This is a genomic window from Kribbella sp. DT2, assembly GCF_049844575.1.
GTDB lineage: Bacteria > Actinomycetota > Actinomycetes > Propionibacteriales > Kribbellaceae > Kribbella.
Genome location: NZ_JBNCLH010000010.1, coordinates 136724 through 192219 on the forward strand (window position 1 = coordinate 136724; position 55496 = coordinate 192219).

57 protein-coding genes (1 of these 57 cut by a window edge) are annotated in these 55496 nt (G+C 70.1%); 17 read left to right on the plus strand and 40 right to left on the minus strand.

Going from position 1 to position 55496, the window contains the following annotated elements; genetic code table 11:
• Both ACLQ2O_RS34745 and ACLQ2O_RS34750 read right to left on the minus strand, forming a co-directional pair.
• A protein-coding gene (locus tag ACLQ2O_RS34745) for a sigma factor-like helix-turn-helix DNA-binding protein (protein ID WP_425840512.1) crosses the window boundary here: on the minus strand, positions 1-339 show its 5' portion. The gene continues 114 nt to the left of window position 1, outside the view; 339 of the gene's 453 nt are visible here — the first part of the coding sequence; the start codon lies at positions 337-339; its stop codon lies off the left edge, out of view.
• Between the two features lie 26 nt (positions 340-365).
• Positions 366-1307, minus strand: a complete 942-nt coding sequence (locus tag ACLQ2O_RS34750) for an NAD(P)/FAD-dependent oxidoreductase (protein ID WP_425840514.1) — start codon at positions 1305-1307, stop codon at positions 366-368.
• Between the two features lie 79 nt (positions 1308-1386).
• On the opposite strand from ACLQ2O_RS34750, the gene ACLQ2O_RS34755 reads away from it, so the two are divergent.
• Positions 1387-1965, plus strand: coding sequence for an XRE family transcriptional regulator (locus tag ACLQ2O_RS34755; RefSeq protein WP_425840517.1), 579 nt, complete (start codon positions 1387-1389; stop codon positions 1963-1965).
• A 39-nt stretch (positions 1966-2004) separates the two neighbouring features.
• Positions 2005-2976 (plus strand): asparaginase, encoded by a 972-nt coding sequence (locus ACLQ2O_RS34760; RefSeq protein ID WP_425840520.1) that lies wholly within the window; start codon positions 2005-2007, stop codon positions 2974-2976.
• On the opposite strand, the gene ACLQ2O_RS34765 is transcribed toward ACLQ2O_RS34760, so the two are convergent.
• The 7 genes from ACLQ2O_RS34765 to ACLQ2O_RS34795 form a co-directional block, all read right to left on the minus strand.
• Positions 2948-4150: an RNA polymerase sigma factor gene (locus ACLQ2O_RS34765; protein ID WP_425840523.1), complete on the minus strand. Its 1203-nt coding sequence runs from the start codon at positions 4148-4150 to the stop codon at positions 2948-2950. The genes ACLQ2O_RS34760 and ACLQ2O_RS34765 overlap by 29 nt on opposite strands.
• Positions 4151-4167: 17 nt before the next feature.
• Positions 4168-5472, minus strand: coding sequence for an NAD(P)/FAD-dependent oxidoreductase (locus ACLQ2O_RS34770; RefSeq protein ID WP_425840526.1), 1305 nt, complete (start codon positions 5470-5472; stop codon positions 4168-4170).
• Between the two features lie 65 nt (positions 5473-5537).
• On the minus strand, positions 5538-6710 hold the full coding sequence (ftsY, locus tag ACLQ2O_RS34775; RefSeq protein ID WP_425840529.1) for a signal recognition particle-docking protein FtsY: 1173 nt from the start codon (positions 6708-6710) through the stop codon (positions 5538-5540).
• A 22-nt stretch (positions 6711-6732) separates the two neighbouring features.
• A complete protein-coding gene (cydC, locus tag ACLQ2O_RS34780) occupies positions 6733-8343 on the minus strand; it encodes a thiol reductant ABC exporter subunit CydC (RefSeq protein ID WP_425840532.1) in 1611 nt (536 codons plus the stop codon).
• Positions 8340-9962: a thiol reductant ABC exporter subunit CydD gene (gene cydD / locus ACLQ2O_RS34785; RefSeq protein WP_425840535.1), complete on the minus strand. Its 1623-nt coding sequence runs from the start codon at positions 9960-9962 to the stop codon at positions 8340-8342. The genes cydC and cydD overlap by 4 nt, the downstream gene beginning before the upstream one ends.
• Positions 9962-10948, minus strand: coding sequence for a cytochrome d ubiquinol oxidase subunit II (cydB, locus tag ACLQ2O_RS34790; RefSeq protein ID WP_425840538.1), 987 nt, complete (start codon positions 10946-10948; stop codon positions 9962-9964). Before cydB ends, cydD begins: the two co-directional genes overlap by 1 nt.
• An 11-nt stretch (positions 10949-10959) precedes the next feature.
• Positions 10960-12384, minus strand: a complete 1425-nt coding sequence (locus ACLQ2O_RS34795) for a cytochrome ubiquinol oxidase subunit I (RefSeq protein ID WP_425840541.1) — start codon at positions 12382-12384, stop codon at positions 10960-10962.
• Between the two features lie 112 nt (positions 12385-12496).
• Between ACLQ2O_RS34795 and ACLQ2O_RS34800 the strand changes: the two genes are divergently transcribed.
• Both ACLQ2O_RS34800 and ACLQ2O_RS34805 read left to right on the plus strand, forming a co-directional pair.
• A complete protein-coding gene (locus ACLQ2O_RS34800; protein WP_425840544.1) occupies positions 12497-12883 on the plus strand; it encodes a BlaI/MecI/CopY family transcriptional regulator in 387 nt (128 codons plus the stop codon).
• Positions 12880-13785: a M56 family metallopeptidase gene (locus ACLQ2O_RS34805; RefSeq protein ID WP_425840547.1), complete on the plus strand. Its 906-nt coding sequence runs from the start codon at positions 12880-12882 to the stop codon at positions 13783-13785. The genes ACLQ2O_RS34800 and ACLQ2O_RS34805 overlap by 4 nt, the downstream gene beginning before the upstream one ends.
• Before the next feature lie 175 nt (positions 13786-13960).
• Here ACLQ2O_RS34805 and ACLQ2O_RS34810 read toward each other — a convergent pair whose 3' ends face one another.
• The 18 genes from ACLQ2O_RS34810 to ACLQ2O_RS34895 all read right to left on the minus strand — a co-directional run bounded on the left by ACLQ2O_RS34810 (position 13961) and on the right by ACLQ2O_RS34895 (position 31291).
• On the minus strand, positions 13961-15052 hold the full coding sequence (locus ACLQ2O_RS34810; RefSeq protein WP_425840550.1) for a threonine aldolase family protein: 1092 nt from the start codon (positions 15050-15052) through the stop codon (positions 13961-13963).
• A 33-nt stretch (positions 15053-15085) separates the two neighbouring features.
• On the minus strand, positions 15086-15784 hold the full coding sequence (locus ACLQ2O_RS34815; protein WP_425840553.1) for an anti-sigma factor family protein: 699 nt from the start codon (positions 15782-15784) through the stop codon (positions 15086-15088).
• Positions 15781-16428 (minus strand): sigma-70 family RNA polymerase sigma factor, encoded by a 648-nt coding sequence (locus ACLQ2O_RS34820; RefSeq protein WP_425840556.1) that lies wholly within the window; start codon positions 16426-16428, stop codon positions 15781-15783. The genes ACLQ2O_RS34815 and ACLQ2O_RS34820 overlap by 4 nt, the downstream gene beginning before the upstream one ends.
• Positions 16429-16434: 6 nt before the next feature.
• Positions 16435-16968 carry a hypothetical protein gene (locus tag ACLQ2O_RS34825; protein WP_425840559.1) on the minus strand — a complete coding sequence of 178 codons (534 nt, stop codon included), beginning with the start codon at positions 16966-16968 and terminating at the stop codon, positions 16435-16437.
• A gap of 153 nt (positions 16969-17121) precedes the next feature.
• The gene (locus tag ACLQ2O_RS34830) at positions 17122-18150 is read right to left on the minus strand and encodes an alcohol dehydrogenase catalytic domain-containing protein (RefSeq protein WP_425840561.1); all 1029 of its coding nucleotides are present in this window, start codon (positions 18148-18150) and stop codon (positions 17122-17124) included.
• Between the two features lie 46 nt (positions 18151-18196).
• Positions 18197-18772: a TetR/AcrR family transcriptional regulator gene (locus tag ACLQ2O_RS34835; protein ID WP_425840564.1), complete on the minus strand. Its 576-nt coding sequence runs from the start codon at positions 18770-18772 to the stop codon at positions 18197-18199.
• Between the two features lie 62 nt (positions 18773-18834).
• Positions 18835-19221 carry a type II toxin-antitoxin system VapC family toxin gene (locus ACLQ2O_RS34840; RefSeq protein WP_425840566.1) on the minus strand — a complete coding sequence of 129 codons (387 nt, stop codon included), beginning with the start codon at positions 19219-19221 and terminating at the stop codon, positions 18835-18837.
• A 14-nt stretch (positions 19222-19235) separates the two neighbouring features.
• Positions 19236-19511 (minus strand): type II toxin-antitoxin system Phd/YefM family antitoxin, encoded by a 276-nt coding sequence (locus ACLQ2O_RS34845; protein ID WP_425840569.1) that lies wholly within the window; start codon positions 19509-19511, stop codon positions 19236-19238.
• A 46-nt stretch (positions 19512-19557) separates the two neighbouring features.
• Positions 19558-23106, minus strand: coding sequence for a chromosome segregation protein SMC (gene smc / locus ACLQ2O_RS34850; protein WP_425840572.1), 3549 nt, complete (start codon positions 23104-23106; stop codon positions 19558-19560).
• A 292-nt stretch (positions 23107-23398) separates the two neighbouring features.
• Positions 23399-23599, minus strand: a complete 201-nt coding sequence (locus tag ACLQ2O_RS34855; protein WP_184796022.1) for a hypothetical protein — start codon at positions 23597-23599, stop codon at positions 23399-23401.
• Between the two features lie 140 nt (positions 23600-23739).
• Entirely contained in the window at positions 23740-24594 is an 855-nt protein-coding gene (gene mutM, locus ACLQ2O_RS34860) for a bifunctional DNA-formamidopyrimidine glycosylase/DNA-(apurinic or apyrimidinic site) lyase (RefSeq protein WP_425840575.1), read from the minus strand.
• 1 nt (position 24595) lies between these two features.
• Positions 24596-25327, minus strand: a complete 732-nt coding sequence (gene rnc, locus ACLQ2O_RS34865) for a ribonuclease III (RefSeq protein WP_184796024.1) — start codon at positions 25325-25327, stop codon at positions 24596-24598.
• A gap of 14 nt (positions 25328-25341) precedes the next feature.
• Positions 25342-25533: a 50S ribosomal protein L32 gene (gene rpmF / locus ACLQ2O_RS34870; RefSeq protein WP_425840577.1), complete on the minus strand. Its 192-nt coding sequence runs from the start codon at positions 25531-25533 to the stop codon at positions 25342-25344.
• Between the two features lie 107 nt (positions 25534-25640).
• Positions 25641-26162 (minus strand): YceD family protein, encoded by a 522-nt coding sequence (locus ACLQ2O_RS34875; RefSeq protein ID WP_425840580.1) that lies wholly within the window; start codon positions 26160-26162, stop codon positions 25641-25643.
• 138 nt (positions 26163-26300) lie between these two features.
• Entirely contained in the window at positions 26301-26771 is a 471-nt protein-coding gene (gene coaD, locus ACLQ2O_RS34880) for a pantetheine-phosphate adenylyltransferase (RefSeq protein ID WP_425840583.1), read from the minus strand.
• Positions 26764-27327, minus strand: a complete 564-nt coding sequence (gene rsmD / locus ACLQ2O_RS34885) for a 16S rRNA (guanine(966)-N(2))-methyltransferase RsmD (RefSeq protein WP_425840586.1) — start codon at positions 27325-27327, stop codon at positions 26764-26766. Before rsmD ends, coaD begins: the two co-directional genes overlap by 8 nt.
• The gene (gene recG, locus ACLQ2O_RS34890) at positions 27324-29570 is read right to left on the minus strand and encodes an ATP-dependent DNA helicase RecG (RefSeq protein WP_425840588.1); all 2247 of its coding nucleotides are present in this window, start codon (positions 29568-29570) and stop codon (positions 27324-27326) included. Before recG ends, rsmD begins: the two co-directional genes overlap by 4 nt.
• Entirely contained in the window at positions 29567-31291 is a 1725-nt protein-coding gene (locus tag ACLQ2O_RS34895; RefSeq protein WP_425840591.1) for a DAK2 domain-containing protein, read from the minus strand. Before ACLQ2O_RS34895 ends, recG begins: the two co-directional genes overlap by 4 nt.
• 77 nt (positions 31292-31368) lie before the next feature.
• Here ACLQ2O_RS34895 and ACLQ2O_RS34900 point away from each other — a divergent pair, with 77 nt between their 5' ends.
• Positions 31369-32352: an SAM-dependent methyltransferase gene (locus tag ACLQ2O_RS34900; protein WP_425840594.1), complete on the plus strand. Its 984-nt coding sequence runs from the start codon at positions 31369-31371 to the stop codon at positions 32350-32352.
• Between the two features lie 114 nt (positions 32353-32466).
• Here ACLQ2O_RS34900 and rpmB read toward each other — a convergent pair whose 3' ends face one another.
• The 4 genes from rpmB to ACLQ2O_RS34920 form a co-directional block, all read right to left on the minus strand.
• A complete protein-coding gene (rpmB, locus tag ACLQ2O_RS34905; RefSeq protein ID WP_425840597.1) occupies positions 32467-32688 on the minus strand; it encodes a 50S ribosomal protein L28 in 222 nt (73 codons plus the stop codon).
• A 112-nt stretch (positions 32689-32800) separates the two neighbouring features.
• Positions 32801-33844, minus strand: coding sequence for a LacI family DNA-binding transcriptional regulator (locus tag ACLQ2O_RS34910; protein ID WP_425840600.1), 1044 nt, complete (start codon positions 33842-33844; stop codon positions 32801-32803).
• Between the two features lie 36 nt (positions 33845-33880).
• On the minus strand, positions 33881-34198 hold the full coding sequence (locus tag ACLQ2O_RS34915) for a hypothetical protein (protein WP_425840603.1): 318 nt from the start codon (positions 34196-34198) through the stop codon (positions 33881-33883).
• A gap of 9 nt (positions 34199-34207) precedes the next feature.
• Entirely contained in the window at positions 34208-35152 is a 945-nt protein-coding gene (locus ACLQ2O_RS34920; RefSeq protein ID WP_425840606.1) for a DUF6772 family protein, read from the minus strand.
• Positions 35153-35342: 190 nt separating this feature from the next.
• Here ACLQ2O_RS34920 and ACLQ2O_RS34925 point away from each other — a divergent pair, with 190 nt between their 5' ends.
• The 8 genes from ACLQ2O_RS34925 to ACLQ2O_RS34960 are packed head-to-tail and all read left to right on the plus strand — an operon-like array spanning position 35343 to position 42869.
• On the plus strand, positions 35343-36131 hold the full coding sequence (locus tag ACLQ2O_RS34925) for a helix-turn-helix domain-containing protein (RefSeq protein WP_425840608.1): 789 nt from the start codon (positions 35343-35345) through the stop codon (positions 36129-36131).
• Positions 36131-37060 (plus strand): nickel ABC transporter permease, encoded by a 930-nt coding sequence (gene nikB, locus ACLQ2O_RS34930; protein ID WP_425840610.1) that lies wholly within the window; start codon positions 36131-36133, stop codon positions 37058-37060. The genes ACLQ2O_RS34925 and nikB overlap by 1 nt, the downstream gene beginning before the upstream one ends.
• Positions 37057-37938 (plus strand): ABC transporter permease, encoded by an 882-nt coding sequence (locus tag ACLQ2O_RS34935; RefSeq protein ID WP_425840613.1) that lies wholly within the window; start codon positions 37057-37059, stop codon positions 37936-37938. Before nikB ends, ACLQ2O_RS34935 begins: the two co-directional genes overlap by 4 nt.
• Complete coding sequence (locus tag ACLQ2O_RS34940) at positions 37938-38909, plus strand: ABC transporter ATP-binding protein (RefSeq protein ID WP_425840616.1); 972 nt, start codon at positions 37938-37940, stop codon at positions 38907-38909. Before ACLQ2O_RS34935 ends, ACLQ2O_RS34940 begins: the two co-directional genes overlap by 1 nt.
• Positions 38902-39903: an ABC transporter ATP-binding protein gene (locus tag ACLQ2O_RS34945; protein WP_425840618.1), complete on the plus strand. Its 1002-nt coding sequence runs from the start codon at positions 38902-38904 to the stop codon at positions 39901-39903. Before ACLQ2O_RS34940 ends, ACLQ2O_RS34945 begins: the two co-directional genes overlap by 8 nt.
• Positions 39900-40559 (plus strand): histidine phosphatase family protein, encoded by a 660-nt coding sequence (locus ACLQ2O_RS34950; protein ID WP_425840620.1) that lies wholly within the window; start codon positions 39900-39902, stop codon positions 40557-40559. Before ACLQ2O_RS34945 ends, ACLQ2O_RS34950 begins: the two co-directional genes overlap by 4 nt.
• Complete coding sequence (locus ACLQ2O_RS34955; protein WP_425840622.1) at positions 40556-41332, plus strand: hypothetical protein; 777 nt, start codon at positions 40556-40558, stop codon at positions 41330-41332. Before ACLQ2O_RS34950 ends, ACLQ2O_RS34955 begins: the two co-directional genes overlap by 4 nt.
• 25 nt (positions 41333-41357) lie before the next feature.
• Positions 41358-42869, plus strand: a complete 1512-nt coding sequence (locus tag ACLQ2O_RS34960; RefSeq protein ID WP_425840625.1) for an ABC transporter substrate-binding protein — start codon at positions 41358-41360, stop codon at positions 42867-42869.
• Between the two features lie 105 nt (positions 42870-42974).
• Here ACLQ2O_RS34960 and ACLQ2O_RS34965 read toward each other — a convergent pair whose 3' ends face one another.
• From ACLQ2O_RS34965 to ACLQ2O_RS34980, 4 genes are read right to left on the minus strand one after another with little or no spacing between them, the layout of a single operon-like run.
• On the minus strand, positions 42975-44960 hold the full coding sequence (locus ACLQ2O_RS34965; protein ID WP_425840628.1) for an aldo/keto reductase: 1986 nt from the start codon (positions 44958-44960) through the stop codon (positions 42975-42977).
• Between the two features lie 24 nt (positions 44961-44984).
• Positions 44985-45812, minus strand: a complete 828-nt coding sequence (locus tag ACLQ2O_RS34970; RefSeq protein WP_425840631.1) for a carbohydrate ABC transporter permease — start codon at positions 45810-45812, stop codon at positions 44985-44987.
• Positions 45802-46845 (minus strand): carbohydrate ABC transporter permease, encoded by a 1044-nt coding sequence (locus ACLQ2O_RS34975; RefSeq protein ID WP_425840634.1) that lies wholly within the window; start codon positions 46843-46845, stop codon positions 45802-45804. The genes ACLQ2O_RS34970 and ACLQ2O_RS34975 overlap by 11 nt, the downstream gene beginning before the upstream one ends.
• A gap of 1 nt (position 46846) precedes the next feature.
• Positions 46847-48133 (minus strand): extracellular solute-binding protein, encoded by a 1287-nt coding sequence (locus tag ACLQ2O_RS34980; RefSeq protein ID WP_425840637.1) that lies wholly within the window; start codon positions 48131-48133, stop codon positions 46847-46849.
• 192 nt (positions 48134-48325) lie between these two features.
• On the opposite strand from ACLQ2O_RS34980, the gene ACLQ2O_RS34985 reads away from it, so the two are divergent.
• Entirely contained in the window at positions 48326-48970 is a 645-nt protein-coding gene (locus tag ACLQ2O_RS34985) for an HAD family hydrolase (RefSeq protein WP_425840640.1), read from the plus strand.
• On the opposite strand, the gene ACLQ2O_RS34990 is transcribed toward ACLQ2O_RS34985, so the two are convergent.
• Both ACLQ2O_RS34990 and ACLQ2O_RS34995 read right to left on the minus strand, forming a co-directional pair.
• On the minus strand, positions 48899-50008 hold the full coding sequence (locus ACLQ2O_RS34990; protein ID WP_425840643.1) for an MFS transporter: 1110 nt from the start codon (positions 50006-50008) through the stop codon (positions 48899-48901). The genes ACLQ2O_RS34985 and ACLQ2O_RS34990 overlap by 72 nt on opposite strands.
• Positions 50008-50625: an HAD-IA family hydrolase gene (locus tag ACLQ2O_RS34995; RefSeq protein ID WP_425840646.1), complete on the minus strand. Its 618-nt coding sequence runs from the start codon at positions 50623-50625 to the stop codon at positions 50008-50010. Before ACLQ2O_RS34995 ends, ACLQ2O_RS34990 begins: the two co-directional genes overlap by 1 nt.
• 47 nt (positions 50626-50672) lie before the next feature.
• On the opposite strand from ACLQ2O_RS34995, the gene ACLQ2O_RS35000 reads away from it, so the two are divergent.
• A complete protein-coding gene (locus tag ACLQ2O_RS35000; RefSeq protein ID WP_425840648.1) occupies positions 50673-51872 on the plus strand; it encodes an ROK family protein in 1200 nt (399 codons plus the stop codon).
• Here the strand turns inward: ACLQ2O_RS35000 and ACLQ2O_RS35005 are convergent.
• From ACLQ2O_RS35005 to ACLQ2O_RS35015, 3 genes are all read right to left on the minus strand, one after another.
• A complete protein-coding gene (locus ACLQ2O_RS35005; protein ID WP_425840651.1) occupies positions 51869-52516 on the minus strand; it encodes a DinB family protein in 648 nt (215 codons plus the stop codon). The two genes, ACLQ2O_RS35000 and ACLQ2O_RS35005, sit on opposite strands and share 4 nt — an antisense overlap.
• Positions 52513-53325, minus strand: a complete 813-nt coding sequence (gene thiD / locus ACLQ2O_RS35010) for a bifunctional hydroxymethylpyrimidine kinase/phosphomethylpyrimidine kinase (protein WP_425840654.1) — start codon at positions 53323-53325, stop codon at positions 52513-52515. The genes ACLQ2O_RS35005 and thiD overlap by 4 nt, the downstream gene beginning before the upstream one ends.
• Positions 53326-53438: 113 nt before the next feature.
• A complete protein-coding gene (locus ACLQ2O_RS35015) occupies positions 53439-54401 on the minus strand; it encodes a thiamine-phosphate kinase (protein WP_425840657.1) in 963 nt (320 codons plus the stop codon).
• A 127-nt stretch (positions 54402-54528) separates the two neighbouring features.
• Between ACLQ2O_RS35015 and ACLQ2O_RS35020 the strand changes: the two genes are divergently transcribed.
• Positions 54529-54765: an Lrp/AsnC family transcriptional regulator gene (locus ACLQ2O_RS35020; RefSeq protein ID WP_184806149.1), complete on the plus strand. Its 237-nt coding sequence runs from the start codon at positions 54529-54531 to the stop codon at positions 54763-54765.
• A gap of 32 nt (positions 54766-54797) precedes the next feature.
• Positions 54798-55313 carry a DUF3515 domain-containing protein gene (locus ACLQ2O_RS35025; RefSeq protein WP_425840660.1) on the plus strand — a complete coding sequence of 172 codons (516 nt, stop codon included), beginning with the start codon at positions 54798-54800 and terminating at the stop codon, positions 55311-55313.
• Positions 55314-55496: the final 183 nt, after the last annotated feature.

Genomic DNA, 55496 nt, shown 5'->3' on the forward strand with positions numbered 1-55496 from the left:
GGCGATCTCGAACTCGGTCAGCTCCTCGAAGTGCAGCAGGACGAAGACGGCCCGCTGCACAGCCGTCAGCCCGGCCAGTGCCGCCAGGGTGGTGTCGCCGCTGGGTGGCGCGACCTTCACCCGGCGCCAGCGCGACAGGGCCGGCTGGTAGAGCAGGCGCTGGACGTACACGTCCGGGTCGTCCTGCCGTCCCCACACGAGCGCCAGACGGCTGAAGGCGTGCAGCAGTAGCACCTCAGCCCGCGCCTGGTCGCCGTAGACGAGGGTGGCGGTTCGGAGCCACCTGCCCTGCCGCGCATCGACGTACGAAGCGAAATCGGGGTCGATCGAGTCGCGCATCCACCCTCCCGCCCCTATTCAACTCCTCAACTACTGCGCGCGGCCACAGCCAATCGGGTGTCTTCTCCGACCAGATCGCCGTTGATCGCGGCTCCGGCCGAGAATCCGGCGGCCGCCGACGTGATCACCTGGCCCATCGGGTCGGTCACGTTGCCCGCGACCCACACGCCCGGGACGCTGGTCGTCCCACCCGGCCCGTCCTCGACAGCAGTCCCGACGGTGATCCCACGGACCTCCCGCTCGACCGCCTTGAGTCCCAGCTCGTCCAGGAAGTCAGCACGCGCCCGCAGGGTGGTCTGTACGGCCAGAGCCTGCCGCGGGATCACCCTGCCGCCCTCCAGCCGTACGCCGGTCAGCTGGTCGTCGGTGACCTCCACCTGCTCCACAACGCCTTGCACCACAGAGATCCCGCGCGCGGCCAGCTCCTCCCACTCCTGCTCAGTCGGCTCGGGACCGGTGTGCAGGAACAGTGTCACGTCGTCGCTGAGCTGCCGGAACATCATCGTCTGGTGCACAGCCATCGGTCCGGTCGCCAGTACGCCGATGGCCTGGTCCCGCACCTCCCAGCCGTGGCAGAACGGGCAGTGCAGCACGTCCCGCCCGAACCGCTCCGCCAGCCCCGGTACGTCGGGCAGCTGGTCGGTCAGGCCGGTAGTGACCAGCAGCCGCCGCGACTCGAACGTCCGGCCGTCGGCCGTCCCGACCACGAAGCCCTCAGGCAAAGCCCGGGCGGATGTCACCGTGCCGGTGAGCACCTCTCCGCCGTACCCGGTCACCTCCTGGCGGCCGAGCCCGGTCAGCTCCAGCGGCGGGATGCCGTCGCGGGTCAGGTAGTTGTGCACCCCGTCGGCCGGGGCGTTGCGCGGGTCGCCCTGGTCGATCACCAGCACCGACCGGCGGGACCGGACCAGCGGCAGTGCCCCGCTCAGCCCCGCCACTCCGCCGCCGATCACGATCACGTCGTACATGTCCCTCTCCTTCGGTAGGTCTGATCACAGCATCCGCAGGATTGTCGAAAATGACAAAGATCTTTGCCAAGATGGCAACATGAGCGATTTCGACGACGTCCTCGAGGCGGTCGGCCCCCGGCTGCGCAGGCTGCGCCAGGAGCGCGGAACCACGCTGACCGACCTCGCGACCTCCACCGGCATCTCGATCAGCACCCTGTCCCGGCTGGAGTCCGGCCAGCGGCGCCCGACCCTGGAGCTGCTGCTGCCGCTGGCCCGCGCGCACCAGGTCCAGCTGGACGAGCTGGTGGACGCACCGCCGACCGGCGACCCGCGCATCCATCCCAAGCCGTACAAGCGCAACCGCGGCGCGACAGTGATCCCGTTGAGCCGGCGGCCCGGCGGGCTGCAGGCGTTCAAGCAGATCGCGCCGGCCGGCTGGCCGGGCGGAGACGTCGACCAGCAGACCCACGAGGGCTACGACTGGGTCTACGTGCTGTCCGGCCAGCTCCGCCTGGTGCTGGACGACCAGGACTTCATCCTCAAGGAGGGTGAGGTCGCGGAGTTCGACACCCGCGTCCCGCACTGGTTCGCCAACCCGGGCCCGGGCGCCGTCGAGATGCTCTGCCTGTTCGGCCCGCAGGGAGAGCGACTGCACGTCCGCGCCAAGTCACAGTAGGCTTCGGCCGCTTGGTCGTACAGACGAGAGGATTTCCCCGTGAGCGTCGCGCTCTTCACCCTCGGCGGCACCATCTCCGTGACCGGCGGTTCGGACCGGTTGACCGGGGCCGAGCTGACCGCCGCGGTGCCGGGACTGGCCGGCCTGGGGTCGGTGCTGGAGGTGCAGGACGTCGAGGCCGTCCCCAGCGGAAACCTCACGCTGGCAACGATGCTGGACGTCGTCGACGCCGCGTCCAAGGCCGTCGGTGCCGGTGCGTCAGGTGTCGTCGTCACCCAGGGCACGGACACTCTGGAGGAGACCGCCTTCGTGGTCGACCAGGTGTGGCCGCACCCGCACCCGTTCGTGCTGACCGGTGCCATGCGCAACCCCACGCTGGCCGGTCCGGACGGCCCGGCCAACCTGCTGGCCGCGGCACGCGTCGCCTGCTCCCCTGCTGCCCGGGACCTCGGCGCACTCGTCGTGTTCAACGACCAGATCCACGCGGCCCGTTGGGTCCGCAAGACCCACAGCACGAGTACGGCGACCTTCGCCTCCCCCAACACCGGTCCGATCGGTCAGGTGGTCGAGGACCAGGTCCGCATCCTCACGAAGCCCGCCCGCCAGGACGGCGTACCGGGTCGCCCGGAAGCTGCTGACCTCGACGCCGCCCGCGTGGCGCTCTACACCGTCACGCTGGACGACGACGGTCTCCTGCTCGAGGGACTGGCCGACACCCACCAGGGACTCGTCGTCGCGGGCTACGGCGTCGGCCACGTCCCGTCCGCTCTCGCACCGGTGCTGGGAGCGCTGGCCGAGCGCATGCCCGTCGTACTGACGTCGCGGACCGGTGGCGGCTCGGTCCTGCGCAGCACGTACAAGGCAGCGGGCTCCGAGTCCGACCTGCTCGGCCGGGGACTCATCGACGGCGGCTTCCTCGACCCCTACAAGGCGCGGGTGCTGCTGAGGTTGCTGCTGGCAACAGGTGAGGGCCTGGACGAGATCACTGCGGCTTTCGCGCAGCACCACTGACAGCGGCGGCCTTCAGCGTCAGGTAGTCCCGTTCCGGCACGCTCGTCGTACGGCGGGCCGCTGCCCGGAAGTGCTCGGCAGCAACCTCGGTGTCACCCCGCATCTCCTGCAGGTGCCCCCGTACGGCGTCCAGCCGGTAGTGCCCGTCCAGCGGCTTGTCGAGCGGCTCCAGCATCGTCAGCCCGGCCTCGGGCCCATCGACCATCGCCGCTGCGATCGCCCGATTGAGCGTGACCATCGGGTTGCCGGACAGCTGCTCCAGCAGCCCGTACAGCGCGAGCACCTGCGGCCAGTCGGTGTCCTCGGGCTTGTCCACCTCGTCGTGCAGGGCAGCGATCGCCGCCTGCAGCTGGTACTCCCCCAGCGGCGGCCGGCCGAACGCGTCGATCGCCAGCGCGAGTCCCTCGGTGATGAGCTCCTTGTCCCACAGCGAGCGGTCCTGCTCGGCCAGTGGGATCAGCTCGCCGGACGCTCCGGCCCGCGCGGCCCGGCGGGCGTCGGTCAGCAGCATCAGAGCGAGCAGGCCGGTCACCTGGCCGTTGTCCGGCATCAGTGCGTGCGTCATGCGCGTCAGCCGGATCGCCTCCACCGCCAGGTCGCTGCGGTGCAGCTCGGGACCGCTGCTGGAGGTGTAGCCCTCGTTGAAGATCAGGTAGAGCACGTGCAGCACGTTGCGCAGCCGCTCGTCGTCCGGCTCCAGCTCGAAGGACGCACCCTTGATCTTCTGCTTGGCCCGGCTGATCCGCTGAGCCATCGTCGACTCGGGCACCAAGTAGGCCTGTGCGATCTCTGTCGTGGTCAGGCCGCCGACCGCGCGCAGGGTCAGCGCGATCGCCGACGCCGCCGTGAGGTCCGGGTGGCAGCACATGAACAGCAGCCGCAGGGTGTCGTCGGCCTCCTCCACGTCCTCAGCCGGTACGTCGCGCTGCGCGGCCAGCTCCTCGCGGCGCCGCCGGGCCTGCTCCTGCCGGATCTCGTCGATCACCTTCCGGTGCGCGGTCTGGATCAGCCAGGCCCGCGGGTTGTCCGGTACGCCGTCGCGCGGCCAGGTGCGGGCAGCGGCCAGCAACGCCTCCTGCACCGCGTCCTCAGCCGCGGCGAAGTCGCCGGTCCGTCGTACGACGGCACCGACCACCCGGGGCGTCAGGTCGCGCAGCAGGCTCTCCAGCTCCATGCCACGCAACCTATCGCCTACGGATGGCGGCGGACCCGCTCAGGACTCGCGGTCTCCAGCGGTACGTCGACAGCCGGGATCAGCCCGAGGTGGGTGGTCTGGCGGGACAGTGTCGCGTCGAACAGCCACTCGGTCGCCGTACGGATCCTGTTGCCCGGCATGGAGAGCAGGTGGTAGCCGCGGGTCACCGCCTTCGCCGGCAGACCGGCCAGCGGAATCTGCAGCGGGTCGGCGGCCGCGTCGGTGCCGCCGAGGTCCACCACGAAGCCCAGATCCTTGTGCACGTAGGGCTTGCGCTCACCCGTCCCGAACGATGCTGCCACGTTGTGCGCGGCCCGCCGCCCCTGCCGCTCGGCGTGCTGCGCGGTCATCGGCGTGACCTCGCCAGGCCGCGTCAGATCCGGTACGGCGGCCGCGTCGCCGCAGGCGAAGACCTCCGGGTGGCCCGGCACGTTCAGGTACTCGTCGACGACCAGGCGGCCCTTCTCGGTCTTCAGGCCGAGCCCCTCGACCACCGGGTCCGGCCGGACGCCCACGCACCAGATCAGCGAGTTGGTCGCCACCTCGGACTGGTCGGTCAGCCGGACGCAGTCGTGCTTGGCCTCCTCGACCGACAGGCCCATCCGGACCTCGACACCGCGCTTGCGCAGCACCTTGTCCGCCGTACGGGACAGGCGCTTGTCCAGCTCGGGCAGCACCCGGTCGGCGATGTCCAGCAGCATCCAGCGCATCTGCTGGTCGCGCAGCCGGGGCCGGCGCTTCTTGAGCAGCTCGGTGAAGAGCACACCGTGCGCCGCGACCTCTGTCCCGGTGTAGCCGGCTCCGACCACGACGAACGTGCAGAGCGCGTCCCGTGCGTCCTGGTCGTCCGTGGCGTCGGCCAGCTCGATCTGCTGGATCAGGTGATCCCGCAGGAACACCGCCTCCGGGATGCCGCGGAAGCCATGGGCGTGCTCGGCGACCCCAGGGATCGGCAGCAGCTTGTTCACGCTGCCGGCGGCGATCACTAGCCGGTCGTAGTGCAGCGCACCGGCCTTGCCGCCCGGGTCCTCGTACGAGACGGTCCGCTCGTCCAGGTCGAGCCCGTCGACCTCGCCGAGCACCAGCTGGACCTCCGGCAACGCGTCCGCCAGCGAAACCGTCAGCCGGCGCGGCTCCAGGATGCCCGTCGCCACCTCGGGCAGCAGCGGGACGTAGAGGAAGTAGTCGGTCGGGTTGACCAGCACGATGTCGGCGCGGCCCCGGCTCACCCGGCACAGCGTCTTGGCAGCGTGGAACCCGGCGAACCCGGCTCCGACGATGACGATCCTCGGTCGGCTCATGCCTCTTGATACCAGATCCCGGGCAAGCCCAAACGGGATCAGCACGGACGAGCCGCAATCGTGAATCAGTCGAGCAGCGCGTCCACGAACTGCTCGGGGTCGAACGGCGCCAGGTCGTCGGCCCCTTCACCGAGCCCGACCAGCTTGACCGGTACGCCGAGCTCACGCTGCACCGCGATCACGATGCCGCCCTTGGCGGTCCCGTCCAGCTTGGTCAGCACCAGGCCGGTCACGGTGATCACCTCGGCGAACACCCGGGCCTGGGTCAGCCCGTTCTGCCCGGTGGTGGCGTCGATGACGAGCAGCACCTCGTCGACCTCGGCCGCCTTCTCGATCACCCGCTTGACCTTGCCCAGCTCGTCCATCAGCCCGGTCTTGGTGTGCAGCCGGCCGGCGGTGTCGATCAGTACGACATCCGCCTGCTCCTCGATCCCGCGCTTGACCGCGTCGAACGCGATGCTCGCCGGGTCGCCGCCCTCGGGGCCGCGCACGGTCGGAGCACCGACCCGCTCGCCCCAGGTCTGCAGCTGGTCCGCGGCGGCCGCGCGGAACGTGTCGGCCGCGCCGAGCAGGACCTTCTTGTCCTCGGCCACCAGCACCCGGGCCAGCCGGCCGACGGTGGTGGTCTTGCCGGTGCCGTTGACGCCGACCATCAGGACGACGGCGGGCTTGTCACCTTGGCGGTCCACGTTCAGCGACCGGTCCATCGACGGGTCGACCAGCGCGATCAGCTCCTCGCGCAGGATCGTGCGCGCCTTCTCACCGCCGACGCCCTCGACGCGGACCCGGGTCCGCAGCCGCTCGACCAGCTCCTGGGTCGGCGCGACCCCGACATCGGCCGTGATCAGCGTGGTCTCGATGTCCTCCCACGTCTCCTCGTCCAGCTTGTCGCGGGACAGCAGAGCGAGCAGGCCCTTGCCGAGCGAGCCCTGCGAGCGGGCCAGCCGGGCGCGCAGCCGGACCAGGCGGCCCTGCGCGGACTCCGGCTTCTCCAGCTCCGGCAGCGCGGTGTCCTCGAGCGTGCGCGTCGGCGTGTCCCGCGGCTCCTCGGCGTCCTCGCCGACGGTCGGCTCGGCCGTCTCGATCGGGGCCGGCGGAGTCGCGGCCGGCAGCTCACCGCCCCGGCGGTTCCGGGCCACGACGAGTCCGGCGGTACCGGCGATCAGGACGACGACCACCGCGATGATCGCGATCAGGGCGGCGTCGGCGAGCTGAGGGACAAGCTGAGGAGTCAACACGGTTCCCCATCTTGGCAGACACTCATGCCAGATCCACGATCGGTCGCGTTGGGTGGGGCGCCAGTTCCGGGCGGTGCGTGAGTAGTACGACGGTACGACGCCCGGCCGCGCGGAACAGGTCGCTCAGCAGACTCCGGGCCGTCTCCTCGTCCAGGTGCTCGGTCGGCTCGTCCAGGACGAGCACCTCGTGGTCGGCCAACAGCAGCCGGGCGAACGCCAGCCGCTGCCGCTCACCGCCGGACAGCCGCGCGCCGTGCTCCCCCACCATCGTGTCGAGCCCCTTCGGCAGGCCGTGCACGAACTCACCCAGCCGAGCCCGGTAGAGCGCGTTCCACAGCTGCAGGTCGCTCGAGCCGGGCTTGGCGAGCAGCAGGTTCTCCCGGATGCTCGTGTCGAACACGTAGCTCTCCTGCGTCAGCAGCCCGACCTTCGCCCGTACCTGGTCCCCCTCGAGCCGCCGTACGTCGGAGCCGTCCAGCAGCACCTCACCCGCGCGCGGCTCCAGGAAGCGGAGCAGCACCAGGGCCAGCGTGCTCTTGCCCGACCCGCTCGGACCGGTGATCACCACCCGGCTCCCAGCCGGTAGATCCAGGTCCACGTCGCGCAGCACGTCCTCCGGCCCGTACCCGACCCGCAGACCCCGCACCTGCAGCCCAGACCCCGCAGGCATCGGCAGCGGCTCCGAAGGCTCGGCCACCGGCACCGGCGTCCCCAGCAAGTCCTCCACCCGCTGCAAGGACGCACGCACCCTGATCGCCAACTGCGCCGCGACCGGGATCCCACCCAGCACATCAGCCAGAGCCAGCGGCGTCAGCACGAGCACCGCGTAGACCGGGCCAGACTCCCCAGTCCCAAGCACGAGCCCGGCGATGCTCGCCGCCCCCACGCACACCACCAGCAGCGCGCCACCGAGACCAGTGCTCCACGCAGACCGCCGCTGCGCCAAAGCCAGCCGCCGGTCCGCCGCCTCGAACGACGCCAGTACGTCGTCCACTGCATTGAAAGCCAGTACGTCGGCCGCAGTCTGCAGGTCCTCCGTCGCAGCAGCCGCCACATCTCCCCGAGCCCCGGCCATCATCCGCTCGGCCCTCGAAGCGCTGGCCGCCGTCAGCCACGGCACCACCGTGCAGGCGACCAGGACAGCAACAGCCACCGCAGCACCTGCCACGGGGAGCAGCAGCACCAGCAGCCCAACAGTCGCCGTAGCGGTCACCACTGCCACCAGCACCGGCAGCAGCACCCGCAACCACAGGTCGAGCACCGCATCGATGTCCAGCACCAGCCGTGACAGCAGGTCCCCACTCCGGGACGACGCCAGCCCGACCGGCGCCAGCGGCTCCAGCCGCTCGGTGATCCGAGCCCTGGTGTCGCCCAGCACCCGGTACGCCGCGTCGTGGCCGGCCAGTCGTTCGACGTACCGGAACACCCCGCGACCAACACCGAAGGCCCGTACGGCGACGATCGCCACCAGCAACGTCAGCACCGGGGGCTCGGCCGAGGCCTTGGTGATCAACCACGCCGAGGTGGCCAGCAGCCCGACCGCCATCCCCGACGCCAGCACTCCAGCCAGTACGGCGAGCAGCAGCCGCGGCCGCACCCGCCGCGCGGGCATCGCCAGTCCGAGCACGCTCATACCTTCACCAGCTCCCTGGATACGGAGACCACTCGATCAGCTGCGTCCATCAGCGCCGGCCGGTGCGCGACCAGCAAGACCGTCCGCCCGGTCGCCCGCAGCCCCGCGACGACCGCCGCCTCGGCCACGGGGTCCAGCCCGGCCGTCGGCTCGTCCAGCAACAGCACCGGCGCATCGGTGACCAGCGCCCGAGCCAGCGCGACTCGCCGACGCTGTCCGCCCGACAGCAACTGCCCCTGCTCCCCCACCGGCGTACCGAGCTCCAACGAGGCAGCTCCTGCCGTGTCCAGCGCCTGGCACACCTCAGCATCAGTCGCAGCGGGCCGCCCGAGCCGCACGTTGTCCGCGATGCTCCCCACTCGCAGACCAGGCCGCTGCGGCACCCACCCGAACTGCTGCCGCCACAGCCCCATGTCGAACTCGTCCATCGCGCTTCCCCCCGCAACGACCACACCGCCCGAAGGCACGACGAACCCGAGAATCGCCGCCAGCACCGTCGACTTCCCAGCCCCACTGGGCCCCGTCAGCGCCACCACCTCGCCCGGCCACAGATCCAGGTCGAAGCTCTCCACCGCAGCCTGATCCCGGTCCGGGTACCGCACGGTCACGTCGTGCAGGTGCAGCCCGGTCGACCGCAGATCCGGCACATCGGTCCTGTCACCAGCCAGAGGCAGCGGCGTCTCCAGCACCCGGAACACCTCTTCGCTCGCCGCGACCCCGTCCGCGCTCGCGTGGAACTGGGCACCGACCTGCCGCAACGGCAGGTAGGCCTCCGGCGCCAGGATCAGCACGAGCAGCGCCGTCTCCAGCCCGAGCTTGCCCTCCACCAACCGCAGTCCGACACCGACCGCGACCAGCGCGACCGAGATGCTCGCCAGCAGCTCCAGCACGAACGACGACAGGAACGCAAGCCGCAAACTCGCCATCGACGCGACCCGGTGCTCCTCGGTCACCCGTCGTACCGACTCGGCCTGGCCCTTGGCCCGCCCGAACAGCTTCAGCGTCGCCAGCCCGGACACCACGTCGGAGAAGTGATGAGCCAGTACGGCGAGCGCCCGCTGCCGCCGGCGACTGTAGGCCTGGGTGGCCCAGCCGACCAACGCCATGAACAACGGGATCAGCGGCAGTGTCACCACCACGGTCGCCGCGGCGATCAGGTCACCGGTCGCCATCCAGCCGACGACGCCGGCCGGCACAGTCGCCGCCAGGACGAGCTGCGGCAGGTAGCGGGCGAAGTACGGGTCGAGGTCGTCGAGTCCTTTGGTCAGCAGGGTCGTCAGCTGGCTGCTGCGCTCTCCGCTGAGCCACGAAGGCCCCAGCTTCAGCGAGTGCTCCAGGACCCGCCGCCGTAGCGTCGACTTCACCGCGGCCGCCGCCCGTTGCGCCACGACCTCCTGCAACCACGTCAGCGCGGCCCGGCCGGCAACGACCGCCGCCAGCAACCAGGCCACTTCACCGACACCAGAACCGTGCAACACGACCCCCGAGATCCCCCGCGCGAGCAGCACGGCCTGCAGGATCACCAGCACACCAGTGGCGACGCCGATGGCCACCGACCCGGCCAGGAACAGCCGGGCCGCCTTGGCCTGGCGCAGCAACCGTGGATCGACCGGCTTCATCAGACGCCGACGATCACGCGCTTGCGGAACACCCAGTACGTCCAGCCCTGGTAGAGCATCACCAGCGGCGTGAAGATCGCGGCGATCACCGTCAGGATCTTCAACGTGTACGGCGTGGACGCGGCCGCCACCGTGGTCAGTGTCGATCCTGGGTCCAGCGTCGACGGCATCACCGCGGGGAACATGGCGGCGAACAGCGACGTCACCGCCAGTGCGACGGCCAGCGCCGTCCCCGCGAAGGCCCAGCCCTCCCGGCGCAACCTGTTCGCGACCAGCCCGCCGACAAGCGACGCAGCGGCCAGACCGGCGATCAGCACCGACCACCGGTCCCCGCGGAGCTCCTGAGCCCAGGCCAGGAACCCGACGGTGAGCACCGCCGCCACCAGCCCGGTCCACCCGGCCAGCCGGTTGGCCCGCTCCCGCAGGTCGCCCGTCGTCCGCAGGGCCAGGAAGATCGCGCCGTGGGCGACGAAGACCGCCGTGAAGGTCACACCGCCCAGCAACGCGAAGGGACTCAGCAGGTCACCCAGCCCACCGACGAACTCGTACGACGCGTCCAGCGGGATGCCGCGGACCAGGTTGGCGAAGGCGATGCCCCACAGCAGCGCCGGGGCCAGCGACCCGATCACGATCAGCGTGTCCATCCGGGACCGCCAGGGCAGGTCGTCGCGCTTGCCCCGGTACTCCAGCGCGACGCCGCGCAGGATCAGCGCGACCAGGATCGCGAACAGCGGCAGGTAGAACGCGCTGAACAGCGTCGCGTACCACTCCGGGAAGGCCGCGAACGTCATCGCGCCGGCCGTGATCAGCCAGACCTCGTTGCCGTCCCAGACCGGCCCGATCGTCGTCACCACGGCCCGTCGCTCGGGCTCGTCGCGACCCAGCACCCGGAGCAGGATGCCGACCCCGAAGTCGAACCCCTCGAGCACGAAGTAGCCGATCCACAGGAACGCGATCACCATGAACCAGACCGTTGTCAGTTCCATCGTCAGTCCCCTCAGTACGCGAAGGACAGGGGCTTGGCCTCGGCCGCGCCGTCGTCATCGGAGTCGGGCCCGGAGGGATCCGCCGGCGGTGACGTCCCGGCCAGCCCGGCCCGGATCGACTTGAGCATCAGCTTCACCTCGACCACCGCCAGTACGCCGTACAGGACGGTGAACCCGATCAGGCTGGTCAGGATCTCCGCGCTCGTCGTCCCGGGCGACACCCCGGCCGACGTCGGCATCAGCCCGAACACCAGCCACGGCTGCCGGCCGGTCTCGGTGAACACCCAGCCGAAGACGTTCGCGAACAGCGGCAGCAGCGGAAGCGGCAGCGCCATCCAGATCAGCCACCGGTGCGGCTCACGGCCCTTGCGGGTCATCCACAGCAGCAGGACCGCCAGCGCGACCGCCGTCATCCCGACCCCGATCATCAGCCGGAAGGTCCAGTAGGTCAGCGGGACGTTCGGGTTGTACGAGCCGGGGCCGTAGAGCTTCTCGTACGACTGCTGCAGGTTGTTGATGCCCTGTACCTCGCCGTCGAACGTGCCGGTGGCCAGGAAGGACAGCAGGTACGGCACCTTGACCGAGAAGATCTCCTGCGAGCCGTCCAGCGTGCCGACCGTGAACACCGAGAACGACGCCGGCTTCTCGGACTGGTAGAGCGCCTCGGCCGCCGCCATCTTCATCGGCTGCACCTCGGTCATCACCTTGCCCTGCTGGTCACCGCTCAGCGCCACGCCGGCCCCGGCGGCGATCACGATCACCGCGCCCAGCCGCATCGCGGTCCGGAACGCGCCGGTGTCGACGCCCGGCCGGCGGACCAGGTGCCAGATCGCGACCGCCGCGACGAACGCGCCACCGACCATGAACGCGGCGAAGATCGTGTGCGGGAAGGTGACGAGCACGACCTTGTTGGTCAGCACCGCCCAGATGTCGGTCAGCTCGGCCCGGCCGCGCTCGGCGTTGTAGCGAAAGCCGACCGGGTTCTGCATCCACGAGTTGGCCGCCAGGATGAAGTACGCCGACAGTTGCGTGCCGAGCACCACCATCCAGATGCAGGCCAGGTGCACCTTCTTCGGCAGCCGGTCCCAGCCGAAGATCCACAGGCCGATGAAGGTCGACTCGACGAAGAACGCGAGCAGCCCCTCCAGCGCGAGCGGCGCCCCGAACACGTCGCCGACGAAGCGCGAGTAGTCGCTCCAGTTCATCCCGAACTGGAACTCCTGAACCAGGCCGGTGACCACGCCCATCGCGATGTTGATCAGGAAGAGCTTGCCGTAGAACTTGGTCAGCCGCAGGTACTTGTCCTGGCCCGTGCGGTACCAGGCGGTCTGCAGGCCGGCCGTGATCGCGACCAGCGAGAGCGTCACCGGCACGAAGAAGAAGTGGTAGACGGTGGTGATCGCGAACTGCCAGCGCGCCAGATCGAGCGTGTCCATCAGCCCTCCCGGGCGATCTACGACGTTACGTAGTAGATGCTAGCGCAGATCTACGACGGGATGTAGTAGATACCGGCGACGATCTACTACAACGTGTAGTTATACTGGTCACGTGACCACCGACCCGAAGGCTCCGCGACCGCTCGGCGAGCTCGAGCGGGTGGTGATGGAGCAGCTCTGGGCGGCCGACACCGCGCTCACCGTGCGGGAGGTCCACGAGCGGCTCTCGCTCACCCGCGACCTGGCCTACACCACCGTCATGACGGTACTGGACCGCCTGGCCAAGAAGAAGCTGACCGAGCGCGAGCGCGACGGCAAGGCCTGGCGGTACAAGGCCTCCGCGCCGCGCGCCGACCTGGCGGTCGACCTGATGCGCGACGCCCTCGACCAGGCGGGCGACCGCCGGGCGGCGCTGGTCAGGTTCGTCGGTCAGGTCTCCGACGAGGAGGCCGCGCTGCTGCGTGAGGCCCTGAGCAAGCTCGAGGCGCGAGAGGGGTGATCACCCCGATCCTGCTCGCGGCACTGGCTCTGGTGCTGACCGGGCCGGCTCCAGCCTTGCTGGCTCGCTCCAGCTGGCCCTACCGCATCCCCCGCGCAGCAGTAGCGCTCTGGCAGGCCCTGTCGATCGCGGCCGTCCTCGCAGCGCTCGGCGCCGGCATCTCCCTGTCGTACTCGACAGCAGGTGAGCCCGGCGAGCCACGCTTCGACCCGTCGTCGCCGAGAGACCTGGCCGCCGCGGCAGTCCTCGCACTGACCGCACTGGTCGCCATCAGACTCCTGTACGCCGCCGGCCGCGTCGCCGTCGGCACCAGAGCCCGACGCAAGCGCCACCGCGACCTGGTCGACGTACTGGCCACTCCGGACGGCCTGATCCCCGGTCTGCGGGTGCTGGCCGAGGAGACTCCGCTCGCCTACTGCCTGCCGGCGATGCGCGGCTCCCGGGTCGTCGTGTCGGTGGGCGCGCTCGACCGGCTCGACGACAGCGAGCTGCGCGCCGTACTGGCGCATGAGCAAGCGCACCTCCGCGCCAGGCACGACCTGGTGCTCGAGGCGTTCACGTCGTTGCACATGGCGTTCCCGCGCTGGGTCCGCAGCGACGTCGCGCTGGAGCAGGCGCGCACGCTGGTGGAGCTGCTCGCCGACGACGACGCCCGCCGCCGCAGCGGACCGCTGCCGCTGGCCCGTGCCCTGGTCGCGCTCGCCGGCTCCCCGGCACCCGCCGCGGGCATGGCGATGGCCAAGTCCGCGACGGTGCTGAGAGTCCAGCGTCTGGCCGACCCCGAACCGCGTTTCCCCCTGCTGTCGGCGGCGACCTACGCGACGGCGGTCGCACTGCTCGTGCTGCCCACCGTCACCGTCGCCGCTCCCGTGCTGAAGGCGCTGGCCGAAGCCGTCCGCTGACGCCTTTTGTTGCTTGTAGCAATTACTTACCCGAAGCGCTTACCCTCACCCCGTGCCACCGCCAGCAGCACGAGCCCCGACAGAACCAGCAGAACGATCATGGTGAAAACGAACGTCAGCACAGACTTACAACTCTCCCCGCCTTGATGCGAACAACCTCACAGGTGATACGCACCTAGTCTTCCAGAAGTTCCCCGAAAGCCTTCACCACTTCGTCGACCGGCCAGGCCAACGTGTCCGGAGTCACCACCAGCTCCACCCACGACCAGCCCGGGACGTCGGCCGGCTGCCACGTCCAGGTCAGCGACTCGCGCGTCGCTTCCATCCGGCGTACGGCGGCCCGCTCCATTGGGCCGGCCGGACGCGGCGCGTAGAGGCGGAACGAGTTCGTGTGCGGCGGCTCGGGAAACACCCGGTACCCGATGGACTGCAACGCGACCGCCAGCTCGACGGCCCGGTCGTGCAGGTCACCCATCAGCGGCAGCACCGAGCGGAGACCCTCGCGCGCCGAGACGGCGTACGGGAAGAGCGTGTACGGGTTGGCACCGAGCCGGCGCTGCCAGCGGCGCACCTCGGCGATCACGTCGACCGGTCCGGCAACCGCGGCTCCGCTCAACCCGCCAAGGCCCTTGTAGAACGAGACGTAGACCGTCGTGGCCAGCTCGGCGACCTCGGCCAGGCTGTGCCCGAGGTACGGCGTGCTCTCCCACAACCGGGCGCCGTCCAGGTGCAGCGGTACGCCGCGCGCCGCACAGGCCTCGGCGAAGAGCACCAGCTCGTCCCAGGTCGGCAGTACGAAACCGGCGTCGCGCAGCGGCAGCTCCAGCGTCACCGCTGCCAGCGAGCCCGGGATGGCGGCCAGCTCGTCCGGCCGCGGCTGCCGCGGCTCGGCACACAGCCGCTCGATCCGGAGCTGATGCACCTCCTCCAACGCGTTCAACTCGTGCACCAGGAGGTGGGACAGCCCGTGCACGGCGACCCGCTTCGTACCGGCCCGGTCGGCGAACACCCGCAGCACGCTCTGCTGCGCGGCGATCCCGGTCGGCATGAACACGGCCGCCGGCTTGCCCAGCAGCTCGGCGACCTCCGACTCCAGCAGTGCGACCTCACCGCCGCTGCCGTAGCCGTCGCGCTTCTCGTCGGTCGCCACGTCGGCCAGCCGGCGCAGTGTGTCCGCCACGGACAGGCGGCGCCCGGTCAGCCAGCGAGTGGACTCGGCAGCAGCTGCCGTACGGCGTACCTTCAGGTCTTCGGAGGAGTCAGCCACTCGTCCATCCTCTCCCTACCGGCAACCGGGTTTTCACACCTGGGTGGTGACGACGTGCTCCCCCTGGACCGTCCGGATCTCCACCGAACGCACCTGCTCCAGCGGCACCAGCACCCCGCCGCCGAACCGGCTCCCCTCGCGTGCGGCCTTCTCCGACACGATCCAGCTGCCGGCCGTCCACGTCCGGCCCGCCTTGTCGGTGACGAGCATCTCGCACTCGGCCCCGGCCTTCAGACCGGTCAGGTTGACCACGACCCAGCTCCAACCCGTCCGCGGCTCGACCGTCGTCGCCATCGTCGTACCGGTGGAGGCGTCGGTCGCACTGGACTGCTTGGACCCGGCCGGCGTGTCCTCGGCGACCACTTGGTCGACCGACTGCCGCCCGATCGCGACACCGCCGCCGAGCGCTCCGGCGACGACGACTACCGCGGCAGCCGCCAGCAACCAGCGGCGGCGCGGCCTGGCCTTGGTGGCCGGGGCCGTCTCTTCACGAGCGGCCCGCAGCGTCCGCTGCAGCAGCAGGTCGCCGTCGGTCGGCGGTCCGTCCAGGAACGCCTCCGGCGGGACCTCTCCGAGGAACTCCTTCATCTCTTCGAACTCCGCCAGCTCAGCCGAGCACTCCGCGCAGCCGGCCAGGTGCTGCTCGACCTCACGCGCCTCGTCGGGCTCCAGCGCACCCAGTGCGTAGGCACCGAGCTGTGAGCGGTCGTGGCCGCCGTCGCTCGCACTCATCGGGCCACCTCCGTTCCGGACGTTCCGGCTCCACCCAGCACACTCCGCAGCGCTCGGAGGGCGTAATACGATCTCGACTTCACGGTACCGGGCGGGACGCCCAGCTCCTTCGCGGCCTCGGTCACGGTCCGGCCCCGGTAGTACAGCTCCACCAGGACCTCACGGTGCTCCGGCGTGACCTGCTCCAGCGCGTCCAGCACGACCATGCTGTTCACCACCGACTCGGAGTGGTCCCGCTCGACCGGCGGCCGGTCCTCCACCTCCGCGACCTCAGCAGGCCGTACGGCGCGGGCGCGGGCCCGGTCGGTGACGAGGTTGCGGGCCACGGTCAGCAGCCAGCCGCGGACCGAGCCCTTGCCGTCGATCAGGTCGTCGGAGTGTTTCCAGGCCCGCAGCAGGGTCTCTTGGACGACGTCCTCGGCAGCAGCCCTGTCACCGGTCAGCCGGGTGGCGTACGCGAGCAGGCTGCGGCCGTGCTCGGCGTAGAGGGAACGGATCAGCGCCTCGGCACTGCCGTCCGGCTCGCCCACCGCTGTCCTCCCGGCCTCGACACTCGCGGTCGTTCGTACGATAGGCGATCCGTCGCGCTCGGTGACCGCAGGGCTCGCCAGCGGGCCCCGCAGCACGTACCCGACCGACGTCATGCCGACTCAGTAGCCGGAGTTACCGGTGTCGCCGGCGGCCGGCGCGGTGGTGATCTTCTTGCCGTCGGCACCGACGACCCACCAGGTGCCGAGCACACCCTGGCCCTTGCCGTCACCGGGCTGGGTGTCGGTCGCGTACTGGTACAGCGGCGCACCGGCCAGCGTGAGCTGCTTGCTGCCGTCGGTCCGGGTCACCGTGCCGACCAGTGACGCGTCGACGCCGTCCAGCTGGGGCGCGGCAGTGCCGGCCTTCACCGGCGGCCACAGCGCGGCGCACTCGCCGTCACAGTTGGACTTCGACGGGCTGGTGGTGTCGGTGTCGAACACGTACAAGGTGCGCCCGTTGCCATCGACAACGACTTTGCCGAAGTTCGCGACGTCCGCCGTCGCCAGCTTCGGCGCGGCGCTCGGGTTCGGGGTGGTGCTGCTCTGGCTCTGCGGCGCGGCGGCGGGGGTCGTCGTGCCGTCACCGCTGCCACAGGCGGCCAGGGCCGCCAGGCCGAGTACGGCGGTGGCGGCGACAAAGGCGAAACGCTTCATGGAACCTGCTCCTCGGGTGAGTGTTTCTCAGACACCCTCCACACGGACACATCCCAGAACCGGTTCAGCGGTGTGACCGGATCTATCGTCACGTAACGGACAACGAGATCCCGACCGCCGTCCAGCGCGCCCTGGACGCCGTCGACCAACTGCTCAGTGGTTGGTGGTGAGGACCATGCGGAACCGGGCGTCGCCGGACAGCATCCGCTCGTACGCCGCACCCGCCTGCTCGAGTGGCACCGTCTCGACCATCGGCCGGACGTCGTGCGCGAGGGCGAACGCGAGGTTCTCCTCGTTCTGGCTCGGGGTGCCGGTCAGCGAGCCCTGGATGGTCTGGTCGTTGAAGATCAGCGACGTGGTGATCTCGACCGGGTCGCTGGTGACGCCGACGATGATCAGCCGGCCGTGCAACGCGAGCCCGCCGAGCAGCGCGGTGATCGCGGCGCCGCTCGTCCCGGTCGCGATGACGACCTGCGCGCCGCCGAGCTCCTGCAGCGCCTGGGCCGGGTCGACCGCCGTGCTGTCGATGTACTCGTCCGCGCCGAGCTTCAGGGCCAGGTCCCGCTTCGCCTCGCCGCGAGCGATCGCGACGACGCGCAACCCGAGCTTGGCGGCGTACTGGATGGCCAGGTGACCGAGTCCACCGATCCCCTGTACGGCGACCAGCGCGTCCGGCCGCGCGGCGCTCTTGCGCAGACCGTTGAACACGGTGATCCCGGCGCACAGCAGGGGCGCGGCCTCGGCGGCCGAGATTCCCTCCGGTACGGCGACCAGGCCGCTCGCCCGGGTCGTCATGTACTCGGCGTAGCCGCCGTCGACGCTGACCCCCGCGATCGGCTGGTCGGTGCAGAACACGAAGTCGCCGCGGCGGCAGTTCGCGCAGACCAGGCACGGGCCGGCGTGGAAGCCGACGCCGACGCGGTCGCCGACCTGCCAGCCGGTGACGCCGTCGCCGAGCGCGTCGACCCGGCCGACGATCTCGTGGCCCGGCACCACCGGCGTACCGGGTGGCAGGGCGCCGAGCAGGTTGTGCACGCCGGCCTCGTCGCTGTGGCAGATCCCGCAGGCCTCGACAGCGATCCGGACGTGACCGGCGGCGGGCGCGGTGAACTGCTTGTCGACCAGGGTGAAGACACCATCGAGAGCCTCGACGGCGCGATACGTTCCAAGACGGTCGGTCATCTTGCTCTCCTCAAAAGAAAGCCCCTCGGGTGAGGGGCTGTGAAAACTACGGCTTCAGCAGGCTGTCGAAGGTCAGTGCGAAGAACACCTCGAAGGCCGCCTGCGACTTGTCGGCGCGGGCCTGGATCAGCGTCCCTTCCCAGGCGCTGAGCAGGTAGCGCGCGGTCTGGTCGGGCCCGAGGTCGGTCCGGATCTCGCCGGCCTTCTGCCCGTCCGCGATCGCCGAGGCCAGCAGGCCACTCCAGTACCCGAGGCCCTGATTCACGGCGACCCGGATCGGGTCGCTGTGATCGACGATCTCGGTCCCGAAGTTCCCCAGCAGGCAGCCCCGAGCGATCCCGAACCGCACCACCTCGTCCCGCAGGAACTCGAAGTGCTTCCGAATCCGCTCGGTCGGCGCCACCGCCGGATCCGCCAGATCCATCAACCGCCGCTGCTCGCCGTACCGCTCGAGCGCGACGATCGCGAGTGCTTCCTTGCTCGCGAAGTGGTTGTAGAACGAGCCCTTCGGCACCCCCGCACGGTCGGTGATGTCCTTCACCGCCGCCGCATTGAACCCCTTCTCATGGAACTGGGCCAACGCCGCGTCAACGATCTCTTCCCGCATGCTCCTCCGCGCCATGCCTCCAATATGACCGGTCGTCTCAAAGAAATCAAGTAAACAATTTCCAGTGCGGTACGCCGTCAGACGGCGTGGACGGTGAGCAGCTCGTCGAGGCCCTTGAAGTCTGCCACGTTCCGCGTGTAGAGCGGCAGCCCCCGGGCGGACGCGATCGCCGCGATCATCAGATCCATCCGCCGCGGCCGTGGATCCCGTCCTGCCGCGACCGTCAGCGCAACCAAGCTCCCGTACCGCGTCACGGCGTTGCCGTCGAAGGGCAGCGGATCGAACATTTTCACCGCCGAACTCAGCACCTCGGACCGGGCAGCACGGGTGAACGGATCCTTGGCCATCCCTACGCCCTGATGCAGTTCAGCCAGCGAAACAGCCGTCAACTCCCAGCGCTCCGGAAGCTGCACGGTGTCCAGATCCAGCAGGTCGATGTAGGTGCAGGTGTCCAGCACGCCCACCGGTGGACGGTCGCTCATACGCGCTCGAACGGGTCGTCGTCATCCCCGAGACGATCTTCGGTACCGAAGAACTCGTCCGCTTCCTGCCGCATCGCCGCGGCGTCGATCCGCGGCAGGAGCCGAGCCTGGGACATCAATTCCTCGGTGGTCGGCTGACGCCGCTTGGCCAGCGGACGCAGCTCGGCGACCTCGGCACCGTTTCGGGTGATGTGGAACGTCTCCCCCGCCTCCACAGCATCCATCACGGCCGCGGACTGGTTCCGGAACTCGCGCTGCGTGATGACCTTCATACCCCCAGCGTAGCGCGATGAGACACACCTCGCTACAGCAAGAGATTTACGCCGGTTCAGGCTCCCGGATCCGCTGGGAGATGACCGCGGACACCCCGTCGCCGCGCATCGTGACGCCGTACAGGGCGTCGGCGACCTCCATCGTGCGCTTCTGGTGGGTGATGACCAGGAGCTGGCTGTTCTCGCGGAGCTCCTCGTAGATCTCCAGCAGGCGGCCCAGGTTGGTGTCGTCGAGCGCCGCCTCGACCTCGTCGAGGATGTAGAACGGCGACGGGCGGGCCTTGAACAGCGCGACCAGGAAGGCGACCGCGACCAGCGAGCGCTCGCCACCGGACAGCAGCGACAGGCGCTTGACCTTCTTGCCGGGCGGGCGGGCCTCGACGTCGATGCCGGTGGACAGCATGTCGCTGGGGTCGGTCAGCACGAGCCGGCCCTCACCGCCGGGGAACAGCCGGCTGAAGACGTGCTCGAAGGCGACCTCGACGTCGCGGTAGGCCTCGGTGAAGACCTGCTCGACGCGGTCGTCGACCTCCTTGACGATGTCCATCAGGTCGCGACGGGACTTCTTCAGGTCGTCCAGCTGCTCGGCGAGGAACCGGTGCCGCTCCTCCATCGCCTCGAACTCCTCGAGGGCGAGCGGGTTGATCCGGCCGAGCTGGCCGAGCGCGCGCTCGGCCGACTTGAGCCGCTTCTCCACCTTGGTGCGGTTGAACGGCTCGCCCGGCTGCTCGACGTCGGGGTCGTCCCCCTCCTTCGGCAGCGGCGGGACCAGCTGGTCCGGCCCGTACTCCGCGATCAGCGGCTCGACCTCGGTGCCCAGCTCGCCGAGCGCCTTCTCGTACAGCTGCTCCAGCTTCATCTTCTGCTGGGCGCGGGCGAGCTGGTCGCGGTGCACGGTGTTGGTCAGCTGCTCCAGGTCGGAGCTCAGGTTCCGGGTGGAGGACCGGGCCTGGGCCAGCCCCTTCTCCCGGTCCGCGCGCTGCGCCTGGATGGCCGAGCGCTCGGTGGCCGCCAGCTGCAGCGAGTGCTCCAGCCGAGCCAGCACATGCCCAGTGGCCAGGTGCACTGCCTGCGCCGCCTCGGACTGACGAGCCCGCCGCGACGCCCGCGCGATCGCCCGGGCCCGGGCCTCGCGCTCCTGCCGTGCCGCGCGCTCCAGCGAGTCGGCCCGGCCGGACAGCGCCCGGGCCCGCTCCTCGGTGGTCCGCAGCGCCAGCCGCGCCTCCATCTCGGCCGCCCGACCGGCCTTGGCCGCCTCGGCGAGCCGGTCGCGCTCGGTCGGGTCCGGCTCGTCGCCGCCGTCCTCGTCGTACGTCTCCGCGTCGTTCAGCCGCTGCTCGAGGTCGGCCAGACCGGACAGATTCCGGTCGCGCTCCTCCTCGGCCGCCGCGATCGCCTCGGCCATCCGCTGCGCCTCACCGCGCGACGCCTTGGCCAGCGAGCCGAACTGCGCCAGCTGCTCGGCCACGGCCGCCATCGCCGCGTCCGACTCGTGCAGCCGGGCCAGCGTGATCTCGACGGACTCCTTCTGCTGCGCCCGCTCCTGCTCCAGCGCCGCCAGCTCGAACCGCAGCCGCTCGCTGCGAGCGGTCGCCTCGGTCAGCTTCTCCGCGGCCTCGTCTACGGCCGACTGCACCTCGATCAGGCTCGGCGCGGCATCCGACCCGCCGTACGCGAAGTGCGCACCCAGTACGTCGCCCTGCCGCGTCGTCGCGGTCACGTCGGGCAGGTGCTGGACCAGCGACTGCGCCGCGGCCACGTCGTCGACCACCGCGACCTTGCGCAGCAGGCGGCGCAGCGCCGGGCGCAGCTGCTCGGGGCAGTCGACGACCTCCACCGCGTACGTCGCGCCGTACGGCAGCTGCGGCCAGGACGCGTGGTCCTCGCTCGGTGCGTCGCCCAGCAGCATCCCGGCGCGACCGAGATCGTGCTCCTTCAGGTGCCCGACGGCCTCGACGGCGGCAGCGGTGTGCGTCACGGCGACGGCGTCAGCAGCCTCACCGAGCGCGGCCGCGATCGCCGTCTCGTACCCGGCGCGGACGCTCAGCAGCGCGGCCACGGACCCCATCAGCCCGGTGACCTGCTCGGAGGCGGCCAGCAGGGCGCCGGCGCCGTCCTTGCGGTTCAGGCCCATCTCCAGGGCGTCCTTGCGGGCGGTCAGACCGGCCCGCTCCCGCTCGGCGTCGCGCTCCTCGGCGCGGACCTTGGTGAGCCGCTCGTCCATCTCGTCCAGGACGCTCTGCGCGGCCTCGAACTGGTCGTCGAGACCCTTCTCACCGGCGTCGAGGCCGGCCACCTGGGTCTCCAGCGCGGTGAAGTCGTGCTGCGCCTTCGCGGCGCGCTGCTCGGCCTCGCGCTGGTTGGCGGCGAGGCGGCCGATCTCGGACTCGGCGGCGGACGCGCGGCTCTTCAGCGCGTTCACCTGGCCGGTCAGCCGGGCCAGGCCCTCGCGGCGGTCGGCCGACGCCCGGATCAGCGCGGCGATCCGGCGTTCTTCCTCGGAGTGCTGGGCCTCGAGCTGCTGGCGGCGTTCGATCGCCTCGGCCAGCATCTCGGAGTGCGCCTCGACCTCGGCCTCGATCTCCGCCTCGGTCTCGCGGACCCGGGCGGCCTCCAGCTCCAGCTCCTCGGGGTCGCGTCCGGCCCGCGGCTCGTCGGCCTCGTCGTTCAGCGACCGGATCCGGTCGGCGGCGATCCGGGCGGTGCCCTTGATCCGCTCGCCGAAGCCGGACAGCGAGTACCAGGTGTCCTGGGCGGCCTGCAGGGCCGGCGCGTCCTCGCGCAGCGCCTCCTCGAGGTCGGCCTCGGTCTCGCGGGCCTCGCGCAGCGCCTCCTCGATCTCGGCGCGGCGCTGGGTCATCGCGGCCTCGTCCTTGAGCTCGGCCTCGAGCGCGGACTGGGCCTGGACGATGTCGTCGGCGAGCAGCCGGGACCGGCCGTCGCGGACCTCGGCCTGGATGGTGACGGCCCGGCGGGCGACCTCGGCCTGCCGGCCGAGCGGCTTGAGCTGACGGCGGATCTCGGCGATCAGGTCGCCGAGGCGGTGCACGTTGCCCTCGGTCGACTCCAGCTTCCGCAGCGCCTTCTCCTTGCGCTTGCGGTGCTTCAGGACGCCGGCCGCCTCCTCGACGAAGCCGCGGCGGCCTTCGGGCGTGGCGCGCAGGATCGAGTCGAGCTGGCCCTGGCCGACGATGACGTGCATCTCGCGGCCGATCCCGGAGTCGCTGAGCAGCTCCTGGACGTCGAGCAGCCGGCAGTTCTGGCCGTTGATCTGGTAGTCGGAGCCGCCGTTGCGGAACATCGTCCGGGAGATCGTCACCTCGGCGAACTCGATCGGCAGCGCGCCGTCGGTGTTGTCGATGGTGAGCACGACCTCGGCGCGGCCCAGCGGGCTGCGGCCGGAGGTGCCGGCGAAGATGACGTCCTCCATCTTGCCGCCGCGCAGCGACTTCGCACCCTGCTCGCCCATCACCCAGGCCAGGGCGTCCACGACGTTGGACTTGCCGGAGCCGTTCGGGCCGACGATGCAGGTGATCCCTGGTTCGAAGTTCATCGTCGTCGCCGAGGCGAACGACTTGAAACCCCGGAGCGTCATGCTCTTCAGGTACAAAGCCTTGCTCCCAACCCGTGAAAGGACAGACGGTATCCGATGGAACCGTCGTAACTGCCGGTGCTACTGCGGCTACCCGGGGGAAGGTGTTCCAGGCCCGAGTCTACGTCGGACAGCCGCACGTCTCGCGGAGGCTGCGTCGATCCGACACAGGAAACGCAAAAAGAGCGGCGGGGCCCGGACGGGGGCCGCCGCCGTGGGTGGTGCGGACGGTGCGGGGTGCTGCCCGGGACCGATGGTCCCGGGTCAGCTGGTACTGACTGGTCTGTCGCGCTGGTCAGACGTGGGCAGGCGTGTTCAGTGCCTCGTCCACGGTGAGCAGCCGACCGTCGTGAACGGCTGCGACCAGGTGGTCGTTCTCTGCCTGCAGACGCATCACGTGCGCCTCCAGGTCCGCGACGCGCCGGTTGAGCAGGCGAACCTGCTCGAGCAGACGCGGGTCAGTGCCTCCAAGATGCCCTAGAAGAGCCTTGGCCATTGTGCTGTCCTCCGGAAGGGTTTTGCTGGCTGGTAGCGCCCCCGGTCCGAGGAGCGCCTCTCAAAAGATGTGCCGTCTTTCAGGGTGACACCCGCTACGCCAAGGGTCAACCTGGCGTAGGTCAAATCACCATTTCCCGCTCACCACCGGGCGTGTCGTGGCGCCGGCTGACACTTCGGGCAGCGGAACGAGGAACGGTTCATGAACGGTTCGCGCCGGATCGGGCGGCCGTCGCGCGGGCACGGCGAGCCCTCCTGGCCGTAGACCGCCAGGCCCCGCTCGAAGTAGCCGGATTCCCCGTTCACGTTGACGTACAGGGCGTCGAAGCTGGTCCCGCCGACGTCGAGCGCCTCGGCCATCACCGCCCGGGCGTGACCGAGAATCTCCTTGGCCTGTTGGGCTTTCAGCGTTTCGGTGGCCTTGGCGTAGTGCAGCTTCGCCCGCCACAACGCCTCGTCGGCGTAGATGTTGCCGATTCCGCTGACCACCGTCTGGTCGAGCAACGCCCGCTTCAGGCCGGTCTTGCGGCGCCGCAGACCGGCGGCGGCCGCGTCCAGGTCGAACAGCGGGTCGAACGGGTCGCGGGCGATGTGCGCGATCTCGGCGGGCAGCTCGGCGCCGCCTTCGGCGTAAGACAGACCACCGAACATCCGCTGGTCCAGAAAACGGACCTCTCCCCCGCTGTCGGCGAACCGGAAGCGGATCCGTAGGTGCTTCTCGTCCGGCGCACCGACCGGCTGGACCCGGAACTGGCCGCTCATGCCGAGGTGCGCCAGTACGGCGTCGCCCGACTCCAGCGGGAGCCACAGGTACTTGCCGCGCCGGGCCGGCGTACCGAAGGTCTGGCCCTTAAGCGTGGCAACGAAGTCGTCCGGCCCGGCGAGGTGCCGCCGGACCGGACGAGGATGCAGTACTTCGACGGCGTCGATCGTCCGCCCGGTGGTGAAATCCGCGAGTCCGCGGCGAACGACCTCTACCTCAGGAAGTTCAGGCACCTCAGGGTTGCTGGGACGGGTCGATGCTGTCGGGATGCGCCGCGCGCAAGGCCTTCCAGGCCGTTTCGGCCGCCTGCTGCTCGGCTTCCTTCTTGCTCCGGCCGATGCCGTGCCCGTAGGTGTCGGCACCGATCCGGACCCGCGCCTCGAACGTCTTGGCGTGGTCGGGACCGGACTCGGCGATCACGTACTCCGGGACGCCGACACCGAGCTGGGCGACCAACTCCTGCAGTGACGTCTTCCAGTCGAGGCCGGCACCGAGCCGCGCCGACGACTCCATCAGCTCGTCGAACAGCGTGTGCACGACGCCGCCGGCCACCTCGAACCCACGGTCCAGGTAGACGGCACCGATCAGCGCCTCGACGCAGTCGGCCAGGATCGACGACTTGTCGCGTCCGCCGGTGGCCTCCTCGCCGCGCCCGAGCCGTAGGTACTTGCCGAGCTTGAGGTCGCGAGCGACCCCGGCGAGCGCGCGCATGTTGACCACCGCGGCGCGCAACTTGGCCAGCCGGCCCTCGGAGAGGTCCGGATGGTTGCGGAACAGCGACTCCGTGACGATGACGCCGAGCACGGAGTCCCCGAGGAACTCCAGCCGCTCGTTGGTCGGCAACCCACCGTTCTCGTACGCGAACGAACGGTGGGTGAAGGCGTGCTCCAGTAGTTCGTCAGCCAGCGATACGCCGAGCCGCTGGTTCAGCTCGGCGTAGAGCCCCGTCTCGTTGACCGAATTCACTGGGTAGGTGCCGTTTAGCTCTCGACGACCTGGCGACGCTCGCCCTTCGCGCCGTACTGGCCGCAAGTCGGGCAAACGGTGTGCTGCAGGTGCTTCGCGCGGCAGGCGGGGTTCACGCAGATCACCAGCGACGGGGCAGTGGTCTTCCACTGGGCCCGGCGGTTGCGGGTGTTGCTGCGCGACATCTTCCGCTTCGGAACGGCCACGGTTATGACTCCTCGGTTCGGCCGGAGGCTCGAGAACCCGGCCGGCTTGGTGTGCGGTTGCTCTGTAGTTGTACTGCACCCGTACCGCGGTACGGGAAGTCTGAAGGTTACTTGTCCGTCGATCGGTCGTCGCGCGGGGCCAGCCCACTCAGCGCCGACCAGCGGGGATCGACCGCGTCCTCGTGCTTGTGATCCGGCTCGTCGTCCAGCCGGGCCCCGCACTCGGGGCACAGACCGGAACAGTCGTCGGAGCACAAGGGCGTGAACGGCAGCGCGAGCACCACCTGGTCCCTCAGTGCCGGCTCGAGGTCGATCAGATCGCCCTCCATCCGGCTGGCCTCGTCGGGTTCGGCGTCGCTCTCCGGGTAGACGTACAGCTCCTGGACGTCAGCGAGGAACTCGTCCTCGATGTCGGTCAGGCACCGCGCGCACTCCCCGACCAGCCGGCCCTGGGCCGAACCGGAGACGAGCACCCCTTCGACCACCGCTTCCAGTCGTAGGTCGAACTGGATCGGATCACCGTCGGGGACGCCGATCACGTCGATCCCGAGATCGGCCGGTGCCGCCGCCGTGAAGGAGACTTCGCGCTGGGACCCGGCGCGGCGAGACAGCTCGTGGGTATCGATCACGAGTGGGGACCGCAGGTCCAAGGCGCTCAGGACATCCCTTTCAGGCGTGGGCAGGCAGAAACTCGGTCTCAACGAGACCGATGGACAACATTACCAACTCCACGCCTCAGAGCCCAATCGGGGCAACCGCGGGCATTTCTAGAGCTTCGCGATCAACTGGGCGTGAACGCTCGGTGGCAGGAACGCGTCCACTGGGCCGCCCAGCTTCGCGATCTCCTTGACCAGGCTGGACGACACGTACCCGTGCTCCGGCGCGGTCGGCAGGAACAGCGTGTCGAGCCCGGTCAGCCGCCGGTTCATCTGGGCCATCCGCAGCTCGTAGTCGTAGTCGCTGCCCGAGCGCAGGCCCTTGACGACCACCTGCGCGCCGACCGTCCGGCAGAAGTCGACCAGCAGCCCCTCGAAGGGCACCACCGTCACGTTCGGGTACGGCGCGGCGATCTCGGTCAGCAGCGCGACCCGTTCGTCGCCGTCGAACATCCGCTGCTTGGACGGGTTCACGCCGGCGCCGACGATCACCTCGGTGAACGCCGCCGAGGCCCGCGCGATCACGTCCAGGTGGCCGTTGGTGGGTGGGTCGAACGTGCCCGGGAAGACCGCTCTACTCATGGCGGTGACCGTACCAAAGCCGGGCCTCGCCGTACTTGCGGTCGCGCAGCGCGGCCAACCCCTCCGGCCACTCCCACGGCTCCCGTTTGCCCCGCTCGACCACCACGACGGCGTCCTCGGTCAGCCAGCCGTGATCGACCAGCGCGAGCAACACTTCCTGCAGGGCGGTCGTTTCCAGCTTGTACGGCGGGTCGGCGAACACCAGGTCGAACGCCTCACCGGAGTTGTCGCCCTGGGCAACCTTCTCCACCGGCCGGGTCAGCAGCGTCGCCCCCGGCATCCCGACCGCGCGGATGTTCCCGGCGATCACCTCGGCGGCCTTCCGGTCCTGCTCGACCAGCACCACCCGCGCCGCCCCCCGCGACAACGCCTCCAGCCCGATCGCACCGGACCCGGCGTACAGGTCGATCACCGCCAGGTCCTGCATCCCACCGAACTCGGTCTCCACCGACGCGAACATCGCCTCCCGCACCCGGTCCGCGGTCGGCCGCGTCCCCGTCCCCGCCGGCACCAAGATCCGCCGGCCACCGGCGATCCCAGCAATAATCCGGGTCATGTCTTCTCCAGGTATTCGGCCGCTTCGGACTCCAAGGTCTCGGCCACGAACGCCTTCAGAGCCGGGTACTCGCTGAGGGTGGCATCGACCGAAACGATCGAATGCGCCACGTGCCGGGCAGCGTAGATCACGTCCTCGTCGCGCAGCACGCTGAGCAGCTTCAAGCTCGTACGCCGCCCCGACTGCGCCACCCCGAGCACGTCACCCTCGCGCCGGTTCTCCAGGTCGATCCGCGACAGCTCGAACCCGTCGGTCGTCGAAGCAACCGCGTCCAGCCGCTCCCGCGACTTCGACCCCGGCCACCCATCGGTGACCAGCAAGCAGAGCCCCGGCACCTGCCCCCGCCCGACCCGCCCCCGCAACTGATGCAACTGCGAGATGCCGAACCGGTCGGCGTCCATCACCACCATCGTCGACGCGTTCGGGACGTCGACGCCGACCTCGATCACGGTGGTCGCGATCAGCACGTCGGTCTCCCCGGCGGCGAACTTCGACATCACCGCATCCTTCTCGTCGGCCGGGAGCCGCCCGTGCAGCACCGCCTGCCGCAGGTCGGGCAGGATCTCGGCGAGCACCTCCGCGACCTGCAGCACCGAGATCGCCGGCCGCGGCTTGCCCTTGGCCCCGGACTCCTCGTCCTCGGCGCCGGAGGCGAACTCGCCCTCCTCGTCGGTGGCGTTCTTCACGTCGTCACCGATCCGCGGGCACACGACGTACGCCTGGTGGCCCTTCTGGACCTCCTCGCGCACCCGTTCCCAGGCCCGCTCGAGCCAGGCCGGCCGCTCCTTGGCCGGGACCACCGACGACTTGATCGGCGACCGCCCGGCCGGCAGCTCGGTCAGTGTCGACACCGACAGGTCGCCGAAGACCGTCATCGCGACCGTGCGCGGGATCGGCGTCGCGGTCATCACCAGCACGTGCGGCGTGTTCTCCCCCGACTTCGTGCTCAGCGCGGCCCGCTGCTCGACACCGAACCGGTGCTGCTCGTCGACCACCACCAGCCCGAGGTCGGCGAACTGGACCTTGTCCTCCAGCAGCGCGTGCGTCCCGACGACGATCCCCGCGGCGCCGCTGGCCGCGTCCAGCATCGCCGTACGGCGGGAGGCCGCGTTCAGCGAGCCGGTCAGCAGACCGACCTTCGTCGCCCGGTCGGCGCCGCCGAGCATGCCCTGCTCGGCCAGCTCACCGAGCATCTTCGTCAGCGTCTTGTGGTGCTGGGTGGCGAGCACCTCGGTCGGCGCGAGCAGGACCGCCTGACCGCCCGCGTCGACGACCGACAGCATCGCCCGCAGCGCGACCACGGTCTTGCCGGAGCCGACCTCTCCCTGCAGCAGCCGGTGCATCGGGTGCGCCCGGGCGATGTCGGCGAAGATCTCGTCGCACACCTCGGCCTGGCCCGCGGTCAGCGTGAACGGCAGCCGCGCGTCGAAGTCGTCCAGCAGCCCACCGGCGGTCCGCTCGCGCGGGATCGCCTTCAGCGCGTCGGTGACCGCCCGGCGCTGGGCCAGGATCGTCTGCATCACCAGCGCTTCCTCGAACCGGAACCGCTTCTGCGCCTCGGCGATGTCCTTCTCAGTCTCCGGCAGGTGGATCAGCTGCAGCGCGTCCCGCAGCCCGAGCAGCTTCTCGTTCTTCAGGATGAGGTCGGGAATCGGGTCCGCGACCTCCTCGAGGTTGTCCAGCACGATCTTCAGGCTGCGCTCGATGGTGGCCGTCGGCAACTTCGCGGTGGCCGGGTAGAGCGGCCGGAACGGCTTGGCCCGGCGCTCGATCTCGGCTTCGCTGAGGTCTTCCTCGTCGAGGATCTCGGTGCCCGGGCCCTTCAGCTGCAGGATGTCGCGGAACTTCGTCACCTCGCCCCAGAACAGCGCGGCCGTCCCGGGGGTCAGCTTGTTGGCCAGCCAGGGCTGGTTGAAGAACGCCAGCTCCAGGTCGTTGCGCCCGTCGGTGACCACGACCTTGGTGATCGTCTTGTGCCGGCGGAACTTGTTCACCTCGTCCGGCCGGATCTCCTGCTTGGAGTCCAGCGAGCGCACGGTGACCTTCTTCACCTTGCCGTTCACGGTCGCCTGGTCGCCGACCTCGAGCTCGTCGAACGGCGTCAGCTCACCCTTCTTCAGGTAGCGCCGCGGGTAGTGCCGCAGCAGCTCCCCGACGGTCTCGATGCCGAGCACCTCGGAGAACGTCTTGGCCGTCCGGGCGCCGACGAAGTCGCGCAGCTTCCGGTCGATGTCTGTCTTCATTCCACCCCGATCAGCAACGGGTACCGCTCCTGGCCACCGTCGTACACCATCACATCGACATCTTTGCGGTGCCGACGGACGTGCCGGACCACCGCCTCGACCAGCGCGGGGTCCGCGTCCCGGCCGCTGACCACCGTCATCAGCTCGCCACCGCCGCCGAGCAGGCGGTCCACGACACCGGTCGCGGCGGTGGTCAGATCATCGGTGATCAGCGTGAAATCGCCGTCGACCACGCCCAGCGCGTCGCCGATCCGGCAGGTGCCGGCCATCGTCCAGGCGTCCTTGACCGCGATCGTGACCGCGCCGTGGCGGGTCTGCCCGGCGGCCGCCGACAGGTGCACGACGTCGTCGTCGAAGCTCCGCCCAGGGTCGTACACGGCGATCGCCGCCAGCCCTTGGACCTGCGCGCGGGTCGGGATCACAGCCACCCGTACGCCGTCCTGCCGCGCCGCCGTGGCCGCCGCCTCGGCGACCGCGATCGAGTCGTTGTCGTTCGGCAGCAGCACGATCTCGGGTGCCTTCGACTGCTCGATCGCCCGCAGCAGCTCCCCGGTCGAGCACCGCCTGCCAGGACCACCCCGTACGACGATCGCTCCCGCCTCGCCGAACAGCCCGGCCAGCCCGTCCCCCGCCGCGACCGCGATCACCGCGCGCCCCGGCACCGGCTGGTGCGGCTGGAGGTCCGCGAAGTGCGTCACCCGGATCCGGTGCGGCCGCCCCACCCCGATCCCCAGCTCGATCGCGGCCCCGACGTCGTCGGTGTGCACGTGCACGTTCCACAGCCCGTCGCCGCCGACGACCACCACGGAGTCCCCCAACCCCGTCAGCTCCCGCCTGAACCCGCCCACGTGCTCATCAGCGGCGTCCAGCAGGTACATCACCTCGTACGCCGGCCCGTCAGGCAGCAACTCGACGCCGGCCGGCGAGCCGGCTCCGGCTTCGCCGCCGACCAGCGAGGCAGCTCCGGCTTCGCCGCCGACCGGCGAGGCGGCTCCCGCTTCGCCAGAGCCGGCCGGGGAGGGAGCGGGCACAGGGAGCCGAGCCGGGACCGACCAGTCTCCCCCCGAGGTCCGCCCGGACAGCACCTGCTCCATCGCGCCCAGGATCACCACCAGGCCCGCTCCGCCGGCGTCGACCACTCCGGCACGCCGCAGTACGTCGAGCTGCTCGGTCGTCTTCGTCAACGCGACCCGCGCGGCCGCAACGGAGACCAGGCAGACCTCGGCCAAGTTCTTGCCTTCGCCGGCCGCCGCGAGCGCAGCGTCGGCGGCAGCTCGGGCGACGGTGAGCATCGTCCCCTCGACCGGCTGAGCCACCGCCCCGTACGCCGCATCCGCCGCGAAAACCAGTGCATCCGCAAAAGCCACCGGCTCACTCATCCGAGGATCAGCAAGTCGGCCCTCACTGTCCTGGCGAACCGGCAGGTTCTCCGCCAGCCGCAGCCCACACGCCCGGACCAGCTGCGACGTGATCACCCCGGAGTTCCCCCGCGCCCCCAGCAGCGCCCCGCGCCCGAAGGCCTGGACCGCCTCCGCGAAGGTCAGCTCGCCCTCGGGCAGCGCGTCGCAGGCGGCTTCCCAGGTCAGGTACAGGTTGGTGCCCGTGTCGCCGTCGGGGACCGGGTACACGTTGAGATCGTCGATCTCGGTCCGCGCCCGTCCCAGCTCCACGAGCGCCGTACGGGCCCAGCTCCGCAGCACCCCGACCGTCAGCTCTTCCACGCCGGGAAGGTTATCCGGTGCTGCCCAGCCACTTACTATGTGTTGTGCCTGCCTCAGCTGCTCCGATCCTGTTTTCCGTGTCCCCCGACAGCTACGAGCTGGCGGTGCGGGAGCTTCGGGAGGAGTTCGGCCGGCAGGTCGGCGTCGAGCGCGTCAGCGGCGACCTCGGCCGGATCACCGACAATGCTCCGGCCGTCGACCAGCTGGCCAGAGCCTGCGACGAAGGCCGGATCATCTTCATTCGTCACCTGACGGTCGAGATCGCGACCTTCCCGCCGTACGACGGACCGCCGCCGCACGAGCTGGCCGACCTGGTCCTGGCCGAGCTTCCCAAGCACCCCAAGGCGGTCGCCGTCCAGACCTGGACCGACGGCGCGGGGACGGGCGGCACCTACTACCACCTGCTCGACGAGGCCCTCGGAGCCCGCGGGATCGAGGTCACCCGCTCGGAGCAGGACGTCGTCGTCTCGTGCTTCGTCTCCGACCGCGCGGTCCTGATCGGTCTCAACCGGCTCGAGGACAGCCTGGCCGACTGGCCCGGCGGCCGGATGCGGCTGGCGCGTTCCGACGAGCGGGTGTCCCGCTCGGAGTTCAAGCTCGAGGAAGCGATCCGGACCTTCCACCTCGACCTGGTGCCCGGCGGCAAGGGCCTGGACCTCGGCGCCAGCCCTGGCGGCTGGACGCGGATCCTGCGCCAGTACGACCAGGAGGTCTGGTCCGTCGACCCCGGCGCTCTCGACGCGCGTCTCGACGGCGACCGCCGGATCCACCACGTCGCCACCACGGCCGGCGAGTTCTTCCGCCGCAACGAGCTGCGCTTCGACGTGGTCGTCAACGACATGCGCATGGACCAGGTGATGAGCGCCCGCGTCATGCTCGACGCCGTACCGCACCTGCGCCGCGGCGCGCTCGTCGTGATCACGCTCAAGGGCGGTGGCCGCAACCCGCTCGACGCCGCCCGCCGCGGGATGGATGTCCTGAGCAAGGAGTACGACGTCCTGCACGCCCGTCAGCTACACCACAACCGCCGCGAGATCACCGTCGTGGCCCGCACCCGCTGAACTGGCCGTACGACAAGCTGAACTGGCCGTAGAACAAGCAGCAGGCGCCCGGGACATCCCGGACGCCTACGAGGCCCTGCACGGAGACCGGCTCATCGGGGAGCCGGAAGAGTACTAGCCGACGACGCGCTGAACCTTGCCCGCCTTGATGCAGGAGGTGCAGACCTTCATCCGGGTCGGGGTGCCCTTGACGATCGCCAGGAACGGCTGAATGTTGGGGTTGAACCGCCGCGACGTACGCGCCTTGACCCGGCGGATCATCGCGCCCTTACCCAGCCGGGCAACACTGTTGCCGAACATCGGCTGCTTGCCGCAAACATCGCACTTCTTAGACATGATTCTCCGTGGTCAAGGGTGTTCAGGGTCGTACGCCGACAGACCATGTTACACAGCGTCTGCAGGCGCGACCAACTCGGTCCAGCGGCCGTGATCCAGGCCACTCATGCTCTCAGTTCGCCGTCGAAGCTCGTACCACGAGCTCGGGCCTGATGAGGATCTTACGCGGTCGGTCCGAGCTTCGCTCACGGATCCTCCGCAGCAGCAGCTCGACGGCCGTCGTGCCGACCTCAGCGGCCGGCAACCGGACCGTCGTCAGCGGGGTCTGCAGGTACCCGGCGTACGGGTGGTCGCCGTACCCGGTGACAGCAACATCACCCGGTACGCCGAGGCCGAGCTCGGCCAGCGCCCTCAACAGCCCCAGCGCGAAGTAGTCGTTCCCGGTGACGATCCCGTCCGGCCTTTCACCCGAGGCCAGCACGGCCGACGCGACCCGGTAGGCCTCCTCCGGCTGCCACGGCAACGCCAGCGAGTCGTACCGCTTCGTCGGTACGGCGCGCACGCTGCCCGCCGACACCTCCAGCCCGGCGTCGGCCATCGCCCGCCGGAACCCGGCGACGCGATCGGCCGTCGTCGTGATCGGCAGGTCCTCCTCCAGCACCAGCAGCCGACGGGCACCACCGGCGATCAGGTGCGTGGTCGCCTCGTAGCCGCCGCGTTCGTTGTCGACCCCGACCATGTCGCAGTCGAGCTCGGGCACGTCGCGGTTGACGAACACCATCGGGATCCCGGAGTCGCGGACCCGTCGCCAGTGGTCCCAGTCGTCCTGCACCGGGACGACGATCGCGCCGTCGACCGCGGACCGCAGCAGCGCCTCGGTGGCGCGCTGCTCGTTCTCGGCGCTCTCGTCGGTGACCAGCAGTAGCAACGAGTACCCCTGCGCGCGGGCGCCGAGCTCGATGCTGCTGATCAGCTGGGCGTAGAACGGGTTGGACGGGTTGGTGATGACGAGCCCGAGCGTCATCGCCGAGCCGAGCACGAGCGACCGGGCCAGCGAGTTCGGCACGTAGCCGATCCGCGCCGCCTCGGCCCGTACGGCGGCCCGCGTGGCCGCGCTGACGCTGTCCTTGTCGGCCAGCGCGCGGGACACCGTGTTGACCGACAGCCCCAGCGCACCGGCGATGTCGCGCAGCGTCGCCCGCCGTGCGTCCGTCATCGCACCTCCCCGTCCCACCCCATCAGGCTGAGAAGACTAAGCCTTGATCGCCAGGTGGATGCGGACGCGCACCGTTCCGTCGACGACCGCGCGGAGCCGCAGCCAGTGGCCGAAGCCGGCCGCCGGCCAGGACACCAGGGCGCCCGGCTCGACCGGGTGCTCGGAGCCGTCCAGGTCGCACCAGGTGATGCCGTCCGGCGAGACCTGCGTGACGTAGCGCGCCGTCCCGTCGCCGTCGACGTGCTGGACGAACCAGCGCGCCTCACCGGCCCAGGCCACCTCGTACGGCTCGGTGTCGAAGTCCTTCGCGAACTCGGTGTCGCGTTCGAGGACCGCCGTCATGGACTGTCGCATGGCCGTGACCTACCAATCCACCGAGATGAGCACGGAGTCGAGGAACAGGAAGTTGCGCACGTCCGAGTGCGTGCGCACCGAGAAGTAGAAGTTCAGCAGGTTCTCGAGCGTCTCGTAGCGCTCCTCGTACGGCGGGACCGGCACGTCGCGCATGTCCATTACCCGGTCGTTGACCTGCAGCTCGACGTTCTTGCGCGCGTCGGTGTCGACCAGCCAGCGCAGGTAGTGCCAGTTCACCTTGGTCGGGACCTCGTTGTAGCAGAGCTCCTGCGGCTCGCCGAACTGCTGCCAGTCCTCGGGGTTCGGCGCGGTGAAGTCGGCGGCGTACTCGAGCTTCACCTTGCCCTCGAAGTGCTCGCGCGGCGTCGGCTCGGGCACGGTCGGGGCCATCCAGCGCCGGGTGAAGTGGTTGTCCAGATCGGTGTTCTGGTAACGCGCGACGGTGTGGTAGCGCAGGCCGCCGTCGCCGCACAGGTCGGTCGCGACGGTGAACGCGCCGAACTGCGCCTCGGACGGGTGCGTGTTGCCGTCCCACTGGACGTCGCCGAAGGTGTCCAGCTCGGCGCCGCCGCCGAGCGTCGCCTCGGACTTGAACGCGAAGTAGGTCTCCAGCTGGACCAGGCCACGGCCGCTCATGGTCAGCCGCCGGATCGCGACCGCGGTGTGGCCCTTGTGCGGGCGGGTGGCGAGCTTGAGCGCGTAGGTGCCGCTCATCGCGCCGTGGGTGCCGATGTCGAAGAAGTTGCAGGCCGACAGCTGCGGCGGCCGGAAGTCGCGCATGTGGTTGTCGACCGTGCTCAGGTCGCCGCGGCCGTTGTAGTTGCCGAGCAGTTCGCACCAGCCGTGCGTCCCGCTGTCGAACTCGTCGAAGGCCAGGATCCGGGGCAGCGGCTTGAACTTGGACAGCCGGGGATCCGCAGCCAGCAGGGCGGACCGGATGTCGGATGTGGTCACGCTCGTCCTCCTCAGGAGGTTGGGTGAAGGGCTCCTGAAGTTAACGTTCACGGGAATTTGCCGTCAATCGACCGTTGCGCCCTCCGGAACGCTGGTCTCTTGACACTCAAATATCACGCTTCTACGGTGCATTAACGCTACCGTTAACGTTCATGTAGCGACTCTCTCCTCTGCCTGAAACGAGGTCGCCATGCAGTCGCTGAGCCGAGCTCTCACCGTGCTCGCCGAGCTGAACCGCCAGGACCGCCCGTACGGCGTGACCGAACTGGCCGGCACGATCGGCCTGCACAAGAGCACGGTCCACCGGATCCTCGCGACCTTCTGCGCGCACGGCCTCGCCCGCCGGGTCGACGACCACCTCTACTGCGCCACGGACGGCCTGGCCACCCTCCGCCGCACCACGGCCGCGCAGCCGGACCTGCTCGCCGAAGCAGCCCACCAGCTCAGCTCCTCGGTGCTCCTCGCCCGCCCCCTGCCCCGGACAGCCGGGACGGTTCTGGAGATAGCGGCAGTCGCCCAGCCGACGCACGCCGAGCGCCCTTCGGGCGCCGGCGGGGCGAGCTGGGCGCCCGGCCACCGTGGGCGGCGATCCCCTGAGCAAGTCTGCCCCGGCGACGCGGTGCCGCTTCGGGCGAGCGCCCTTGGCCGGGCTTACCTTGCCGCCCTCCCCGCAGATCAGTTCGAAGCGGGGCCCGAGTTGCTGGACACGCTCCAGCGCGTACGGGAGGTCGGCTTCGCGCACAACGCCCGGCCGATCGCGGGCCTGCCGCGGATGGTCGCCGTACCGGTGCCGGACGGCGCCGGCGGTTGTGCGGGCGCACTGGGCGCCAAGCTCGCGCACCCCACCTCGGTCGCCGAGATCCGTCGCTACGCCCCGGTGCTCCACCGGGCCGCGGCCCGCCTCGGCCCCGGGCTCGCCGAGCACCGACCTCCGTCGCCGGCCACCCATCCATCGGCCGAACGCAGGCGGGGCGCCTGATGGGGGCGTACGTCGCCCGGCGGCTGTTCTTCTCGATCTTCGTGCTCTGGGGTGCGGTGACGATCATCTTCGTCGTGCTCCGGCTGGTCCCCGGCGACCCGGCGTACATCATGCTCGGGCCGGACGCCGACCAGGCGCAGGTCGACGCGCTCCGGGCCCAGCTCGGGCTCGACCACTCGCTGGCGCAGCAGTACGCGACCTACCTGACCAACGTCGTGCACCTCGACTTCGGCCAGTCCTTCCGGCTCAGCACGGACTCGATGACCCTGGTGATGCAACGAGTCCCCGCCACGATCCAGCTGGCCAGTACGGCGCTGCTGCTGTCGCTCCTGATCGGCCTGCCGCTCGGCGTGATCGCCGCGCTCAAGGCCAACACCTGGATCGACCGGTCCATCTCCGTCTTCTCCCTGCTCGGCCAGTCGACCCCGTCGTTCTGGCTCGGCATCGTGATGATCCTGGTCTTCGCGCGCAACCTCCAGGTCCTGCCGAGCTCCGGCTCCGGCACCTGGGCCCATCTCGTGCTGCCGACCGTCACGCTCGCGCTGCCGTTCCTCGCGATCCTCGTCCGGCTGACCCGCAGCGGCCTGCTCGAAGTCGTGCACGAGGGCTACGTGCAGACCGCGCGGGCGAAGGGCCTGGCCGAAGGCGGAGTGATCCTCGTGCACGCCCTGCGGAACGCGCTGATCCCGATCGTCACCGTCGTCGGCCTGCAGTTCGGCGCGCTGCTCGGCGGGACGGTGATCGTCGAGACCGTCTTCGCCTGGCCCGGCGTCGGCCGGCTGCTGATCGACTCGATCGGCAAGCGCGACTACGGCGTCGTCCAGGCCGCCATCCTGCTGGTGGCCACGATTTTCGTCCTGATCAACCTGCTCGTGGACTTGCTCTACGGCTTCCTGGACCCCCGCGTCCGCCTGGCTGGTGACCGATGACCTCCGCTGAACTCGCCCTGCCCACCGTCCGAACCGCCCGTAAGACGAGGGCCGGCAACGCCCGTATCCGCTTCGGCCTGATCGTGATCGCGGTGTACGTCGTCGCGGCCGTCGCCGGACCGTTCCTGATCGGCTTCGACTCGGTCGCCACCCGGACAGCGGACCGCCTGAAACCACCCGGCAGCCGCCTGTCCGACGGCTCGCTGGCGATCTTCGGCACCGACCAGGTCGGCCAGGACCTGCTCGCCCAGATGTTGCAGGGGGCAAGGATCTCGATCGCCGTCGGCCTGGCCACGCTGCTGCTGGCCGGCACCATCGGCGTCACGATCGGGATCGCGGCCGGCTACTTCGGCGGCTGGCTCGACGGGGTGCTGATGCGGCTGGCCGATATCCAGCTCGCGTTCCCGTCGATCCTGCTGGCGATCTTCATCGCCGCCCTGCTCGGCCCGAGCGTGGTCAACGTGGTGATCGTGCTCGCGGTCTCCAACTGGGTCACGTTCGCCCGGGTCGCTCGCGGCCAGGCGCTCGCCACCCGACGCCGTGAGTTCGTCGATGCGTCGCGAACGCTCGGCGCCGGCACCTGGCGGCTGATCCGCCGCTGCGTCCTGCCCGCCTCGGTCGCGCCGGTCCTGGTGGTCGCGACGGTCGAGATCGGTCACGTGATCCTCGCCGAGGCGTCGCTCAGCTTCCTCGGTCTCGGCACCCCGGCCAGTACGCCGAGCTGGGGCGTCACGATCGCCAACGGCCGCAACTACCTGGCCGACGCCTGGTGGATCTCGACCGTCCCCGGGATCGCGCTGGCCTTCCTGGTGGTCTCCCTCGGCGTACTGGGTGACGCCCTGCGCGACCGCTACGACCCGCGGCTGAGGAGCCTGTGATGGCACTGCTCGAAGTCAACGATCTCCGCGTCGAGTTCTCCACCTCCGGCGGCACGGTGAAGGCGGTCGACGGTGCGTCGTTCGACGTCCAGCCCGGTGAGACCGTCGCGCTGCTCGGCGAGTCCGGCAGCGGCAAGAGCGTCACCGCGCAGGCCGTGCTCGGCATCGTCCCCAAGCCCGCGGGCAAGGTCACCGGCGGCACCGTCTCGTACGACGGCCGCGACCTGCTCGCCCCCGGAACGGCGGGCAGCCTACGTGGCCGGGAGATCGCGATGGTCTTCCAGGACCCGCTCAGCTCGCTGAACCCGGTCTTCCGGGTCGGCGCGCAGATCGGCGAGATGTTCCGCAAGCACCGTGGCGCGTCGCGCAAGCAGGCGCGGGCGGAGGCGCTGGACCTGATGCGCCGGGTCGGCATCCCGGCGGCCGAGAAGCGCTTGGACGACTACCCGCACCAGTTCTCCGGCGGGATGCGCCAGCGGGTGATGATCGCGATGGCGCTCGCGCTGTCCCCGAAGCTGCTGATCGCCGACGAGCCCACGACCGCGCTCGACGTCACCGTCCAGGCCCAGATCATGCAGCTGCTCGCCCGCCTGCAGGCCGAGGAGGGCATGTCCCTGGTCCTGATCACCCACGACCTCGGCGTCGTCGCCGACGTCGCCGACCGCGTGGTGATGATGTACGCCGGCCGCGTGGTCGAAACCGGCCCGATCCGCGAGGTCTACGACCACAGCGCACATCCCTACACCGCCGGCCTGATGGCCTCGGTCCCGGTGATCGACGGCCCCCGCCAACGCCTCACCCCCATCCAAGGCTCCCCACCCGACCTCCTCCACCTTCCGTCAGGCTGCTCCTTCCGTCCCCGCTGCCAGTACGCCGACGCCCTGTGCGCCGAACAAGAGCCAGCACTTGCAGGCAGCAGCCACCGAGCGGCCTGCCACCATCCCCTGAGCCAGGGAGTACTGAATGTCTGAAACTCCCCTGCTCTCCGTCCGTGACCTGCACACCTCCTTCCCTCTGCGCTCGTCCGTACTTCGCCGTACCGTCGGTCAGATCCAGGCCGTCGCCGGGGTCTCCTTCGACGTCATGCCCGGTGGCACGCTCGGGCTGGTCGGCGAGTCCGGCTCCGGGAAGTCGACCGTCGCCCGCACGATCGTCGGGCTGGAGAAGGCCACCTCCGGCAGCATCCAGTTCGAGGGCGAGGAGCTCACCTCGTTGCCCAAGGCATCGATGCGCCGGGTCCGCCGCCAGCTCCAGATGATCTTCCAGGACCCCTACGCCTCCCTGAACCCCCGCGCGACGGTCGAGCAGATCATCACCGAGGCCTGGGAGATCCACCCCGACGTCGTACCGCCCGGCAAGCACCGCACCGAGGCCCGCGACCTGCTCGAACGCGTCGGCCTCAACCCCGACCACGCCCGCCGCTACCCCCACCAGTTCTCCGGCGGCCAGCGCCAGCGGATCGGCATCGCCCGCGCGCTCGCGCTCCGCCCGAAGCTGGTGATCTGCGACGAGGCCGTCTCCGCGCTCGACGTGTCGGTGCAGGCCCAGGTCCTCAACCTGCTGGCCGACCTGCGCAACGACCTCGGCCTCGCGTACCTGTTCATCGCCCACGACCTGTCCGTCGTCCGCCACATCTCGGATCAGGTAGCGGTGATGTACCTCGGCCGGATCGTCGAGACCGCGCCGCAGGACGAACTGTTCACCCGCCCGATCCACCCGTACACGCAGGCGCTGCTGTCCGCCGTACCGGATCCGAGGCCGTGGACCCGGCCGCCGCGCGAGCAGATCATCATCGGCGGCGACGTCCCGTCCCCCGCCGATCCTCCGTCCGGCTGCCGTTTCCGGACGCGGTGCTGGAAGGCCGAGGACCGCTGCGCGACCGACGAACCGCTGCTCGAGATCCGCCTCGACCAGCACCCTGCCGCCTGCCACTTCGCCGCCGACCTCGCCGGAGCCGCCCGATGACCGTCGAACTAGTCCTCCTCCGTCACGGCGAGTCCCTCTGGAACGCCGAGGACCGCTACCAGGGCCAGCAAGGCACCGGCCTCAGCCCACTGGGCCACGACCAGGCCAAACGCGCCGCCGAGTACCTCACCGGTACGCCGTTCGACGCGATCGTCGCCAGCGACCTCCAACGCGTCACCGAAACCTTGGGCCCCTACCTGGACGGCTTCCGCACAACAAGCACCGGCGGGATCCCCCCTGTGCGCATCGATCCCCGCTGGCGGGAGATCGACGTCGGCACCTGGGGCGGCCGCACCTTCACCGAGGTCCTCGGCGAAGAACCCGAGGTCGTCGCCGCCTTCGCCCGCGGCGAGGACGTCGCCCGCGGCGGCGGCGAGACCTTCGCCCAGCTCCGTGCCCGCGTCTGGGAAGCGGTCCAGGACATCGCCGCGACCGGCGCCCGGCGCGTCCTCGTCGGCACCCACGGCGGCCCGATCCGCGTCGCCGCCGCGTCCGCGCTCCGGCTCCCACCCGGCGACCAGGTCCTCCTCGATCCCCCGGTCAACTGCTCGCTCACCACCCTGCGGGTGGACGAGCGGCTCACCGCGAGCAGCCTCACGGCGTACAACACGCCGACGTCCGTCCTCACCCGTTCTCCCGAGGAGCAGCCGTCATGAGCCTCAGCACCACCAGCTTCGTCGCGATGACCTACAACCTGTGGGCCGACTTCCACCTGGACGCCCGCCGCGACGCCATCACCGGCCTGTTCGAGACCCGCCCGCCGGACCTCCTCGCCGTACAGGAGCTCAGAGGCGTCACCAGGGACCTCCTCGACAAGACGCTCACCACGCACGACCGCGTCGACGGCGAGGAAGGATGGGCGACCCAGAGCAACCTCTGGTGGCGCCGCGACCTCTTCCAGTACGTCGAGCACGGCGCCGAGGACGTCGGCATCCTCTCCCCCGACGCCAGGCTCTTCTGGGTCCGCCTCCGACCGCGAGAAGGAGTCGACCTCGTCTTCAGCACGGCGCACCTGACCTGGCCCGGCCACCCCGACGAACGCACCGACCACGTCAACCGGCGCGTCACCCAGGCCCGCAAGATCGCCGAGGAGCTCGACCGCCTGGCCGGTGAGGGCGCGTGCCTGTTCACCGTCGACATCAACGACATCGGCCCACCCCAGTGGGAGCTGGGCAACGCCGGGTTCCTCGACAGCTTCACCGCGCTCGGCCGGCACTCGCCGGTCACGCACCCCGTCGTACCGACCGTTGCCCCCGGCCCGATCGGCACCAAGCTCTCACCGCTCGCCTCGCCGCCGAAGGCGATCGACTGGATCTTCTCCCGCGGCCCGCTCGCGGTCCGCACCAGCGAGGTCGTCGAGTACTTCCTGGCCGGCCGGGCGCCGTCGGACCACTACCCGGTCGCCGCCACCTACACGTTCAAGTACTGAAACCCCTGCGCAAGGAGAACCACAGATGAGGAAGCGAAAGCTGGTGGTGGCCGCCCTGGTCGCCGTGACGGCGCTGGCGACCGGGCTGAGCGCCTGCTCGCCGGCGAGCGAACCGGGCTCCGGGGAGCAGGTGCTGCGCTACGCGCCGTCGATGTTCCCGGTCTCGCTGGACACCCACAAGTACGCCGGCGAGGAGGCGGTGCAGACCGCGATCCAGCAGATCATGGAGCCGCTGGTCCGCGTCGACGGCGGCAAGATCGTGCCGGTCCTGGCGGCGTCCTGGCAGAACCCGGACCCGAACACGTGGGTGTTCAAGCTGCGCGAGGGCGTGAAGTTCAGCGACGGTACGCCGTTCACCGCGAAGGACGTCGTCGCGTCGTACCAGCGGCACCAGAAGCTCGACGGCCCGCTGGTCCCGCTCTACGCGAGCGTGACGTCGTTCGCGGCGACCGACGACACGACGGTCACGGTGAAGACCGGCAAACCGCTCGGCACGCTGCTCAGCTCGCTGACGCTGCTGTTCATCGGCCCGGCCGGCAAGGTCGACAGCGAGGGCTTCTTCAACAAGCCGATCGGCACCGGGCCGTTCACGGTGACCGCGTTCCAGCCCGACGAGAAGCTCGAGCTGGCCGCCAACCCGTCGTACTGGGACGGTGCTCCGCAGCTGTCGAAGCTGGAGTTCGTGAACATCCCGGAGGTGGCCGGGCGGATCACCGGGCTGGAGAACGGTGAGGTCGACGTGCTCACCCAGATCCCGCCGGACCAGGTCGCGTCGGTGAAGGACAGCCAGGGCATCAGCTACGCGACGACGCCGAGCTGGACGTACTACTTCGACTGGTTCAACCACAACCGCAAGCCGTTCAACGACCCGCGGGTCCGGCAGGCGATGTGGCACGCGCTGAACCTGGAGGGCACGGTCAAGGACCTGTTCGGCGACCTCGCGACGGTCGCGCAGGCGCCGCTGGCGCAGGGCGTGATCGGTGCGCCGAAGCTCGCGCCGTACGCGTACGACCCCACGAAGGCCAAGCAGTTGCTCGCGCAGGCCGGCTTCCCGAACGGCTTCAGCACGTCGATGCAGTGGCCGCTCGAAGGTGGTCCGAACATCCGCGCGCTGGCGCAGGCGATGATCTCGGACTGGGCGAAGATCGGTGTGAAGGTCAAGCCGCTGGAGAAGGAGCGGGCCCAGTGGCTGGAGGACTTCGGCAAGCTGAACTGGGACATGAACCTGCAGACCAACGTGAGCGGCACTGGTGACGCCGACTACACGCTGGCCAGGCTCTACGTCTGCTCGGCCAAGCGCAACGGCTACTGCAACCCGGCGCTGGACAAGCTGCTGCTCGACGCCCGGACGTCGATCGACCAGGGCGCCCGCGCAAAGCTCTACACCGAGGCGGGCCAGACCCTCTGGAAGGATGCCGTCGGCATCTTCCCGGCCGACCTGGCCAGCAACAGCGCGCACCGCGAACGGGTGCAGAACTTCGTGATGCCCCCGAGCGGCCGCCCGCTGTTCACCAAGGTCACGGTGTCGGGCAACTGACCGAAACCGGGCCGGCCCACGGAGAGCCGGCCGGCCCGGTCCCGACCTTGTGCACCGGTCAGTCGTCTCCGCCCCGGATTCGTGGCTGAGCGGTGCACAAAGTCGTCAGTTCGCGGTCAGGTAGGCGACCTCTTCGGCGGTCAGGGTGACCGAGAGGCCCGGCAGCGACGTGCGGGTCTCGGAGATCTGCCGCGGGCCGATCAGCGGGAAGACCAGGTACGGCTGGTGCAGCAGCCAGGCCAGCGCGATCGCGGTCGGCTCGACACCCTTGGCCGACGCCAGCTCCCGGGCCCGGTCGAGGCGCTGGAAGTTCTCGTCGGAGTAGAAGCAGCGCACGAGCTCCTCGTCCGAGGTGTCCTCCGGCTTCGCGCGTCCGGTGAAGAACCCGCGGGCCTGGCTCGACCACGGGAACAGCGCGACCTGCCGGTCCCGCAGCCACGCCTGCGACTCGTCGTCGCTGACGTGCCGGCAGCCCTTCCACGGTACGTCGTACGCGCGGGCCAGGCTGAGGTGGTTGCTCAGCAGCGTCAGCGGCTGCTTGCCGTTGGCAACGGCGTACGCGTTGGCCTCGTCGAAGCGCGCGGTGCTCCAGTTCGACCCGCCGAACGCCTTGAACCGGCCGGCCCGGAACTGCTCGTCCATCGCGTCGACGAACTCCCCGACCGGGATCTCCTCGTTGTCGCGGTGCATCAGGTAGAGGTCGACGTGGTCGGTCTGCAGCCGCTGCAGGCTCTCCTCCAGCTGCCGCCCGATCGACTCCGGGTCGCAGTGCGGCGTGTGCGCGCCCTTGCCGATCACCACGACGTCGTCGCGGTTGCCGCGGGTCTTCATCCACTGCCCGAGCAGCTTCTCGCCGCGCCCGCCGCCGTAGATGTAGGCCGTGTCGAACGTCGTACCGCCGCGCTCGACGAAGTCGTCGAAGATCGTCGCCGCGTGCGTCAGCGTGTTCTGGTTGTCGACGCCCATCACCAGCCGCGAGACCTGCTTGTCCACGCCGGGTACGGCGCCGTACGTCATCGGGGCGTCGTCGCGCCGGGCCAGCGGACGGCCGGTCGCGGTCGGCACCGCGGCGTCGTCACGCTCGCTCGCGTACTGCTGCCCGATCAGCTTGCGCCACTCGTCCTGGACCGCCAGGTTGCCGAGCGTGTCGGCCCAGGTCATCTCCTGGGCCTGCCGCTGCGCGATCCCGGCGGCCACGGCGTCGGCCTCGGCGGCGTAGATGTAGGCCGGCTCCGCGGAGACGTCCCGCGGCTCCTGGCCGATCTTGTGCACGGTGACGTGCGTCGGCTTGCCGTCGCCGGCGAACCACGGGTCCTCGACCACGAGGTACCCCTCGCTGCCGAGGATCTTGACCAGCGGCTCGTCCTTCAGCCGTACGCCGGTCTGCACCTGAGCGGTCAGGCCGCTGTCGAAGAACAGCGTCGCGACCGCCCACTCGTCGGCGCCGGTCTCACCGACGTGGCCGGCCGCGGTGACGGCGGCCGGGTCGGCGAACGGCTTGCCGATCGCCGCGCCCGCGATCAGCCGGGCGTACGAGACCGGGTACCCGCCGACGTCCAGGATGCCGCCGCCGGCCAGCTCGTCGGCGTACAGGCGGTGCTCGGCGCGGAACTGCGCCTGGAACGCGAACGACGCCTGGATCTGGTGCACGGTGCCGATCTCGCCGTCGCGGACCAGCTGGGCCACCAGCTTGGTCTGCGGCAGGCAACGGTACATGTACGCCTCCATCAGGAGGACGTCGTTGCGGACCGCGGCCTCGATCATCGACGCGGCCCAGGACCGGTTGATCGCGAGCGGCTTCTCGCACAGCACGTGCTTGCCGGCTTCGGCGGTCTTGATCGCCCACTCCGGGTGCAGTGGGTGCGGAGTCGCGATGTAGACCGCGTCGACGGTGTCGTCGGCGAGCAGTTCCTCGTACGACGCGTGCCGGTGCGGGATCGAGTACTTGTCCCCGAACGCGTCGGCCGAGTCCTGGCTGCGGCTGCCGACCGCGGCCAGCACACCGGTGGACGAGGACGGGAGCTGACTGGCGAACCGGGAGGCGATGTTGCCGGTGCCGAGGATTCCCCAGCGAATCTTGTCGAGTTGCACGTAGGCCCCTTGGGAAGTGGTCGATCAGAATTTCATGGCGCCGGCGGCGATGTCGGCGATGAAGTGCCGGCCGCCGATGATGAAGACCCCGATCAAGGGGATCACGCTCATCAGGGCACCCGCCATCACCATGCTGTAGTCGGTGCCGTAGACACCGTTCAGCTGCTGAAGGGCGACCTGGAGCGTGAGCCGGTTGGGGTCCGTCATCACGATCAGCGGCCAGAGGTAGTCGTTCCAGACGTTGATGAAGGTGAAGATGCCGAGAAAGGCCAGACCGGGCCGCAGCACCGGCAGGCCGACGGTGAGGTACTGCCGGAAGAAGCCGGCGCCGTCGACCTTGGCGGCCGAGATCAGTTCGTCGGGGATCGCGCCCTTGGCGTACTGGCGCATCCAGAAGATGCCGAACGCGTTCGCCGCGCCCGGGATGATCAGCGCCTTCAGCGACCCGATCCAGCCGAACTCCGCCAGCGTGACGAACTGCGGCACCAGCGCCAGCTGGGACGGGATCATGAAGGTGACCAGCAGGATCCCGAACAGCAGGTTCCGGCCGGGGAACTCGTACTTGGCGAACGCGAACGCCGCCAGCGAGTCGAAGAACAGCACCAGCACGGTGACCCCGAGCGAGGCGATCAGCGTGAGCAGCATCGCGCCGAAGAAGTCGATGTTGTCCAGCACGTTGCCCATGTTCTCGAACAGGTGCGAACCGATCAGCAGCTTCGGCGGGTAGGTGAAGATGTCCGGCGTGGTGTTGGAGGCCATCACCAGCATCCAGTAGAACGGGAACAGCGAGACGGCGACGCCGAACATCAGTACGACGTGCCCGACGACGGTCCTGACGCGTTCAGTGCGCATCGGCGTACTCCTTCCCGGCCTTCTCGGCCTTCTGGGCGGCGATCTTGCGCTGCGCCCGGCGGGCGGCCCGCTTGGTGATCCGTTCGTCGTCGTTGCCGCCGATCAGGCGCCAGTTGATGATCGAGAACAGCACGATCAGCAGGAACAGCGCCCAGCCGATCGCCGCGCCGTACCCGAACTGGTTGGAGCCGAAGGCGTTGTCGTACAGGTAGGACACGATGGTCAGACCGCCGTCGCCGGGACCGCCGATCGAGCCGCTGGCGCCGAACAGGACCTGCGACTCGGTGAAGATCTGCAGCCCGCCGATCGTCGAGGTGACCGTGGTGAACAGGATCACCGGGCGCAGCAGCGGCACGGTGATCTGCCAGAACTGCTGCCGCTTCGACGCGCCGTCGACCCGCGCGGCCTCGTAGATGTCGGACGAGATCGCCTGCAGGCCGGCCAGGAAGATGATCGCGTTGTAGCCGGTCCAGCGCCAGGCGACGATGGTGGCGATCGCGACCTTGATCCCCCACGGCTGGCTGAGCCACTCGATCTTGTCCAGCCCGATCGAGGTGAGGAACGCGTTCAGCAGGCCGAAGTTGTTGCTGAAGACCGAGCCGAACACCATCGTGACGGCGACCACCGAGGTGATGTTGGGGATGAAGTACGCGATCCGGTAGAAGCTGCGGAACCGCGTCGCGTTGTGCAACGCGTTCGCGATCACCAGGGCCAGCAGCAGCATCGGAACGGTCGAGATCACCCAGATGATCAGCGTGTTGGTGATCGACTTCCAGAACGTCGGGTCGGTGAGCAGGTAGCTGTACTGCTCCAGCCCGACCCACTTCATCGCGCCGATGCCGTCCCAGGAGTGGAACGACAGCCAGATCGAGAAGAACACCGGGAACGCGCCGAAGATCGCGAACAGGATGAAGAACGGCGACACCGCGGCGTACTGGGGCAGGGCCAGCCGGAACTTGTTCGGCGGCTTGTCGGGAGCCGGGTCGGTGGTGGTCACCGTGGCGGGACCACGCAGTGCGTCGCTGACGGCCACCTCAGATCACCCCCGCCCGGGTGAGCTCGCGGTCGATCCGGTGCTGCGCGTCGCGCCACGCCTGGTCGGAGCTCTTGGCGCCGATCTCCACGTTCACCAGCTCGGACGTGAGCGCGTCGGAGATGATCGTGTCGTACGGGCTGAGATAGGTGCCCGGGTACTTCTGCGCGGAGTCGGCGAAGACGTCGACGATCTTCTGGCCGCCGAAGAAGTCGTCCGGGTTCGACAGCTTGGGGTCGTCGTAACTGGCGGGGGTGGACGGGAACAGGACCGGGTCGAGGAACGACTGGGCCTGGTTCTTCGCCGACTCCAGCCAGGTGATGAACGCGAACGCGGCCTCGGGGTTCTTGCAGTACTTCGTGATCGCGAGGAACGAGCCGCCGCGGTTGCCGGGACCACCGGGGGCCGGCGTGACCCGCCAGTTCCCCTTGGTCTTGGGCGCCGCGTTCTTGGGTCCCAGCTGGGCCCACCAGACCGCGCCGACGAAGGCGGCCAGCTGGCCGTTGGTGACGACCGCGTTGGCGTCGGTGCTGCCGTCCTGGGCGCCGGCCGACAGGCCCTCCTTGGCCACCTGGACGGCCAGGTCCCAGGCCTGTTTGATGTGGTCGTCGGCGCCGGTGTACTGCCCTTCCGGCGTCATGTAGCGGTTCGGCAGCTGGGCCAGGCGGTAGCGGAAGACCGACGTGATGTTGTCGGTGATGGCCGAGCCCGGCACGCCCTGCTTGAGCTTCTTGCCCAGCTGGATGTAGGCGTCCCAGTTGCCCGCCGCCGCGGCCACCTCTCCGGGATCGGTCGGCAGGCCCGCCCTCTGGAAGATGTCGGTGCGGTAGAACAGCGCGGTCGGGCCGGTGTCCATCGGGTAGGCCATCATCCGGTTCTCCGGCGTGATGCCGAGCTTCCACTTCCACTCGAGGAACTGGTCCTTGAACTTGTCCGCCCCGAGCTCGTTCAGGTCGACGAACTGGTCCGCGTTCGGGAAGTACGTCGCGACGTCGTCGTTCAGGCCGACGATGTCGGGCACCATCGACTTGCCGGCCAGCGAGGTCAGCAGCTTGGTGTTGTAGTCGCCGCCGATCCGGGTCAGCGAGATCTTCATCCCGGGCGCGCCCGGGATGCCTTTGGCCGCCTGCGCGACCAGGTCGTCGTTCACCGAGCCGGTCCAGGCCCACAGGCTCAGCTCGTCGGCGGCACCGAGCGAGCTCCCGGAGCCGCAGCCGGTGAGGCCCGTGGTCGCGGCGGCGGCGCCGCCCGCGCTCAGGGCCAGGAACTTCCGTCTGGTCAGAGTCATGCGCCTCACCGGGCTCTCTGTGTTCGATTGCGCCAGAAGTTGTTCACAAGTGTTCAGATGACCTCAAGGTAAGCGCATACCAACTGAACCGGTCAAGGGTTCAGTTCCCCCGCGCCTGATCCGGCCACACCGTGCGCGGAGGCTGAGACCCTTGATCGGACGCTACTCCTGGAGGCTGGTTGGATGGCGGGTATGAGCATCGATACCGTCCTGTTCGACGCCGACGGGGTGATCCAGCGGCCGACGGTCGACTGGCAGGCCACCCTGGCGACCTTCCTGCGCCCCGACCAGTCGGCCGACGAGTTCGTGCTCGACCTGATGACGTCCGAGGGCCCGTCGCTGGCCGGCAAGGGCGACTTCCGGGACGCGGTCGCGTCCGTGCTGCAGCGCTGGGAGGTGACGACGCCGCTCGAGCAGGTGCTGGCGCTGTGGGAGCAGTTCGTCGCCGTACCGGAGGCGATCGACGTCGTGCAGGAGCTGCGGGCGGCCGGAGTGCCGTGCCACCTGGCGACCAACCAGCAGGCGTACCGGCGGGAGATCATGAACGACCGGCGCGACTACGGGCAGTGGTTCGACCGGTCGTTCTACTCGTGCGACCTGGGAGTGGCGAAGCCGGAGCCGGCGTACTTCAAGACGATCCTGAGCGCGATCGACCAGCGGGCGGCGTCGGTGCTGTTCGTCGACGACAACCCGGACAACGTCGCCGGAGCGCGGGAGGCCGGGCTGCACGCCGAGGTGTTCCACCTGTCCAGCGGCGTACCGGTGCTACGCGGGCTCCTTCACGGGTACGGGCTGCCGGTCGCGGCTGATGGCCCAGAGCAGGGCCAGCAGGGGTAGCGGGATCAGGAAGGCGGTCCGCAGGTCCAGCCAGCCGGCCAGCGCGGCCAGGAAGGTAGGGGCCAGCAGGATCGCCGTACCGGAGGCCAGGGCGCCGAGGGATGCCAGACGGGCCGGGTTGATGCCTGGGGTGGCGACCAGGGCGGCGATGGTGAGCGGGTAGATCGGCGCCGTACCGAAGCCGGCCAGCGCGAGGCCGACGGTCACCACGGCTGGGGCGTCGAACGAGGTGACCAGCAGCGTCCCGGCCGCTGTGAGGATGCCGACCGGGACCACCGGTGACCAGTCGCGCCAGCGCAGCGGCCCGATCGCGCGTCCGACGGCCATGCCGATCGGGAAGGCGCTGCCCAGCAGGGCCGCGGCCGCCATCGGCACGCCGGTCGCCGCCAGCCGCGCCACCGCCCAGACGACGAAGCAGAACTCGACGGCAACAGCCAGTACGACGCGCAGCCAACCGCGGAACAGGTGGGAGGCAGGCGCTCTCTGGGTCTCGTCGTGCGGGCTGGGCCCGTCGCCTGGGCTGGGCAGGGCGGCCAGCAGCAGGAACGGCGGCACCGCGGCGAGCAGGGCCAGGCGACCGGTCGCACCGAGCGAGTCGACCGCTCCGATGGCCAGCGGGCCGAAGATGCCGATCCCACTGCCGACCGCGTTGACCTTCGTGAGTCTGACGGCGGCCGTCGGGCCGTGCAGGAGCAGTGGCGCGACCAGAACGAGCAGTGCGCCGCCCACCCCGATCAGGAGTCCACCGGCGATGGCCAGCGCGAAGCTCTGCGCCAGCGCGAGGCAGACGGCTCCGACGGCGCAGACGAGCGAGCCCAACCGCAGCACAGTGCCGATCGCGACGGTCCGCAGCAGCAGCGCACCGGTCGCCGCGACGATCAGCAGACCAACGGCGAAGGCGGACGACAGCAACGCCAGCTGGTCGGTCGGCTTGTCCAGGTCCCTGGCCAGCACCGCGACCGAGGCACCGAGTCCGGCCAGCAGGAAGCCGAGAGCCGCGAGAGCCAGACCGATCCGCAGCTCGACGCGCTGGGCCATCAAGGGACCGTCAGGAGTGCGGCGAGCTGGCGCAGGTCGGTCAGGTCGAGATCGCCCGTCAGCCCTTTGAGCGCGGCGGTCCAGGCGCCGGCCGCCTTGCCCGCCTGCAGGCCGACCTCCGCGTCCTCGACGACCAGGCACTGCCGCACGTCGACGCCGAGCAGCTCCGCACCGCGCAGGTAGCCCTCGGGGTCGGGCTTGCCCTTGGTGATGTCCTCGATGGTGACCAGCACCGGCGGCACGATGCCCGCGGCGGTGAGCCTGGCCTTGGCGAGCCGCTGGTCCGCACTGGTGACCACAGCCCAGGGCAGGCCGCGCTGCTCCAGCAGGTCGAGCAGCTCGTGCGCACCGGGGGCCGCGACGACGTCCGACAGGTCGTCGTACTGCAACTCGTGCTGGCGGCCGGCGGCGATCGCCCGGATGGTCGGGTCGAGGCCGGGCAGGACTCGTTCGACCACGGACTCGGCAGGGCTGCCGTGCGCGACGGCGAGCACGGCGGATGCTTCGACGCCGTACTCGGTCGACCAGGTCGTCCAGGCGCGCTCGACGGCGGCATCCGAGTCGACCAGAGTGCCGTCCATGTCGAAGAGAACCGCGCGGATGTCCTGTGCGTGCATGACCGCCTCCATTAAGCTCGTTCTCCGAGGATAACCTGGAGACGATTGTGAACAGAAGAGGACGGTGGCAGACCGCGTCCGACGTGCTCGGTCTGGTCAGCCGGCAACCCGGCATCACCCGTACGGCGGTGGCCAAGGCGCTGCAGCTCAGCACCGGCTCGGCGACCGAGGTCACCGCGCGCCTGCGCGACCTGCACCTGCTCAGCGAGTCCCCGGCGCCGATCCAGGGCCGTGGCCGCCCGACCACCGTGCTGGCCGCGCATCGGCTTGGGCCCGTCGTACTGGCGCTGGAAGTGCAGCAGCGCGGCTGGCGGAGCGCGGTGGTCGCGCTGGACGGGACACTGAGGGAGGTGCGGTCACGTCGCTACCGCGGCAAGCGGCCGGAGGCGGTCGTGTCGACGTTGCGCTCGTGTGTTGCCGGTACGCAGGAGCTGTACGGCTCTCGGCTGCAGGCCGTCGCCCTGGCTATGCCAGGGACTGTGCGGGGCGAACACCTGATGCAGGCGGTGACTCTCGGCTGGGCCGATGTCGACCTGTCGGGGGTGGTCGAAGGCGCAGGGCTCGCCCTGCTGACGGGGAACGACGCGACCCTCAGTGGTGTGGCCGAAGCGCGAACCGGAGCCGCCGCGGGCGCTGGAACCGCGCTGCACCTCATCGTCGAGGTCGGAGTCGGCGGCACGCTGCTCCTGGACGGCGTACCGGCTGGTGGGGCGACCGGCACGGCCGGTGAGTACGGGCACCTGCCGTTCGGAGACCGCTCACTCACCTGCCCGTGCGGCGCGCGCGGCTGCTGGGACCTGGAGATCGACGGCCGGGCCCTGGCCCGCCACCTGGGCGAAGGAGAGCCCGACGACTCGTACGGCTACGCAGAGCAGGTGCTCAGACGACTGGTCCCCGGGCTAGTTGGCCGGCCTGACTCCGCCGCCGCCCGGCCCGGTGCCACCCCCGCACGCCGGGCGGTCGAGACCGTGGTGGCCGCGCTGGGCTCCGGGCTCGCTGGTCTCGTCAACGCGCACGACCCGTCGGTCATCACGCTCGGCGGGCTGGCCGTCCCCCTCCGCGTTGCGGCCCCGGCGGCCTTCGCCTCGGCGTACGAGGACAACCTGATGACGTTCCACCGCGCTGCTCCCCCGCCGGTCCTCGACGCCGCCCACCCGACGGACGGCGTACTGCGTGGTGCTGGGGCGCTGGGCGTGGACCACCTGATCAGCGAGGGCGGGCTGACCGCCTGGGCGGACGGGCGTTAGCTTTCGTTGTCCTCAGCAACCACCGCGGCCTGTTCCTCGGTCCCGTCGCCCTCCTCCGTGGATTCCTCCACGACGGGCTTCGGGGCGGGGACGATCGGGGGTTCGACCTTGGCGAGGATCTCGATGATGTCGTGCCGGTGGTGCTGGATCTCGTGCGCGGTGTGCCGGACGATCCAGCTCAGCGAGCGCGGCGCGCGCACCGGGTAGTTGTACAGACCGAGCCGAGCCAACTCCTGCGGCGTCAGCACCTTCGCCGCCGTGCCGAACTCGCGCGCGAACTTCATCACCGCCGCCCCGACCTCGACCGGGCTCTGGAACTCGTACTTCTCCTGCTTGACCCGCCCGGTCCGGTCCATCGGCGCGTACACAGGCCGGTCCTCGGCCAGGCACTGCGCGATCCGCAGTCGCTGCACCTCGAGCACGTCGCGCACGTGGCACGCGTACTCGATCGCGGACCACACCTCGGGCTCCGGCCGCAGCCGGACGACGTCCGGGTCCGGCCCCGCGGCCGCCTTGGTCAGCGCCATCGCCGACTCGGCCGCCTGCCGGACCAGCAAGGTCACAGTCCCCTGCAGGTCACCCGTGCTGTAGTTGAAGCCGCATTGCTCACACAGCCCGTCGACCGGCGGCTGCTGCTTGCTCACTGCTGTCCACTCCCTCGCTGACGCCACGCGTGATCCACAGGCCCGATCCCACCACCCAGGGCGAACCCGTTGGCGATCGCACCACTGATGTACTCCTTCGCCGCACCCACTGCCGACGGTACGTCGTACCCGCGCGCCAAGTACGACGCGATGGTGCTCGCCAGCGTGCAGCCCGTCCCGTGGGTGTGCCGGTTGTCCGCCCGCGGCCCACTGAACTCCTGCCTGGTACCAGGCCCGTGCAGTACGTCGACAGCAGTGTCGCCGGTGTCGTGACCGCCCTTGACGAGCACCCAGGTCGCACCGGCCTCCAGCAGCGTCTTCGCCGCCACCTCACGGTCGTCCAGCGTCCGCAGCTCCACACCGGCTACCGGGCCGAGCTCGGTGAGGTTGGGCGTGAGCACAGTCGCCAGCGGGACCACCTCGGTGCGGACTGCCTCCATGGCCTCCGCACCGAGCAGGGCGTCGCCGTGCTTCGACACTGCGACCGGGTCGACCACTACAGGCACGCCCGACGGCAGCGTGCGCAGCAGGGCGGCCACCACCCGGACCATGCCGGCCGAAGCGAGCATGCCGGTCTTCACCGCGTCCACCCCGATGTCGTCGACCACACTGCGGAACTGGGCCTCCACCTGCTCGGCCGGCAGCTCCCAGGCGCCCTGGACACCCAGGCTGTTCTGGGCGGTGATCGCCGTGAGCACGCTCATCCCGTGCACGCCGTTGGCCAGCATGGCCTTCAGGTCGGCCTGGATCCCGGCGCCACCACCGGAGTCGGACCCGGCGACGGTGAGCACTCTGGGCGGGGCGATCATCTGCTGCTGGCTCCTCGGTCGGTTCGTGCGTTCATCGCGGGCTCGTACGGTCGGTTCATGCGTTCACGGCGCGCTCGTACGGTCGGTTCGCTCGATCATCCCGGCTCGCCCGGTCAACTCGTGAAGTGGGCGTGCCCGGCGTGGGACTCGAACTGTTCGCCGTCGACGGTGACGGTCCCGGCCGGGCGGTTTTCATTGCCCTCAGCAACCGTTCCGATGACGGTCCAGCCGTCCGGGACGTCGGCCGGCTCGAAGGTGCCGACCAGCGCGTGGTCCTCACCCCCGGTCAGCACGAACGTCAACGCGTCCAGCCCGGTCGCCGCGGCGACCGCCTGCAGCGGCTCGGGGATGGCCAGCGCCGGGGTCCGGACGTCGATCACCACCTCGCTCGCCTCGGCGATGTGCCGCAGGTCGGCGATCAGCCCGTCGCTCACGTCGCACATCGACGAGGCCCCGGCGATCGCGGCCCGCGGCCCCTCGGCGTACGGGGGTTGTGGACGGCGGTGCGCGTCGACGACCGTGCGCGGCGAGCGGAAGCCGCGCGTCAGTACGGCGTACCCGGCCTCGGCCCACCCGAGCCGGCCCGCGAAAGCCAACTCGTCACCCGGCCGCGCGCCGGACCGCAGGACCGGCCGACGCCCGTCGAGCGAACCGAACGCGGTCACCGACACGATGATCTTCTCGGACTGCACGGTGTCGCCGCCGACGATGCTCGCGCCGACCAGCTCGGCCTCGTCGGCCAGGCCCTGGTTCAGCTCGACCGCCCACGCCGTCGGCAGCTCCGCGGGCCCGCCGAAGCCGACCACGAGCGCTGTCGGGCGGGCCCCCATCGCGACCACGTCGGCCAGGTTCTGCGCCGCGGCCTTCCGGCCCACGTCGTACGCCGACGACCAGTCCTGCCGGAAGTGCCGGCCCTCGACGAGCAGATCGGTGGTGATCACCATCCGCCCGTCCGGCACCGCCACCACGGCCGCGTCGTCCCCCGGACCGACCAGGACGTCCTCACTGGTGGACAACCCCCGGGTGACGGCCGCGATCAGCCCGAACTCCCCGGTAGTGCCCAACGTCTCTGTCACGTCAGTAGACCTCCCATATCGCCGACTGGAGTCTAGGCGGTACGGTGACCAGGCAACGACGAGTACGCCCGGCCGCTCTGCAGTACTGTGGCCGGTGCCCGCTGAGGACGACTGAGTGGAGAACGACGTGGTGGTCCAGGCCTACATCCTGATCCAGACCGAGGTCGGCAAGGCCGCCGACGTCGCAGCGCAGATCGCCGAGGTCCAGGGCGTCACCCTGGCCGAGGACGTCACCGGCCCGTACGACGTGATCGTCCGCGCCGAGGCCCGCAACGTCGACGAGCTCGGCAAGCTGGTCGTCGCCCGGGTCCAGAACGTGCCCGGCATCACCCGCACGCTGACCTGCCCCGTCGTCCACATCTGACCATCGACCGGCCAGCCCCCACGCACACCCCCGTGGGCCGCTCGACAGCGCGCGTCCGAACTCACGGACGCGCGCTCGCCGTTGCCCGCCCCGGTTTCGCGCTGACCGTCGGATGCATCTTCCTGGCAGTCCTCACGGCCTGCGGCTCCGACCCGGTCCCGATCGCCGTACCGGAACCGGCCCCCGAGGTCACCGACGCCTGCACACCCCTCGTCAAGGCCCTCCCCCCCAAGATCCTCGACGCCGAGCCGCGCGACACCGATCCCCCCAGCCCCCTCACCGCGGCCTACGGCGACCCACCCATCGAGATCACCTGCGGCGTCTCCCCACCCGCCGGCATGGCCGAAGCCCAGTCCCAGTGCTTCGAGGTCAACGGCGTCGGCTGGTACGCGAAGGAAGCCGGCAACGGCGTCATCTTCACCACCATCGGCCGCAAACTCTACGTAGAAATCGCAGTCCCCAAGACGTACTCCCCCGAAGCAAACGCCCTCACCGACGTCTCCGACGCCGTGAAAACCCACAACACCCTCATCACCCCCTGCACGTAGCAAAACGGAGCTACCGCCCCCATCCGCCCACCAGCTTTCCGGGCACCCCTGCGTTCGAAAGCGGAGCTACCGCATCCATCCGCACACCACCCCTCCAGCCGACCCATCTCTGCGGATCCTGAATGTGCGCCTGCCGTCGGAAGCCATCTCCCCCGATTCGCCTCTGCGTTACCGGTTTCCGCT

What these genes read in the sequence shown, in the direction of transcription:
- ACLQ2O_RS34855 (WP_184796022.1), bottom strand. Translation starts at nt 23,599, where the DNA reads ATGGCCAAGGCTCTTCTAGGGCATCTTGGAGGCACTGACCCGCGTCTG.
- ACLQ2O_RS34910 (WP_425840600.1), bottom strand. Translation starts at nt 33,844, where the DNA reads ATGACGGACGCACGGCGGGCGACGCTGCGCGACATCGCCGGTGCGCTG.
- ACLQ2O_RS34940 (WP_425840616.1), top strand. Translation starts at nt 37,938, where the DNA reads ATGGCACTGCTCGAAGTCAACGATCTCCGCGTCGAGTTCTCCACCTCC.
- ACLQ2O_RS34980 (WP_425840637.1), bottom strand. Translation starts at nt 48,133, where the DNA reads ATGACTCTGACCAGACGGAAGTTCCTGGCCCTGAGCGCGGGCGGCGCC.
- smc (WP_425840572.1), bottom strand. Translation starts at nt 23,106, where the DNA reads ATGACGCTCCGGGGTTTCAAGTCGTTCGCCTCGGCGACGACGATGAAC.
- ACLQ2O_RS34770 (WP_425840526.1), bottom strand. Translation starts at nt 5,472, where the DNA reads ATGAGCCGACCGAGGATCGTCATCGTCGGAGCCGGGTTCGCCGGGTTC.
- ACLQ2O_RS34825 (WP_425840559.1), bottom strand. Translation starts at nt 16,968, where the DNA reads ATGAAGCGTTTCGCCTTTGTCGCCGCCACCGCCGTACTCGGCCTGGCG.
- nikB (WP_425840610.1), top strand. Translation starts at nt 36,131, where the DNA reads ATGGGGGCGTACGTCGCCCGGCGGCTGTTCTTCTCGATCTTCGTGCTC.
- ACLQ2O_RS34925 (WP_425840608.1), top strand. Translation starts at nt 35,343, where the DNA reads ATGCAGTCGCTGAGCCGAGCTCTCACCGTGCTCGCCGAGCTGAACCGC.
- cydD (WP_425840535.1), bottom strand. Translation starts at nt 9,962, where the DNA reads ATGAAGCCGGTCGATCCACGGTTGCTGCGCCAGGCCAAGGCGGCCCGG.
- coaD (WP_425840583.1), bottom strand. Translation starts at nt 26,771, where the DNA reads ATGAGTAGAGCGGTCTTCCCGGGCACGTTCGACCCACCCACCAACGGC.
- ACLQ2O_RS34815 (WP_425840553.1), bottom strand. Translation starts at nt 15,784, where the DNA reads ATGAGTGCGAGCGACGGCGGCCACGACCGCTCACAGCTCGGTGCCTAC.
- ACLQ2O_RS34765 (WP_425840523.1), bottom strand. Translation starts at nt 4,150, where the DNA reads ATGGAGCTGGAGAGCCTGCTGCGCGACCTGACGCCCCGGGTGGTCGGT.
- ACLQ2O_RS34830 (WP_425840561.1), bottom strand. Translation starts at nt 18,150, where the DNA reads ATGACCGACCGTCTTGGAACGTATCGCGCCGTCGAGGCTCTCGATGGT.
- ACLQ2O_RS34955 (WP_425840622.1), top strand. Translation starts at nt 40,556, where the DNA reads ATGAGCCTCAGCACCACCAGCTTCGTCGCGATGACCTACAACCTGTGG.
- cydC (WP_425840532.1), bottom strand. Translation starts at nt 8,343, where the DNA reads ATGAGCGTGCTCGGACTGGCGATGCCCGCGCGGCGGGTGCGGCCGCGG.
- ACLQ2O_RS34950 (WP_425840620.1), top strand. Translation starts at nt 39,900, where the DNA reads ATGACCGTCGAACTAGTCCTCCTCCGTCACGGCGAGTCCCTCTGGAAC.
- ACLQ2O_RS34750 (WP_425840514.1), bottom strand. Translation starts at nt 1,307, where the DNA reads ATGTACGACGTGATCGTGATCGGCGGCGGAGTGGCGGGGCTGAGCGGG.
- ACLQ2O_RS34990 (WP_425840643.1), bottom strand. Translation starts at nt 50,008, where the DNA reads ATGGCCCAGCGCGTCGAGCTGCGGATCGGTCTGGCTCTCGCGGCTCTC.
- ACLQ2O_RS34985 (WP_425840640.1), top strand. Translation starts at nt 48,326, where the DNA reads ATGAGCATCGATACCGTCCTGTTCGACGCCGACGGGGTGATCCAGCGG.
- recG (WP_425840588.1), bottom strand. Translation starts at nt 29,570, where the DNA reads ATGAAGACAGACATCGACCGGAAGCTGCGCGACTTCGTCGGCGCCCGG.
- rpmB (WP_425840597.1), bottom strand. Translation starts at nt 32,688, where the DNA reads ATGTCTAAGAAGTGCGATGTTTGCGGCAAGCAGCCGATGTTCGGCAAC.
- ACLQ2O_RS34845 (WP_425840569.1), bottom strand. Translation starts at nt 19,511, where the DNA reads ATGAAGGTCATCACGCAGCGCGAGTTCCGGAACCAGTCCGCGGCCGTG.
- ACLQ2O_RS34960 (WP_425840625.1), top strand. Translation starts at nt 41,358, where the DNA reads ATGAGGAAGCGAAAGCTGGTGGTGGCCGCCCTGGTCGCCGTGACGGCG.
- ACLQ2O_RS34935 (WP_425840613.1), top strand. Translation starts at nt 37,057, where the DNA reads ATGACCTCCGCTGAACTCGCCCTGCCCACCGTCCGAACCGCCCGTAAG.
- ACLQ2O_RS34995 (WP_425840646.1), bottom strand. Translation starts at nt 50,625, where the DNA reads ATGCACGCACAGGACATCCGCGCGGTTCTCTTCGACATGGACGGCACT.
- ACLQ2O_RS34820 (WP_425840556.1), bottom strand. Translation starts at nt 16,428, where the DNA reads ATGACGTCGGTCGGGTACGTGCTGCGGGGCCCGCTGGCGAGCCCTGCG.
- cydB (WP_425840538.1), bottom strand. Translation starts at nt 10,948, where the DNA reads ATGGAACTGACAACGGTCTGGTTCATGGTGATCGCGTTCCTGTGGATC.
- rsmD (WP_425840586.1), bottom strand. Translation starts at nt 27,327, where the DNA reads ATGACCCGGATTATTGCTGGGATCGCCGGTGGCCGGCGGATCTTGGTG.
- ACLQ2O_RS34755 (WP_425840517.1), top strand. Translation starts at nt 1,387, where the DNA reads ATGAGCGATTTCGACGACGTCCTCGAGGCGGTCGGCCCCCGGCTGCGC.
- ACLQ2O_RS34915 (WP_425840603.1), bottom strand. Translation starts at nt 34,198, where the DNA reads ATGCGACAGTCCATGACGGCGGTCCTCGAACGCGACACCGAGTTCGCG.
- ACLQ2O_RS34795 (WP_425840541.1), bottom strand. Translation starts at nt 12,384, where the DNA reads ATGGACACGCTCGATCTGGCGCGCTGGCAGTTCGCGATCACCACCGTC.
- thiD (WP_425840654.1), bottom strand. Translation starts at nt 53,325, where the DNA reads ATGATCGCCCCGCCCAGAGTGCTCACCGTCGCCGGGTCCGACTCCGGT.
- ACLQ2O_RS34835 (WP_425840564.1), bottom strand. Translation starts at nt 18,772, where the DNA reads ATGGCGCGGAGGAGCATGCGGGAAGAGATCGTTGACGCGGCGTTGGCC.
- ACLQ2O_RS34945 (WP_425840618.1), top strand. Translation starts at nt 38,902, where the DNA reads ATGTCTGAAACTCCCCTGCTCTCCGTCCGTGACCTGCACACCTCCTTC.
- ACLQ2O_RS34970 (WP_425840631.1), bottom strand. Translation starts at nt 45,812, where the DNA reads ATGCGCACTGAACGCGTCAGGACCGTCGTCGGGCACGTCGTACTGATG.